The 55775-nt window shown below is 68.2% G+C and carries 54 protein-coding genes, 1 tRNA gene and 1 rRNA gene (1 of these 56 running past the window's edge); 19 read left to right on the top strand and 37 right to left on the bottom strand.

What is annotated here, in order from left to right; translation table 11 throughout:
• The 6 genes in view from RBS12_RS17120 to RBS12_RS17095 are tightly spaced (at most 48 nt apart) and all read right to left on the bottom strand, a layout consistent with a single transcriptional unit that may run on beyond the window.
• A protein-coding gene (locus tag RBS12_RS17120; protein WP_307967349.1) for an FAD-dependent monooxygenase crosses the window boundary here: on the bottom strand, nucleotides 1-886 show its 5' portion. 266 nt of this gene lie to the left of the window's left edge; only the first 886 of its 1152 coding nucleotides appear in the window; its start codon is at nucleotides 884-886; the stop codon falls past the left edge of the window.
• On the bottom strand, nucleotides 886-1830 hold the full coding sequence (locus tag RBS12_RS17115; protein ID WP_307967348.1) for a DMT family transporter: 945 nt from the start codon (nucleotides 1828-1830) through the stop codon (nucleotides 886-888). Before RBS12_RS17115 ends, RBS12_RS17120 begins: the two co-directional genes overlap by 1 nt.
• Nucleotides 1830-2447, bottom strand: a complete 618-nt coding sequence (locus tag RBS12_RS17110; protein WP_307967347.1) for a flavodoxin family protein — start codon at nucleotides 2445-2447, stop codon at nucleotides 1830-1832. The genes RBS12_RS17115 and RBS12_RS17110 overlap by 1 nt, the downstream gene beginning before the upstream one ends.
• Before the next feature lie 48 nt (nucleotides 2448-2495).
• Nucleotides 2496-2759, bottom strand: coding sequence for an acyl carrier protein (locus RBS12_RS17105; protein ID WP_307967346.1), 264 nt, complete (start codon nucleotides 2757-2759; stop codon nucleotides 2496-2498).
• A 40-nt stretch (nucleotides 2760-2799) separates the two neighbouring features.
• Nucleotides 2800-3822, bottom strand: a complete 1023-nt coding sequence (locus RBS12_RS17100) for a beta-ketoacyl-ACP synthase III (protein ID WP_307967345.1) — start codon at nucleotides 3820-3822, stop codon at nucleotides 2800-2802.
• Nucleotides 3806-4798 carry an AvrD family protein gene (locus tag RBS12_RS17095; RefSeq protein WP_307967344.1) on the bottom strand — a complete coding sequence of 331 codons (993 nt, stop codon included), beginning with the start codon at nucleotides 4796-4798 and terminating at the stop codon, nucleotides 3806-3808. The genes RBS12_RS17100 and RBS12_RS17095 overlap by 17 nt, the downstream gene beginning before the upstream one ends.
• A gap of 179 nt (nucleotides 4799-4977) precedes the next feature.
• Between RBS12_RS17095 and RBS12_RS17090 the strand changes: the two genes are divergently transcribed.
• Nucleotides 4978-5775, top strand: a complete 798-nt coding sequence (locus tag RBS12_RS17090; RefSeq protein WP_307967343.1) for a hypothetical protein — start codon at nucleotides 4978-4980, stop codon at nucleotides 5773-5775.
• Between the two features lie 10 nt (nucleotides 5776-5785).
• On the opposite strand, the gene RBS12_RS17085 is transcribed toward RBS12_RS17090, so the two are convergent.
• The gene (locus RBS12_RS17085) at nucleotides 5786-6202 is read right to left on the bottom strand and encodes a nuclear transport factor 2 family protein (protein ID WP_307967342.1); all 417 of its coding nucleotides are present in this window, start codon (nucleotides 6200-6202) and stop codon (nucleotides 5786-5788) included.
• A 99-nt stretch (nucleotides 6203-6301) separates the two neighbouring features.
• On the opposite strand from RBS12_RS17085, the gene RBS12_RS17080 reads away from it, so the two are divergent.
• The gene (locus RBS12_RS17080; protein ID WP_307967341.1) at nucleotides 6302-6940 is read left to right on the top strand and encodes a TetR family transcriptional regulator; all 639 of its coding nucleotides are present in this window, start codon (nucleotides 6302-6304) and stop codon (nucleotides 6938-6940) included.
• A gap of 149 nt (nucleotides 6941-7089) precedes the next feature.
• Here the strand turns inward: RBS12_RS17080 and RBS12_RS17075 are convergent, their stop codons facing one another.
• The 6 genes from RBS12_RS17075 to RBS12_RS17050 are packed head-to-tail and all read right to left on the bottom strand — an operon-like array spanning nucleotide 7090 to nucleotide 13740.
• A complete protein-coding gene (locus RBS12_RS17075; protein WP_307967340.1) occupies nucleotides 7090-7833 on the bottom strand; it encodes a GolD/DthD family dehydrogenase in 744 nt (247 codons plus the stop codon).
• An 11-nt stretch (nucleotides 7834-7844) separates the two neighbouring features.
• On the bottom strand, nucleotides 7845-8309 hold the full coding sequence (locus RBS12_RS17070) for a ribose-5-phosphate isomerase (protein ID WP_307967339.1): 465 nt from the start codon (nucleotides 8307-8309) through the stop codon (nucleotides 7845-7847).
• A gap of 16 nt (nucleotides 8310-8325) precedes the next feature.
• Nucleotides 8326-10065, bottom strand: a complete 1740-nt coding sequence (locus RBS12_RS17065; protein WP_307967338.1) for a dihydroxyacetone kinase family protein — start codon at nucleotides 10063-10065, stop codon at nucleotides 8326-8328.
• A 9-nt stretch (nucleotides 10066-10074) separates the two neighbouring features.
• The gene (locus RBS12_RS17060) at nucleotides 10075-11148 is read right to left on the bottom strand and encodes a substrate-binding domain-containing protein (protein WP_307967337.1); all 1074 of its coding nucleotides are present in this window, start codon (nucleotides 11146-11148) and stop codon (nucleotides 10075-10077) included.
• 43 nt (nucleotides 11149-11191) lie between these two features.
• Entirely contained in the window at nucleotides 11192-12184 is a 993-nt protein-coding gene (locus RBS12_RS17055; RefSeq protein ID WP_307967336.1) for an ABC transporter permease, read from the bottom strand.
• Entirely contained in the window at nucleotides 12181-13740 is a 1560-nt protein-coding gene (locus tag RBS12_RS17050) for a sugar ABC transporter ATP-binding protein (protein ID WP_307967335.1), read from the bottom strand. The genes RBS12_RS17055 and RBS12_RS17050 overlap by 4 nt, the downstream gene beginning before the upstream one ends.
• Before the next feature lie 151 nt (nucleotides 13741-13891).
• Here RBS12_RS17050 and RBS12_RS17045 point away from each other — a divergent pair, with 151 nt between their 5' ends.
• The 3 genes from RBS12_RS17045 to RBS12_RS17035 all read left to right on the top strand — a co-directional run bounded on the left by RBS12_RS17045 (nucleotide 13892) and on the right by RBS12_RS17035 (nucleotide 17199).
• Nucleotides 13892-14833, top strand: coding sequence for a sugar-binding domain-containing protein (locus RBS12_RS17045; RefSeq protein ID WP_307967334.1), 942 nt, complete (start codon nucleotides 13892-13894; stop codon nucleotides 14831-14833).
• Nucleotides 14830-16233, top strand: a complete 1404-nt coding sequence (locus RBS12_RS17040) for an FGGY family carbohydrate kinase (protein ID WP_307967333.1) — start codon at nucleotides 14830-14832, stop codon at nucleotides 16231-16233. Before RBS12_RS17045 ends, RBS12_RS17040 begins: the two co-directional genes overlap by 4 nt.
• A gap of 117 nt (nucleotides 16234-16350) precedes the next feature.
• Entirely contained in the window at nucleotides 16351-17199 is an 849-nt protein-coding gene (locus tag RBS12_RS17035; RefSeq protein WP_307967332.1) for a hypothetical protein, read from the top strand.
• A gap of 90 nt (nucleotides 17200-17289) precedes the next feature.
• On the opposite strand, the gene RBS12_RS17030 is transcribed toward RBS12_RS17035, so the two are convergent.
• The 12 genes from RBS12_RS17030 to RBS12_RS16975 form a co-directional block, all read right to left on the bottom strand.
• A complete protein-coding gene (locus RBS12_RS17030) occupies nucleotides 17290-18489 on the bottom strand; it encodes an amidohydrolase family protein (protein ID WP_307967331.1) in 1200 nt (399 codons plus the stop codon).
• Nucleotides 18476-19927 carry an MFS transporter gene (locus tag RBS12_RS17025; RefSeq protein ID WP_307967330.1) on the bottom strand — a complete coding sequence of 484 codons (1452 nt, stop codon included), beginning with the start codon at nucleotides 19925-19927 and terminating at the stop codon, nucleotides 18476-18478. Before RBS12_RS17025 ends, RBS12_RS17030 begins: the two co-directional genes overlap by 14 nt.
• 61 nt (nucleotides 19928-19988) lie before the next feature.
• Nucleotides 19989-20975, bottom strand: coding sequence for an ornithine cyclodeaminase family protein (locus tag RBS12_RS17020; RefSeq protein WP_307967329.1), 987 nt, complete (start codon nucleotides 20973-20975; stop codon nucleotides 19989-19991).
• A 202-nt stretch (nucleotides 20976-21177) separates the two neighbouring features.
• Nucleotides 21178-22419: a M24 family metallopeptidase gene (locus tag RBS12_RS17015; protein ID WP_307967327.1), complete on the bottom strand. Its 1242-nt coding sequence runs from the start codon at nucleotides 22417-22419 to the stop codon at nucleotides 21178-21180.
• A 24-nt stretch (nucleotides 22420-22443) separates the two neighbouring features.
• Nucleotides 22444-23541, bottom strand: a complete 1098-nt coding sequence (locus tag RBS12_RS17010; protein WP_307967326.1) for a TIM barrel protein — start codon at nucleotides 23539-23541, stop codon at nucleotides 22444-22446.
• Nucleotides 23542-23547: 6 nt separating this feature from the next.
• On the bottom strand, nucleotides 23548-24990 hold the full coding sequence (locus RBS12_RS17005; RefSeq protein ID WP_307967325.1) for an FAD-binding oxidoreductase: 1443 nt from the start codon (nucleotides 24988-24990) through the stop codon (nucleotides 23548-23550).
• A 49-nt stretch (nucleotides 24991-25039) separates the two neighbouring features.
• Nucleotides 25040-26095, bottom strand: coding sequence for a sugar phosphate isomerase/epimerase family protein (locus tag RBS12_RS17000; RefSeq protein WP_307967324.1), 1056 nt, complete (start codon nucleotides 26093-26095; stop codon nucleotides 25040-25042).
• The gene (locus RBS12_RS16995; RefSeq protein ID WP_307967323.1) at nucleotides 26092-26916 is read right to left on the bottom strand and encodes an ATP-binding cassette domain-containing protein; all 825 of its coding nucleotides are present in this window, start codon (nucleotides 26914-26916) and stop codon (nucleotides 26092-26094) included. The genes RBS12_RS17000 and RBS12_RS16995 overlap by 4 nt, the downstream gene beginning before the upstream one ends.
• Nucleotides 26909-27784 (bottom strand): ABC transporter ATP-binding protein, encoded by an 876-nt coding sequence (locus tag RBS12_RS16990; RefSeq protein WP_307967322.1) that lies wholly within the window; start codon nucleotides 27782-27784, stop codon nucleotides 26909-26911. The genes RBS12_RS16995 and RBS12_RS16990 overlap by 8 nt, the downstream gene beginning before the upstream one ends.
• A complete protein-coding gene (locus RBS12_RS16985) occupies nucleotides 27781-28758 on the bottom strand; it encodes an ABC transporter permease (RefSeq protein ID WP_307967321.1) in 978 nt (325 codons plus the stop codon). Before RBS12_RS16985 ends, RBS12_RS16990 begins: the two co-directional genes overlap by 4 nt.
• A complete protein-coding gene (locus RBS12_RS16980) occupies nucleotides 28755-29783 on the bottom strand; it encodes an ABC transporter permease (protein WP_307967320.1) in 1029 nt (342 codons plus the stop codon). The genes RBS12_RS16985 and RBS12_RS16980 overlap by 4 nt, the downstream gene beginning before the upstream one ends.
• A 6-nt stretch (nucleotides 29784-29789) precedes the next feature.
• A complete protein-coding gene (locus tag RBS12_RS16975; RefSeq protein WP_307967319.1) occupies nucleotides 29790-31358 on the bottom strand; it encodes an ABC transporter substrate-binding protein in 1569 nt (522 codons plus the stop codon).
• A 253-nt stretch (nucleotides 31359-31611) separates the two neighbouring features.
• Between RBS12_RS16975 and RBS12_RS16970 the strand changes: the two genes are divergently transcribed.
• From RBS12_RS16970 to RBS12_RS16955, 4 genes are all read left to right on the top strand, one after another.
• Entirely contained in the window at nucleotides 31612-32307 is a 696-nt protein-coding gene (locus RBS12_RS16970; protein WP_307967318.1) for a GntR family transcriptional regulator, read from the top strand.
• Nucleotides 32308-32461: 154 nt separating this feature from the next.
• The gene (locus RBS12_RS16965) at nucleotides 32462-33715 is read left to right on the top strand and encodes an amidohydrolase family protein (RefSeq protein ID WP_307967317.1); all 1254 of its coding nucleotides are present in this window, start codon (nucleotides 32462-32464) and stop codon (nucleotides 33713-33715) included.
• A 69-nt stretch (nucleotides 33716-33784) separates the two neighbouring features.
• On the top strand, nucleotides 33785-34723 hold the full coding sequence (locus RBS12_RS16960; protein ID WP_307967316.1) for an ABC transporter substrate-binding protein: 939 nt from the start codon (nucleotides 33785-33787) through the stop codon (nucleotides 34721-34723).
• A gap of 26 nt (nucleotides 34724-34749) precedes the next feature.
• Nucleotides 34750-36216 carry a chlorohydrolase family protein gene (locus RBS12_RS16955; RefSeq protein ID WP_307967314.1) on the top strand — a complete coding sequence of 489 codons (1467 nt, stop codon included), beginning with the start codon at nucleotides 34750-34752 and terminating at the stop codon, nucleotides 36214-36216.
• Nucleotides 36217-36223: 7 nt separating this feature from the next.
• Here the strand turns inward: RBS12_RS16955 and RBS12_RS16950 are convergent, their stop codons facing one another.
• Nucleotides 36224-36796, bottom strand: coding sequence for an MOSC domain-containing protein (locus RBS12_RS16950; protein WP_307967313.1), 573 nt, complete (start codon nucleotides 36794-36796; stop codon nucleotides 36224-36226).
• Between the two features lie 59 nt (nucleotides 36797-36855).
• Here RBS12_RS16950 and RBS12_RS16945 point away from each other — a divergent pair, with 59 nt between their 5' ends.
• Entirely contained in the window at nucleotides 36856-39030 is a 2175-nt protein-coding gene (locus RBS12_RS16945) for a transglycosylase domain-containing protein (RefSeq protein ID WP_307967312.1), read from the top strand.
• A 15-nt stretch (nucleotides 39031-39045) separates the two neighbouring features.
• On the opposite strand, the gene RBS12_RS16940 is transcribed toward RBS12_RS16945, so the two are convergent.
• The 5 genes from RBS12_RS16940 to RBS12_RS16920 form a co-directional block, all read right to left on the bottom strand.
• Entirely contained in the window at nucleotides 39046-39486 is a 441-nt protein-coding gene (locus RBS12_RS16940) for a hypothetical protein (RefSeq protein WP_307967310.1), read from the bottom strand.
• 149 nt (nucleotides 39487-39635) lie between these two features.
• Nucleotides 39636-40397, bottom strand: coding sequence for an ABC transporter permease (locus RBS12_RS16935; protein ID WP_307967309.1), 762 nt, complete (start codon nucleotides 40395-40397; stop codon nucleotides 39636-39638).
• Nucleotides 40394-41239, bottom strand: coding sequence for an ATP-binding cassette domain-containing protein (locus RBS12_RS16930; RefSeq protein ID WP_307967308.1), 846 nt, complete (start codon nucleotides 41237-41239; stop codon nucleotides 40394-40396). The genes RBS12_RS16935 and RBS12_RS16930 overlap by 4 nt, the downstream gene beginning before the upstream one ends.
• On the bottom strand, nucleotides 41236-41607 hold the full coding sequence (locus RBS12_RS16925; RefSeq protein ID WP_307967307.1) for a DUF1048 domain-containing protein: 372 nt from the start codon (nucleotides 41605-41607) through the stop codon (nucleotides 41236-41238). Before RBS12_RS16925 ends, RBS12_RS16930 begins: the two co-directional genes overlap by 4 nt.
• A gap of 1 nt (nucleotide 41608) precedes the next feature.
• Nucleotides 41609-41941 carry a PadR family transcriptional regulator gene (locus RBS12_RS16920; protein WP_307967306.1) on the bottom strand — a complete coding sequence of 111 codons (333 nt, stop codon included), beginning with the start codon at nucleotides 41939-41941 and terminating at the stop codon, nucleotides 41609-41611.
• 229 nt (nucleotides 41942-42170) lie between these two features.
• On the opposite strand from RBS12_RS16920, the gene RBS12_RS16915 reads away from it, so the two are divergent.
• The gene (locus RBS12_RS16915; RefSeq protein WP_307967305.1) at nucleotides 42171-42371 is read left to right on the top strand and encodes a hypothetical protein; all 201 of its coding nucleotides are present in this window, start codon (nucleotides 42171-42173) and stop codon (nucleotides 42369-42371) included.
• Complete coding sequence (locus tag RBS12_RS16910) at nucleotides 42368-42709, top strand: type II toxin-antitoxin system PemK/MazF family toxin (protein ID WP_307967304.1); 342 nt, start codon at nucleotides 42368-42370, stop codon at nucleotides 42707-42709. Before RBS12_RS16915 ends, RBS12_RS16910 begins: the two co-directional genes overlap by 4 nt.
• 256 nt (nucleotides 42710-42965) lie before the next feature.
• On the opposite strand, the gene RBS12_RS16905 is transcribed toward RBS12_RS16910, so the two are convergent.
• Both RBS12_RS16905 and RBS12_RS16900 read right to left on the bottom strand, forming a co-directional pair.
• Nucleotides 42966-43039: transfer RNA gene (locus tag RBS12_RS16905), tRNA-Thr, on the bottom strand.
• A gap of 368 nt (nucleotides 43040-43407) precedes the next feature.
• Nucleotides 43408-44310: a thioredoxin domain-containing protein gene (locus RBS12_RS16900; protein WP_307967303.1), complete on the bottom strand. Its 903-nt coding sequence runs from the start codon at nucleotides 44308-44310 to the stop codon at nucleotides 43408-43410.
• A gap of 283 nt (nucleotides 44311-44593) precedes the next feature.
• On the opposite strand from RBS12_RS16900, the gene RBS12_RS16895 reads away from it, so the two are divergent.
• The 4 genes from RBS12_RS16895 to RBS12_RS16880 all read left to right on the top strand — a co-directional run bounded on the left by RBS12_RS16895 (nucleotide 44594) and on the right by RBS12_RS16880 (nucleotide 49615).
• Entirely contained in the window at nucleotides 44594-46030 is a 1437-nt protein-coding gene (locus tag RBS12_RS16895; protein ID WP_307967302.1) for a trehalose-6-phosphate synthase, read from the top strand.
• Nucleotides 46023-46820 carry a trehalose-phosphatase gene (otsB, locus tag RBS12_RS16890; RefSeq protein WP_307967301.1) on the top strand — a complete coding sequence of 266 codons (798 nt, stop codon included), beginning with the start codon at nucleotides 46023-46025 and terminating at the stop codon, nucleotides 46818-46820. Before RBS12_RS16895 ends, otsB begins: the two co-directional genes overlap by 8 nt.
• Nucleotides 46821-47023: 203 nt before the next feature.
• Nucleotides 47024-48109, top strand: coding sequence for a sn-glycerol-3-phosphate ABC transporter ATP-binding protein UgpC (locus RBS12_RS16885; RefSeq protein WP_307967299.1), 1086 nt, complete (start codon nucleotides 47024-47026; stop codon nucleotides 48107-48109).
• A 75-nt stretch (nucleotides 48110-48184) separates the two neighbouring features.
• On the top strand, nucleotides 48185-49615 hold the full coding sequence (locus RBS12_RS16880; RefSeq protein ID WP_307967298.1) for a DUF4032 domain-containing protein: 1431 nt from the start codon (nucleotides 48185-48187) through the stop codon (nucleotides 49613-49615).
• Nucleotides 49616-49738: 123 nt separating this feature from the next.
• On the opposite strand, the gene RBS12_RS16875 is transcribed toward RBS12_RS16880, so the two are convergent.
• Nucleotides 49739-50371 carry a DUF2461 domain-containing protein gene (locus tag RBS12_RS16875; RefSeq protein WP_307967296.1) on the bottom strand — a complete coding sequence of 211 codons (633 nt, stop codon included), beginning with the start codon at nucleotides 50369-50371 and terminating at the stop codon, nucleotides 49739-49741.
• A 46-nt stretch (nucleotides 50372-50417) separates the two neighbouring features.
• Nucleotides 50418-51386, bottom strand: a complete 969-nt coding sequence (locus RBS12_RS16870) for an alpha/beta fold hydrolase (RefSeq protein WP_307967295.1) — start codon at nucleotides 51384-51386, stop codon at nucleotides 50418-50420.
• 185 nt (nucleotides 51387-51571) lie between these two features.
• Between RBS12_RS16870 and RBS12_RS16865 the strand changes: the two genes are divergently transcribed.
• The 3 genes from RBS12_RS16865 to RBS12_RS16855 all read left to right on the top strand — a co-directional run bounded on the left by RBS12_RS16865 (nucleotide 51572) and on the right by RBS12_RS16855 (nucleotide 54728).
• Nucleotides 51572-52204: a TetR/AcrR family transcriptional regulator gene (locus tag RBS12_RS16865; RefSeq protein ID WP_307967294.1), complete on the top strand. Its 633-nt coding sequence runs from the start codon at nucleotides 51572-51574 to the stop codon at nucleotides 52202-52204.
• Nucleotides 52201-53601, top strand: a complete 1401-nt coding sequence (gene lpdA, locus RBS12_RS16860; protein ID WP_307967293.1) for a dihydrolipoyl dehydrogenase — start codon at nucleotides 52201-52203, stop codon at nucleotides 53599-53601. The genes RBS12_RS16865 and lpdA overlap by 4 nt, the downstream gene beginning before the upstream one ends.
• Before the next feature lie 101 nt (nucleotides 53602-53702).
• Complete coding sequence (locus RBS12_RS16855; protein WP_307967292.1) at nucleotides 53703-54728, top strand: LacI family DNA-binding transcriptional regulator; 1026 nt, start codon at nucleotides 53703-53705, stop codon at nucleotides 54726-54728.
• 73 nt (nucleotides 54729-54801) lie between these two features.
• On the opposite strand, the gene RBS12_RS16850 is transcribed toward RBS12_RS16855, so the two are convergent.
• Nucleotides 54802-55320, bottom strand: coding sequence for an SRPBCC domain-containing protein (locus RBS12_RS16850; protein ID WP_307967291.1), 519 nt, complete (start codon nucleotides 55318-55320; stop codon nucleotides 54802-54804).
• 194 nt (nucleotides 55321-55514) lie between these two features.
• Nucleotides 55515-55631, bottom strand: a 5S ribosomal RNA gene (gene rrf, locus RBS12_RS16845).
• Nucleotides 55632-55775 lie beyond the last annotated feature (144 nt).

The following is a 55775-nucleotide window of genomic DNA, read 5'->3' as shown; positions in this document are numbered from 1 at the left end:
CCGGCGCGTTGAGGTGGGCCGCGTCCCCGGCAAGGAGCACGCGGCCGTGGTCGAAACGGCTCGCGACCTGCTGCCGGACCGTGTAGTGCGTGACGCGGTCGGCCCTCGCGAGAAGCAGCCGCTGCCCGAATCCGAGGCGATCGATGAGCGCGGCGGCGGAGGCGGCGCTGATCTCGTCACCTCGCTCGATCCGCAATCCCTCATCGGCGGGACCGGCGATCCTTACCTTGCCCGCGGGAAGCGGTGCAAGCGTGACCATGCCCGCGTCGCCGACGTAGAGCCCAGTCTCGCCCTCGGGGGGCGCAAGCACGGGGTCGCCTTCGAGGAGGACGTAAGAACGCGTCGGCCCCTTCCCCTCCATCTCGACGTTCAGGAGCCGGCGCACGGTGCTCGTCGCGCCGTCGGCCGCCACCGCGAAGGCGGCGTCCATGATCTGCCCGCCGCGGGGCGAACCGAGGAATGCCCTGACGGAGTGTTCGGACGGGGCCAGCCCGACCACCTCGGCTCCGAGCCTCACCTCGGCGCCGAGCCTCCGCGCCTCCTCGAGGAGGAGCGCTTGATAAGAGGGCTGGAGCGTATTGAGGTATCCGTCGACGATTCCGCCCTGGCCGGCGAGCCTCCCGACGAACTCGCGCCCGTCCTGGGCGTGGAAGGAGATCCGATCCATCGGTATCGAGACCCGCAGGAGGGCTTCCAGAAGGCCGAGCCCCGCGAAGAGGTCAATGGCCGTGCGGTGGAGCGTGATGGCCCGTGGACGCAGATCGATTCCCGTCCGCCGGTCGACGACGGCGCAGCTGATGCCGCGCCGCCGCAGGAGGCAGGTCAGCATGAGGCCGACGGGGCCAGCCCCCACGATGAGCACCTCGACATCCGCAGTTCGCGCCATCAGCTGCTCCTTGCCGGTGCTTCACTGGTCACAGCCGATTCGGTTCTGGACGCCTCGCGGACGGCGGGCGGCCGTCGGAACCTGAGCGTGCAGAGGAGGACGGCGGCGCCGACGAGGCACGCGCCCAGGATCTGGAGCCCGCCGAGGACCTGCCCCGCGATGAGCCATCCGGAGAGCGCCGCGGCGAGCGGGCTCATGAGCGGCAGCGGCGCGGCGAGGGACATCGGGAGCTTCTGGACCCCGGTGAGCAGGAGCCCGTACCCGATGGCCGATCCGCCGATCGACACGTACGCCATCCCGCCGAGCTGCGGCAGCGTGAAGGCGGGCGGCGGCCCCTCGAGCAGGAACGCCACCGGGACGAGCACGAGCCCGCCGAGGATGAGGGTCCAGCCGGCGAAGCCGAGGCCGTGGAGGTCCGCGGGCTTTCCCCAGCGCCGCGAGAGCGTGAGGCCGATGCCGAGGCTCGCCGCGGAGCCGAGTCCCGCGGCGACGCCGAGGGGATCGATCGCGGCGGTCCCGCGCAGCACGAGCAGGGCGACGCCGACGACGCCGACGAGGCCCCCCGCGAACTGGATGGGCCTGATCCGTTCGCGCAAGATCGGGATGGCGGCGACGAGGGCCACGAGCGTCGCGAGCGCCCCGAGGGTCGCCGCGACGCCCGCGGGGAGCCGCTGCGCCGACACGAACAGCAGCCCGAAGAAGACGCCGATGTTGAGCGTCCCGATGACGAGCGCCTTGCCCCACCACACGCCGCGGAGCGTTCCGCGCCAGAACACGAGGAGCAGGATGCCGGCCGGGATCGAGCGGATGGCGGCGTCCCAGTACGGTGCTAGCGGCAGATACTGCGCCGCAAGGTAGGTGGTGCCGCCGATGGCCGGCCCGAGCGCCGTGCGCGCGAGCGTCCACGCGGTCCCGGTGCGGGCTGCGGCTGTCGTCTCCGCCATCAGGCCGAGGCCCCGACGAGCTCTTCGTCCAGCGCGGCCCGACCCGCGACGAACACCCTGGCGAGCTCGGCGACGCGGCGGCCGAGGTGGGCCGCGGTCGCGACGTCCGCGCGGTGGACGCCCTCGACGCCGGCCCCGGACGGGCTCTGCGCCGCGGCGCCGTTGAAGTAGCCCAGGCGGTTCAGATCGTCTTCGCTTCCGGTGACGCTGCTCCAGCCGGGCAGGAGGCCGAGGTTGATCCAGTTCATGCCGTGCTGGGCCGCGAAGGTCGCGAAATAGTCGAGGGTCGAGCTCTTGTCCCCGGCTTTGCACGCGGCGTTCGTGAAGCCGGCCGCGAGCTTGTCCTTCCACGACTGCTGGAGCCAGCGGCCCGGGGTGAGCTCGGCGAACGCGTGGAACGCGGCGGGGGCGGTGCCCATATAGGTCGGGGCCCCGAAGACGATGGCGTGGGCGCTGTCGAGGAAGTCCCACGACTCCTGGGCGAGCCCGTCGACGCGGAACAGGCGCGTCTCGGCGCCTGCCTCGGCTGCGGCGCGCTCGACGGCCTCGGCGAGGACCGCGGTGTGTCCCGAGCCGGAGTAGTAGACGACGGCGATGCGCACGTCGGGTGAAGCCATGGCAGTTCTCCTTGGAGTGAGTTGGCAGGTGGGAGGCTCGAGTCCGGGCTAGGACGCCGCGATGGTGGGCGTCCGGCGGAGCGCGTCGAGGCGGCTCTGGATGAGCTGTGCGGTGGCGGAGGCGGTGCCCGCCTCGGCGAGTTCGTATTCGTCGACGCGGACGCCGAAGCGGTTGGTCAGGATGACGGCCGCCTCGACGAGCGAGAGGGAGTCGATGTCCGCCTCGACGAAGGACTGCTCGGGTCCGAGGGACGCGTACTCGTCCATGGTCGCGGCGATGGCCTGCGTGACGTCGGCTGCGGTGATGGGCATGGAATTCTCCTGGTGTTGCGCACGAGGTGCGTGCGGAAGGTCAGTGGGGATCGATGACGGCCAGCTCGGGCCATGTGAGGGCCGCGGCACCCCAGGTGGTCCCGCCGCCGAAGGCGGTGAGGACGACGCGATCCCCGGGACGCCGTCGGCCGGCGGCCGCGGCGGCGGCCATGGCGAGGGGTATCGACGCGGCGGACGTGTTGCCGACCCGGTCAAGGTGGATTTCGGCGTCGGCCGCTTCGAGGCCCGCGATGTGGGCGACGGCCGTGAGGATGCGCAGGTTGGCCTGGTGCGCGATGAGCGCATCGACCTCGTCGCGCCGCCAGCCGATCTCGCCGAGGACGGAGTCGACCGAGGCGGACATGGCTTCGACGGCCTTCGTGAAGACCTCGCGGCCGTTCATCTGGAAGTAGGAGCCCTGTGCCCCGTCGTCCGGCTGCGGCACGTGGATCAGCTCCTCGTCCGTCCCGTCCGCGTAGAGCCGGGTCATGAGGACGGCGCCGGGTTCGGCCTCGCTCCCGGACTCGAGGTGGACGGCCCCCGCCCCGTCGCCGAAGATGACCGCCGTCGTCCGGTCCACGGGGTCGAGGAGGCGCGTGAACGTCTCCGCGCCGATGACGAGCGCGGACTGGATGCTCCCCGACTCGATGGCCCACGCCGCGGTGGCCAGGGCGTAGAGGAAGCCCGAGCACACCGCCGAGACGTCGAAGGCGGGCACGCCCGCGAGGCCGAGCACGGCGGCCACCTTGGGGGCCGTGGCGGGGCACACCTTGTCCGGAGTGGTCGTCGCGAGTACCACGAGCTCGGCCCGCTCCGCCCCGGCGCTTTCGAGGGCCCGCCGGGCGGCCAGGATCGCGAGGTCGCTGGTCTGTTCGCCGTCCGCCGCGTGCCGCCGCTCGCGGATGCCCGTGCGGCGCTGGATCCACTCGTCGCTCGTATCGTGCACCCGCGAGAGGTCGTCGTTGGTCACCACCTTGGCAGGGAGGGCCGCTCCGAGGCCCCGGATGACCGCCCGCCGCGCGCCCCGAGACGACGCGCCTGCCTGCTCATGGCTGCTGATCATGCTGAGCTTCCCCCTCTTCCGTCCGTCCGGTGGACGAGGTGGACGGGATCCGGTGGGCCACCGAGCAGCGCAGCTCGGTTCCCCCGAATCGTCCGACGACGTCGGCGCACCGCCAGTGGCCTCCGTCCTTGGAGAGCAGGCGGGAACCTTCGAGCTGCACGGAGAGGGGTGCCGGGCTCGCGGGCGGGGCGCCCGTGCACGTGAAACGGGTGGAGCGCATCCATAGGGTGTCGCTTGACGCGCGGTCCAGGCTGTCGAGGCGGTAGAGGAGCACTTGGCCGAGCTGGAGCGCCGCGACGAACTGGTCCACGAAGCAGAGGCCTTCGCCGTCAGCGGGCACCGGCGAGCCGCCGAGGCCCACGATAGCCGAGGCGCGAACGCGCTCTGCATCGACGACGACATCGCGCACCTCGACTCGGCGCTCGGACCAGCGCGTCCCGTACACGCGCGCGGACGCCGGCCCGACGAGGGCGGCCTCGTCTGGCGCCTCGATGCCCGCGAGCCCGAGGGGAAGCGGCCCGTGGAGCAGCTCTACCCTGAGCCCCATCGAGCCGATCTGGGCTACGAGGGCGGAGCCTCCGGAGGTGGGCGCGAGGCTCGCGGCGCACTCGAAGTCCCCGAGCCCTTCTTCGGTCGGGGCGCTCCCCGCGCGGATCGCGAGGCTGCTCACCGTGGCCTTCGACCACGCCCGCGGGGCGTAGCGGCTCGCGACGAGCGCCTGGGCGAGCCGCATGCCCAGGACGATGACGTCGGTCGTGCCCAGATGCGGCAGCTGGACCACGCCGCCCTTCGCGGACCATGTGCCCGCGATTCCGAGCGAGCCGGAGGCCCGGGCCGAAGAGGCGTCCGCGCGGTGGGTGATCACAAGGGACTTGAGGGCGGGATGCGTCCGGCGATAGCCCGAGCCGAAGAAGCGGCCGTCCGCGTCTCCGAGGAGCTCGTCGATATCCCGATGCAACGTGACCGCGTGGGACACGGGGTTCCTCCTTGCTGGTGGGCTTGGCCTGCCCCTCCAGCCTCGCGGGGAACTCTCGGGCGAGACAGTGCGTGTCCACGGTGTTGTCCGCACCAACAGGCAACGGCTCCCTCCGGCCGTCCAGCCTGCCGGCCTGCCGGGCTGCCAGCCTAGAATGGAGTCGGCGAGAGGAGGTCCTCATGCCACGGTTCCACTACCGCTACCACCACAGGCCCGGACGCTTCCCGGCAAGCTCCTCGGAGCGCGCGCGCCCAGCGGCGCCCGCCCCGCCGTCGTCGTTCGCCCCGCCGTCGTCGCCCGCCCCGCCGTCGTCGTTCGCCGCGCCGCAATCCGCGGCGCCAGGTGTGCCTGCCCGCGCAGCCCAGCCCCAGCCCCAGCGGCCTCGCCCGCCCGCGCGCCGGACGGGCTTGGGCGTCGTGACGCCGCAGACGACCGACATGTGGCGCGAGCTCCTCGCCCCGGATGGGACCCCACCCGCGCTGCCGTTCCAGATCGAGTACGTGCGCTCGGCCGTGTGGCAGCAGACGGGCCTGCGCCCAAGCCTGCGCGGCCTCACGATCGGCCAGGCTCAGCGGATTCTCGCGGCCCTTCGGGTCGACCCACGCCCCCTGTGGCACAGCGGGCGGGACAACTGGGCCATGAATATCCTCGCCATCTGCGGCAGATGGCTCGGGATCGCGGCCCTCTTCATGCTCATTCTGGGCGTGGGCCGCGCGGACGGCGTGCCTTTCGTCCTGCTGATCTTGGCCGTGATGGGCTTCTCCGTGGCGCGGCGACAGCGCCGGCAGATGTTCGAGCAGCGCCATTATCGCCGGGTGCGCGTCGTACGCCAGGAACCCACTCCTGAACCACTCCCCGAGCGCCCCGACACGCCCGACGCGAAGCCCGGGCAGGAATGGAACGGGCCGCCGCCCTCAGGCGGCGACCCATACGACGTCGACACGTACCTCCGGCGCCTCGGCGAAGAGGGGCGTTAGCCCGCTCCCGTCACGCCGTGCGGTCTTTGAGGAACGGAGCGATCTCTCCGGGGGCGATGAGCGGGCCGCTCAGCTGCACGTTCGCGATGACCCACGAATCCCGCTCGTGCACCAGGACGAGGACGACGCGGAATTCTCCGCTCGCATCCCGCCCGCGAGCGATGGTGCGCTGGTGCAGCACGCCTTCGACGATGGCCGTCTCCCCGAACCAGCGCACATTCGGTTCGAGGATCTCGAACTCCTCGTTGACGAGGTCGCCGAGGTGGCGCTGGGACCATCCCGTGCGATCGAGCACGAAGCCGACCGGCCCGACGCCGCGGAAATCCTGGGCGAGGAGCGGCTCGTACGCGGGGACGTCCCCTGCGAGTTCGACTGCGGCCCAGCGGCGAACGACGTCGAGAGCTTCCTCGGTGATCGTGGTTTCCATGTGGTTCTCCCTTCGCTTGTTCCCTTAGATTGATTGGCTCAATCTTTATAGTCACTCTAAAGATAGAGTCGCACTAGGTCAAGAGGGTAGGGTGAGGTCATGAGCGAGCAACTGGGGCTGAGGGAACGCAAGAAGCTCGAGACGCGGCAGCGCATCATCGACGTAGCGCTCGCGCTCTTCGACAAGCGCGGATTCGAGCGGGTCCCGGTCGCGGAGATCGCCCGCGCGTCCGACGTCTCGGAGGCCACGGTCTTCAACTACTTCCCGAGCAAGGAAGACCTCGTCTACGGCGGGATGCAGGCCTACGAGGATGAGCTCGTCGCGGCCGTCGCCGCGCGCCCCGATGGCACGAGCGCAGTCACGGCCTTCCGGGACTTCGTCCTCGAGCCGCGCGGCGCGCTTGCGGCCGACGACGACGGCACCGCGACCGCCGCCGTCGCCCGCGCCGCGCGCATCATCGCCGGCAGCCAGACGCTTCAGGCGCGCGAGCAGCGGATCGTCGACCACGCGACCGACGCCCTCGCGGAGCTCATCGCGCGCGACGGCGAGGCGCCACCCGGCCTCGGCCCGTGGGTCGCCGCGAACGCCCTCATGGGCGTCCACCGCGCCATGACGCGCCTCGCTCAGCGCCTCGCGTCCGAGGGGCACAAGGGCGCCGAGGTGGGCCGGACCGTGCGCGCCCAGGGCGCCGCGGCGTTCGCGCTCCTAGAGAAGGGACTCGACGCCCTCCCCGTTTAAAAGTCACCTCCCGCGGGTACCCCACCATCTGAAGGTCAGCTCCCGCGGGTCGTGACCCACGGGAGCTGACTCTTGAACGGTAGGGGACCCACGGAACGTGACTCTTGAACGGGAGGAAACCCACGGAACGTGACCCCTGAACGGATCGCTCACACGGTCGTGAATCCGCCGTCGATCAGCACGTTCTCCCCCGTGATCATCGCGGCCGCATCGCTCGCGAGGAACGCGATGAGCGCGGCGACCTCCTCGGGCTGCGCAAAGCGACCCACGGGAATCTCGGCCTTCGCCTTCTCCCCCTTTTCCCCGGCCCACGCGGCTTTGCCGAGCGGGGTCTCGACGACGGTCGGCGAGACGGCGTTCACCGTCACCCCACGCCGCGCCCATTCGAGCGAGAGCACATGGGTCAGGCCGACGATCGCCGCTTTGCTCGCGCAATACGCTGCGTGCTGGTCGAGGCCGATCACGGCCGCCTGCGACGCGAGGTTGACGATGCGGCCGTATCCCGCCTCGATCATGAGTCGCCCCGCGGCCTGGGCCATGTAGAAGCTCGCGCTGAGGTTGACGTCGATCGTCGCCTTCCAGCGTTCGGCCGGGACGTCCGTTGCGGGGTCGAGCAGCGCGATACCGGCCGAATTGACCAGGATGTGCGGCGTCCCGACCCGCTCCACGATCTCCGCGAACACGTCACCCGCAGCGGCCGGGTCCGTCAAATCTCTCACGATGCCGTGATGACCTAAGCCGGGCAGGCCTGCCATGAGCTCAACGACGCGCTCCCCGAGGTCTACTCCGACGATGCGGGCTCCCCGCTCCGCGAGGTGGTGCGCGACCGTGTACCCGATGCCGCTCGCGGCTCCCGTCACCACCGCGGTCTTGCCGGCGAAAGACTGTTCCATGTTCGTCCCCCTCAATCCTGCTCGTAGCCGCAGATGGCGCTGACCTTGGCCGCCGACGGGCTGCTTGGGTCGAAGTGGTAGCCGAGCCACTCCGTCACGAGCCGTTTGGCGAGCTCGATTCCGATGACCCGCTGGCCGATGCACAGGACCTGGGCATCGTTCGAGAGCACGCTGCGCTCGACCGAGAACGAGTCGTGTGCCGTCACGGCGCGAATCCCGTGGACCTTGTTGGCGGCGATCGCTACCCCGAGACCCGTACCGCACACGAGGAGGGCCCGGTCGGCTTCGCCGTCGGCGACCTTGCGCGCAGCCTCAACGGCAACATGCGGATAGGCCGTGTGGGATTCCGCATCGACGCCGACGTCCTCGACCGAGGCGACCCGGTCATCGGACGCGAGCAGGTTCTTGAGGACCTCCTTGTAGTCGAAACCCGCGTCGTCGCTTCCGACGACGAGGCGCAACGGCCGATCAGCCATGGCAGTGTCCTTTCACTCAGGTTGTTTGCGGCGCCGCGAGACCCGCAAGCGCATCGACGATGAGTCCGAACGAGGTGGCGCCGGCGTCGGGCGTTCCGATGCTCTTCTCGGCAAGCGGCCGCGCGCGACCGCGCTTTGGCGAGAGCACCGCCGTCGCCTCGGCGGCCTTCGTCGCGGCGAAGGCCGCCGTGCGCCATGCGTCGTGGAGGGGCTCGCCACGGTCCACGCCGCGGGCAAGCGCCTCGGCGAACGGCACGAGCGCGTCGACGATGGTCTTGTCGCCGATTTCGGCTCGGCCGAGGTCGAGCAGGGCGGAGGCGAAGGCGTCGACAGCGGCCACCGCATCGGCCGCCGTGTACTGCTCGCGCTCGTCTGTCAGCGACGCTCCCGCGGCCTCGAGACCGGCGCCCCACAGGACACCGGAAGTCCCACCGGCCTGCGCGGCCCACGCCCGCCCGGCTCGTGTGAGGAGCCACGCCGGCCCGCAGAGGCTGCCGGCAGCCGTCGCGGCGGCGAGTGCAGCCTCGGCGCCGCGCCGCATCCCGCGACCATGGTCGCCATCGCCCGCCACGGCGTCGATGCGCCCGAGCTCGATCTCGTTCGCCGCGATCACCTCGGAGATCGTCCGCAAGCCCGCCATGACGAGCGGCGCGAGGGCGGCACCGGCCGCTGACGGCGAGGGCGCGTCGTCGGCGGCGGCGTCCAGACCGGCGACGTCCGCGGGCCGCAGTCCAGCGATGACGCCCCCGTCCTTCCGATATGCCGGAGTGTAGGCCGGTGCCGACCATAGGGACTCGAGCTCGTCGTCAAGCCACATGAGCGTGAGCGACGTCCCGCCCATGTCGAGGCTCGTCACGAGCTCCCCAACCTCGACGTCGACCGGCTCGATGGCGGCCTCGCGCAAGAGCGGCGCAATACTCCCCCATAGGAGGAACAGCTCCTCGTACTTCGTGGTGCCGAGGCCATTGACGACGACGGCGGCGCGCGCCGGCGCGCCGTGCTCGCCTGCCGTCTGGAGCCGGGTCGACGGCCTCGCAGCCAGCACTCCGTCGACGAGGAGCTTCGCGAGCTCGCGCGCCGTGCCGAGCGGCGCGTCGTGGATCCCAGGCTCGCCGTGGATCCCGAGACCTACGCCCATGTTCCCGGCGGGCACCGTGAAGAGCGGCGCGGCGGCCCCGGGCATCGTGCACCCCGAGAACGCGACGCCGAACGAGCGCGTCGCGGCGTTAGCGGCGCGGCCGACGCGCTCGACGTCGTCGAGGTCATGCCCCGCCGCGGCGGCCGCGCCCATCGCCTTGAAGACCGTGAAGTCTCCTGCGATGCCCCGGCGCTGCTCCTCGGAAGGCGAGGACGCGACGTCGTCCGTCACGAGGACGACGCGCGTGTCGATCCCCTCGCGGCGCAGCCGTTCGGCGGCGATCCCGAAGTTCATGACGTCGCCCGCGTAGTTGCCGAAGGTGAGGACCACGCCGCGCCCCTGGTCCGCCGCTTTCGCCACGGAGTAGACCTGCGCCGCCGAAGGCGAGGTGAAGATGTTCCCGACGACGGCGCCGGAGGCAAAGCCCGGGCCGACGAGCCCCGCGAACGCGGGATAGTGGCCTGAGCCTCCCCCAACGACGACGGCGACAAGGGGCTGCTCGCCCCGGTGGGCGACGACGCCCCCGGGAACCGCGACAAGCCGATCGGAGTAGAGGTCGGCGAATCCCGCGAGCTGATCGTCGGCGAACTCCGACGGGTCGTTGAAGAGGGTCGTCACGCGCGTGCCTTACTTCTTCTGGCCGGGCAGGCCCTCGTAGGCGATGTTCCCGGAACTGACGTTCGAATCGATGAGGGCCGGGAGGCCGTCGATGAAGGCCTGGCGGTTGGTCACGACGTTCTTGATCGCATCGTCGACGTTGGCGGCAGTGATGGCGGGCATCGTGTAAACGGGCTTGGTGTTGACGCTCTCTTTGCGGGCGATCTTGGCGGCGACGGCGAGCCCCGCCGCGAGCTCGACGGTTCCATGCTGGAGCGACGTGCCGATCATGTCGCCGGACTTGACGGCCTTGAGCCCGTCCTCGATGCCGTCGATTCCGACAACCTTCACGCCCGAGCGCCCGGCCTCGCGGAGGCCCTGGATGGCGCCGAGGGCCATGTCGTCGTTCTGGGAGATGACGGCGTCGATCTGGGTTCCGAAGGCCGAAATCCAGTTCTTCATCTTGTTGACGGCCTGGTCGCGCTTCCAGTTCGCGGTGTCCTGGGCGAGGACCTTGATCCCGGGATTCTTGGCGAGGACGTTCTTGATGCCCTGGCCGCGATTGATCTGCGGCGAACTCCCGAGCGGACCTTCGAGCACGACGACGTTGCCCTTGCCGCCGAGTGCCTGGACCATCTGGCTGGCTTCCTGCTCGCCGGCCGCGACGTCGTCGGGCTGGACGCTGCCGTCGAGCTTCGCCCCGGAGAGCGAGGTGTTGACGTCGATGACTGGGATGTTGGCGGCCTTCGCCGCGGCGACCTGGGGCTGGAGGGAGTCCGCCTGAACGGGGACGACGATGATGGCGTCGACCTTCGCCGAGACGAACTGGTCGAGCTGGTTCGCCTGGGTCGAAACGTCGCCATTCGCGGAGTTCCACTGGAGCGTGATCCCGTTCGCCTTCGCGTAGGCCTCCATGCCCTCCTTGCCCTGCGTGATGAACGAGGACATGTCGTACACGCTCACGCCGACCGTGAGGGTCTTCTTCCCGCTCCCATTCGCCTGGGCGGATGGGTCGCCTGCGCCGCAGGCGGTGAGGCTGAGACCGGTGGCGACCGCGAGCGAGACGAGGCCTGCGGCGGTTTTCACAAGAGAGTTCTTCTTCATTGATTGATTCCTTGCTAGTGGAGGTTGCAGTTAACTGGAAGGGTCAGCGGCCTCGTCTGGCGGCCCACACATCGACGCCGACGGCGGCGACGATGATCACGCCCTTGATGACGCTCTGCCAGTACGAGGGGACGAGGAGGATGTCGAGGCCGTTGTTGATGGTCTGGATGAGGAGCAGCCCGATCGCTGTGCCCCACACGGTTCCGCGGCCGCCCATGAGGCTCGCCCCACCGATGACGACGGCGGCGATCGCGTCGAGCTCGTAGCCCTGTCCGAGATTGGGGGCCCCCGTGATGACGCGCGACGAGAGCATGAGGCCGGAGATCCCCGCGAGGAGGCCACTGAGCGCATAGACGCTGAACAGCACATTGCGCGAGCGGACGCCTGCGATCTCCGCGGCGAGCCGATTGCCGCCGATCGCGTAGATGCGTAGGCCGTAGCTCGTGCTCCGCATGACGAACGCGAACACGAGGATCGCGACGATCATGAGCAGCACGGGGATCTTGAGTCCGAGGAACTGAGTGTTGGCGAACGTGCCGTATGAGGCGGGGAGGCCGTTGATGGGCGCGCCGTTGCCGATCACATAGGCAAGGCCCGAGGCGAGGGTCAGCATGCCGAGTGTCGTGATAAAGGGCGGCACATTGAGCCGACTCACCACGAGCCCATTGACGACGCCGGCAGCCAGACCTGCGCCCAGCGCGGCGACGGGCGGAACTGCCGGATTCTCGGAGACGTTCTTTGCCGACCATGCCGCGGCCATCGCGCTCACAGCGATGACGCTTCCGACCGAGAGGTCGATGCCTCCCGTGAGGATCACGAGGGTCTGGCCCAGGGCAATGAGCGCGAACGGGGCCGCCGCGACGAGGATCGTGACGAGGTTGTCAGGGGTTCCGAACCGCGCGCTCCGATACATGAAGAACGCGACGATCAAGAGCATGACCACGACCATGATGTGGCGGAGGAGAAAGCCTGCGATGGTCTGGGCGAGCGGCCTGGCCGGTGCCGGGGCTGTTGTGCCTGTGGTCGCGGGGTTCATGGCTGGGCCTCCTGGGCTTGGGCGGATGCGTCCTGGCCAGACGCGAGACGGAAGATGACGTCCTGGACGCCCGGGTCGGCCAGCTGCTCGCGGCTGAGCTCGCCCGCTACGGAGAAGCCGCGCAGGACGAACGCGCGATGGGAGAGACTCAAGATCTCCGGCATGTCGCTCGACGCCATGACGACAGCCATACCGGCTGCGGACAGCTCAGTGACGATCCGGTAGATCTCGTTGCGGGCCCCGACGTCGACACCTCGCGTCGGCTCGTCGAGCAGGAGAGCGTCAACACGACCGGTGAGCCAACGGCCAAGAACTACCTTCTGCTGATTGCCGCCCGAGAGATGCTCGAGAGTCTGGCCGAGTCCGTTGCTCTTCAGACGCATCGAGCGCATGACCTCTTGGACCTTGCCCTGCTTCCCTCGCCGAGCCAGCACGCCCCAGCGTGAGAAGGCACCGATCCGCGGAAGGATCGCATTGTCGAGAACGCTGAGCGAGAGGACGGCTCCAGCCCCCTTCCGGTCTTCGGGAACTATGGCCAGATGGCTCGCGATAGAAGCCAGCGGATCGCCAGGCTTGATCACACGTCCGTTGACCTTGACGCGCCCGGAGACGGGCTTGCGGACGCCGTAGATGCACTCGAGAAGCTCGGTGCGGCCAGCTCCGACGAGGCCGGCGAGGCCGAGAATCTCGCCCCGTCGGACGCTGAAATCGATCGGATCGGCGCCGCGCATCGCCACAAGTCCCTCGACTTCGAGGACCACCTGGTCGCCCGCCGGTGGGAGGTCGGGGAAGAGGTTGTCGAGCTCGCGGCCGATCATCGCGGTCACGATGCCGTCGTCGGTGATGTCTGCCAGCGCGGTATCGGAGACGAGGCTTCCGTCCCTGAGCACGATGACGCGGTCCGCCATCGCGCGGATCTCTTCCATCTTGTGAGTCGTGAACATGACGGCGACGCCTTGGTCGCGCAGGCTGCGCACGACGTCGATGAGCCGGGCCACTTCGCGCTCCGCGATGGCGCTCGTGGGCTCGTCGAGCAGCAGGACGCGTGCTCCGCGGCTCGTGGCCTTGACGATCTCGATGATCTGACGGATTCCGACGGGCAGCGACCCCATCCGCACCGTCGGGTCGGTGTCGAGCCCGAACCCCGCCAGACGGGACTTCGCTTCGCGGACCATTCCGCGGCGGTCGAGCGTGCCGAACGGCGTGCGTTTCTCGACGCCGACGAAGAGGTTCTCGTAGACGGTCAGCTCGGGGATCGACGCGAGCTCCTGCGGCACGATGGCGACGCCGAGAGAAGCAGCCGCGCGCGTGTCACCTGCTGGAAGGTGCGCGCCGCGCACCTCGACGCTCCCGCTGTCCGGCCTGTACTGGCCGGACGCGATCTTCATGAGGGTGGACTTGCCGGCCCCGTTCTCCCCGGCAAGGGCGGTGACGGTACCCGGTTCAAGGCTGAGGTCGATTCCCTTGAGGACCGGGACCCCGCCGAACGACATGTGAATGCCCGAGCACATGAGCATCGCGGTCTCCGCCGCGTTCTCGATGAGCGCTGTTGGCACTTCCCAGCTCCTTTGCTCCTGTCGGCCGGCTCCGATCGGGGCCAGCCCGTCGAGCATAGGAACGCTGTTCTCAAAGCTGCAACTATCATGCTCACATGAGCAAGGATTGCGGATGTGCGACCGGGATGCTCAAATGTCGAAGGAGGAATCGATGACCGAACCGCCCGGACCCATGCGCCAAGTGCAGATCGCGCATATCGCGACCGAATACTACGTGCACGGAAAGACGCGCATCGAGATTGCCGAGCAGACCGGGCTCAGCCGCTTCAAGGTCGGGCGCCTGCTCGACGAAGCCGTCGAATCGGGGATCGTGCGCTTCGAGATCTCAAGTCCGTCGAACGTGAGCCTCGACCTTTCGGTCCGACTCCGGGAACGCTTCGGCCTCGACCATGCCGTCGTCGTCGCCATTCCGACGGATTCCGAGGTGACCGTCCAAGAGGCCCTGGGGGCGACAACGGCCGATCTGCTCGGGGAGGTCCTCGCGGACGACGACATCCTCGGCCTGACCTCGGGGCGGACGCTCAACGCGATGGCCCGGTCGCTCACCTCGCTGCGCTGCCACAACGTCGTGCAGCTCGCAGGCGTCGCGGGGCCCATCCAGCAGAGCGGCCTCGAGGTGATGCGGCGCGTGAGCATGCTCGACGGCGTGCGGCCGTGGCCCATTTACGCCTCGCTCCTCATGAGCGACGCCCAGGCCGCCGAAGGCGTGCGCCGACAGCCGGACATCCGCCAGACGTTCGACCAGTTCTCGCGCGTCACGGTCGCCGTCGGGGCCATCGGCTCATGGGTGCCGCGGAATTCACTCATGTATGAGAATCGGGCGCTCAACGACGCCGACCGGCGGCGCATCCTCGACCGCGGCGTCGTCGCCGAAATCGCGGCGACCCTCGTGACCGACTCGGGCGAGGTCGTACACGACCTCGACTCCCGGAGCATCGCCGTGAGCGAGAAGCAGCTCCGCGCTATCCCGACCCGGATCGGTGCCGCGGGAGGCCCCACGAAGGTCCGCGCGATCCGCGCGGTCCTCACCGCGAAACTCCTCACGGGCCTTGTGACAGACAGCGAAACTGCACAGCAGCTCTTGGCAGGGTGACGGTGAAGCCTCCGCTGCTCGTCGCGGGCGTCGACTCCTCGACCCAGAACTGCAAGCTCGTCGTCGTCGAGGCGGCAAGCGGCGTCGTCGTCCGCTCGACCTCCGTGCCGCACCCTGATGGCACCGAGGTCGATCCCCAGCTGTGGTGGGATGCATTCCACGCGACCGGCGCCCACGACCTCCGTGGCGTCGCGGCGCTCTCGATCACGGCGCAGCAGCACACGACCCTCTTCCTCGGCGGGGATGGGGAGCCGGTTCGGGACGCCATCCTGTGGAACGACGGGCGTGCGGCGAAGGCCGGGAACGACCTGTGCCGGGAGGGCGGCGGGGCTGAGCGCTGGGCCCACCGCATCGGCCTTGTGCCCGCAGCGGCACATCCCATATCGAAGCTGCGATGGCTTCGCGACTCCGAGCCCGAGGCCGCAGACCGCGTGCGCAGGGTCATGCTTCCGCACGATTGGCTCACGTGGGGCCTCCTCGGACGGGCATCGGAGCCGACCACCGACTACTCGGACGCGTCGGTGACCGGGTATTGGTCGCTTCCAGATGCCGCGTACCGACCAGAGCTCATCGAACTGGCCCTCGGCCGTCAGGCTTCCGCGCCTCGTGCCCTCGGCCCATCCGATCGGGCGGGCGTGACCGATCGCGGAATGGTGGTCGGAGCAGGCTGCGGCGACAACGCGGCTGCGGCGCTAGGGCTCGGTGCGGCCACAGGAGAGGCGGTCGTCTCGATCGGGACGAGCATGACGGTCTCGATAAGGCGTGAAGGTGGAGTCGCGGACGCGACCGGCTTCGTCGACGACATGCACGACGCACAAGGACTCCACCTCCCCATGGTGGCGACCCTCAACGGAGCGAGGACCTTCATCGCCGCGGCACGGCTGCTGCGCACCGGCCTCGACGATCTCGCCGGCCTTGCGGCGGCGGCGCCCGCGGACGCCGGGGGACTCACCTTCCTGCCTTATCTCGACGGCGAGCGCAATCCCCTCATGCCTCATTCAACGGGCGCGCTTCTGGGTCTTACGCGGAACAATATGACACCCGAGAACGTCGCTCGGGCCGCTGTTCTGGGCGTCGCGTGCGCCGTCGCGCGCGCCACGGACGGTCTCGAGCGGGCCGGGGTCCGCATCGGCTCGCTCGTGGCCGTCGGCGGCGCGGCCCGCTTGGACTCCCTGTGCCAGGCGATGGCCGATCTCACAGGCAAGCGGGTCGAGCGCCCGGAGCAACGCGAGTACGCGGCGCTCGGCGCAGCCAGGCAGGCCGCCTGGGCGTTGACCGGAGAACTGCCGGAGTGGGTCCCTCCGGCGCGGAACGTCTTCGAACCCAACTGTGGCGCGGCGTGGCCGGCCGCCGTTCGTTCGCGGCACGACGAGGCGACAGGGACTCTCTTCGGGGCGTAGGTCCACCCCGCGCCCCACGCTCCCACCAGTGAGGGGTGACGAAGCCCACCACTCCGTTGATCGACTGCTCCGCAACTGTCGTTTTGGGCCTCCAGAACGACAATTGCGGAGCAGTCGATGAGTCGTCCACGCTACTCCCGCGGGCCGTCCACGGTGCCCAGCCGGCCGAAGGACCGCACGGTTGCGATCGCGATCGAGCCGCCGATCGCGATGGCCCCGAGCAGCGGCGCAGTCTCGGCGCTCGCGACCCGCGTGATGTCCGCGGCGGCACCCTCGACGGGCACCGGGGTCTCAATCGCGCTCCGCGTGGGGTCCCGATCACGCGCGCCCGCGGCGCTCGGCGTCGCGGCGCTTCTGCTCGTGCTCGAGGATGGCGCGGCGCTCGGGTCGGCGGGCGACGGCGCCGGGCCCACGGCGTGCTGGACCGTCGTCGACGGCGTCGGCGAGGGAGTCGGCGACGAGGTGGCGGGCGCTGGCCGAGCCTCCCCGAGCGGAGATGCGGAGCCCGCTTCCCTCTGCGCCTCGGAGGCGGGAGCCGATGCGTGGGACGCGGGAGGAACCACAGGCTGGGGAACGACAGGCTCAGAAGGCACGACCGGTGCCGAGGGACCGGCGGGCACTTCTCCGGGCGAGCTCGCGGGCGGGTCAACAGTGGGCGCGGCAGGGCTCGGATCGGGCGTGCCCGGGGCCTGCGTCGAAGCACCAGGCGACGCCCCGCCGTCGCCCGCGCCGACGGGACTCGAAGTCATTCCGCCGCTCTCGCACACCTGCGCGCCACTCGCGGCAAGGCTGCAGGCCGCCGCGACGGCGGGCGAGGCGAGGGCCGCAAAGGCGGCCCCCAACGCGAGAGCAAGGGACGCCGCTGCAATCCGCAAAATACTGAACTTCACTTCATTCCCCCAAATGATGTGGCCGCCTCCGCCGGGATCAAGCCCGAGCAATATGGGAGAAGCAGCCGGTGCGTGAAGTCAGTCTAGCGTTAATGGGAAGTGTGCCGCGTATAAATTGACGATCGGGGCGTCACGGATGGCACCATTGTCACCGTCCGGGTGGCCGCTACGTCGCCAGGAGCACGTCGCCGTCGGCCATGATGAACCTCAGCGAGCGACCGCCGGCGAGCACACCGATATCGGCGAGCGGATCGCCGTCCACCGCGATCACATCGGCCCGCGCCCCCTCGCGGACAACGCCCGCGCGCCCCTCCTCGCCCACGATCTCCGCACCGACGAGCGTCGCGGAACGGATCACGTCGAGCGGTTCCTGGACCCGCGCCCGCAGTGCGAACTCCTCGAGCTGGATCGCGAGGCCTTCGCCATGGAGATCGGTCCCGTAGCCGATCTTCACCTCGGCCGCGGTGGCCCGCGAAACAGACTCGAGCCCGCGTTCGAAGATGTCCTCGACCGCGGCCCGCTTGGATGCATCGAGCCCGTGGCCGGTCCGGCCGGACAGGATCGCCCAGTATGTCGCGAGCGTGGGCACGTAGTAGGCCCCCGTCTCGAGGAAGAGCTCGAGGCATTCGTCGTCGAGCAGGTTTCCATGCTCGATCGTCCGCACGCCGAGCCGGAGGGCCCGGGAAACAGCCTCGGCGGTGTAGACGTGGGCCGCGATGTAGCGGTGGGCGAGGTGCGCCTCGTCCACCGCCGCGAGCACTTCGGCGTCCGAGAACGCGAGGGCCTCGATGCGCATCTTCGAGACCACGCCGCCCGAGAGCGTGAGCTTCGCGTGGTCGGCGCCGTCGCGGAACTCGGCGCGGAGTGCTCGGCGGAGCTCGGTCTCCCCGTCGCAGACCTTCGTGAGCACGTGGCCGCCCGTGGGCGCGAAAATCGGCCCACCGGCCTTGAGACGCGGTCCCGTGACGAGCCGCTCCTCGACCGCCCGCGCGAGCCCAGCGTCCGCCCCGCCCATGTCCCGCACCATCGTGAAGCCGCGCAAGAGCATCTCGTGCATCACGAGACCCGTCCGGGCGGCGTGGTAGCTCGGCGTCCACGAGAGAATCTCCCCGAAGTCGCCCGAGGCCTGGGTGACGTGGACGTGGGCGTCGATGAGGCCGGGCAGGACGGTGAGCCCCGCGAGCGAGATCTCGACGGAATCGGGGACGGTTCGGGTCGAGGCCGAGATCTCGTCGACGAGCCCGCCGCGGGTGACAATCGTGCGCGGCGGCCCGACGTCGCCCGTCTCGGGGCCGAGGATCCGCGCGTCCCGGAGCACGACGGCGGCGGGGCGGGCCGGGGCGCCCGGCTCCCTACGGACGCCCACGGCGAGCGCTCGCTTCCGGCTCGGCGGTCCCCTCGCGGACGACGACGGCGACGACCGGCTCGGCGGCCGCGGCGCCCACCTCGATCTCCTCAAGCGAGCGCCCGCGCGTCGAGATCCCGAGGGCAAGGACGACGACGGCGGCCCCGCCGAGTACGACCATGATCATCGCGAACACGCCCGCGAAACCGAGGGACGAGAAGGCCGCGCCGATGAGGATCGGAGCAACGATCCCGCCGATCCGGCCCACCGCAGAGGCGGTGCCCATGCCGGTTGCGCGGAGCTCAGTTCCGTACACCTCCGGCGTGTACGCGTAGAGGCCCGCGTAGCAGCCGTTCATGAAGAAGGAGAGGCACGAGCCCCACACGAGCACCATCCCCTCCGACGGCGCCTGCGAGAGGAGGAGGGCCGAGACCGCGCCGCCCGCGAGGTAGGACGCGATCGTGATGCGGCGGCTGAAGCGCTCGTTGAGGTAGGACGCGCTGTAGTAGCCGGGAATCTGGGCGATCGTCATGATGAGCGAGAGGGTGAAGCTGCTCGCGATCGTCATGCCGCGGCCCACGAGGAGCGACGGGATCCACGTGAAGAATCCGAAGAAGGAGAACGTGACCGCCATCCAGAGGAGCCACAGGACCGCGGTCCGGCGAGCGTTGCCGTGCCTCCACAGGTCGGCGTGCCGGAAGAGCGCGAGGCGCTTGAGGGCGGACGACGGCGATGCGCCCGGGACCGCTTCCACCGGGCCGCGATCGACACGCACGAGCTTCCCGGCCTCGAGGCCGTCGACGATGAGGGATGCCTCGGCGACCCGGCCGCGCGTGAGGAGCCAGCGCGGCGACTCGGGGAGGGACCGCCGCCACCACAGAAGCATGAGGATCGGAGCGGCCGTGACGAGCTGGCTGATGCGCCAGCCGTCGTGGAGGCCCGCGACGAGGGTCGTTCCGATGAAGGCCGCGCAGATGTACCCGAAGGCGAAGAAGCCCGCGACGCCGCCGACGAAGAGTCCGCGGCGGCGCTTGGGGATGAATTCGGCGATGAACGTCGGGATGATCGCCGATTCCGCGCCGATCCCGATGCCCGCGATGACGCGCATCGTGAAGAAGAACTCCCAGCCCTGGGACGCAGCCGCGACGGCGGAGGCAATCGCGTACAGCGCGAGGGCGTACATCATGACGCGGCGGCGACCGATCCGGTCTCCGAGCACGCCCGCGGCAATCGAGCCGATGAAGATGCCGATGAGCAGCGAGCTGCCGATGAGCCCCGTCTGGGCGCCGTCGAGGTGCCACAGCGGCCTGATGATCGGCATGATGTAGGAGACGAGCGAGCCGTCCATGCCGTCGAACATGAGGCCGAGGCCGCCGATGAGGGCGAGCTTCAGGTGGGGCCGCCCGACCGGCAGGTCGTCCATGCGGGTCAGGAGGGATCGCGAGCGGTCCGGTGTCATGGTGGGTGCCTTCCTATCGTCGTTGATGCGGGGGCGCGGGGATGGTCTGGGGCGGCTGGGGTCAGCGGCCGAGGTCGAGGTTCAGGCCGACACCTCGTTGAAGGGCGGCGTCGTAGAGGATGCGGCCGATCGCGAGGTCCTGGAGGCCGATTCCGACCGAGTTGAAGAGCGTGATCTGGTCGTCGCTTTCGCGCCCGGCGACCGATCCGACGAGGACTTGGCCGAGTTCGCCGGCCACGTCGTCCGCCGCGATCGCCCCTTCCTCGACGGCGAGGAGCAGATCGCCGGATTTGGCGAGGGCGGTTTCGAGGCTGTCGACGACGACGCGCGATCGCCGCATGGCCTCGGCGTCGACTTCGCGGTGGGTCGGGCGAGGCCGGGCCCCGACCGCGTTGACGTGCAGGCCGGGGCCAAACCAGGTCCCGTGCACTATCGGGACCTCCGACGGCGTGAGGGTGCAGAGGATGTCGCTGGACTGCACGGCCTCCTGCGGGCTCGCGGCAGCAACGACGTCGACCTCGGCCCACTCGACCTGCCTGCGGAAGCCGTCGATGGTCGCCGCGCTCCTCGACCACACCACGACGGTCTCGATGGGCGCGACCTTGGCGATGGCCTCGAGGTGCGCGACGGCGAGCGCGCCCGCGCCGACGAGGCCGAGCACGGTGCTGCCCGACCGGGCGAGCCGGCGCGTGGCCACGGCGCTCGCGGCCGCCGTCCGGATCCGGGTCGGCACCCGCCCGTCGAGCAGCGCGAGGGTCTCCCCCGTCTCGGCGTCGGCCAGGACGATGGACGAACGCTGGGTCGGAAGGCCGCGGGTCCCGTTCGCAGGGATGTCGCTCAGGAGCTTCGAGGCGACGAGCCCCTGGGGGGCGGAGGCCCCGGCCATGACGAGATATCTCGCATCGGAAGACGGAAGGTGCATCGAGGTCGGACCCGGCTGGCAGGCCAGGCCGGAACCGAGGTCTGCGAAGCTCCGCTCCACGGCCTCGATCGTGGCCTCCATGTCCGCGAGTGCGGCGAGGTCCGAGGCCGTCAGGATGAGTGTCATACGTCTCCTTTGCTCGACGTTGTCTCCACGATAGGCCAATTTGGCATACCAAAGAAGAGGGATTTGAAGCTTTTTTGGGAAATTCCCGGCGTGTCAAGTGAGATTGGCATGCCAAATAGGAACTTTCCGGAGGGGCTGACAGCACGACGGGCGCCAGGACCGTAGGCCGTGGCGCCCGTCGTGTTCGCTTCGAACCTGCCCGTCAGACGACGTTGAGGCGGTTCGGGATGGTGTTGAGCTCTTCCGGCCCGTTGGGGCCGAGCAGGACGGTTCCGCCGATGCACACGCGCTGCCCGTCCCGCAGGGCGTTGGGCTCGAAGGCGAACGCGTGGCCCTCCTCGATGACGAAGTCGCCGTCGAGGGCCACGCCGGAGGGCAGGCGCTCGAGGTGCGCGAGAGCCGGGTCAACTTCGGGATGCAGCCGGGTGGCACTGTTGTAGATGGGCGAGACCGTCTGCACCATGGGCCCGGTGTTCCACGTGCGGGAGCGGTGCAGTGGCTCCTCCATGATGCTCGCAAGCTCCGAGAAGCGCATGCCCGGCTTGAGCGCGGCGAGCCCGGCCTGGTACGAGTCCACGCACACGGCCTCGAGCTCTCGGAGCAGGGCGCTCGGCTCGCCGACGCAGACGTCGATCTGCTGCTGGGATTCCATGCCCCCGTAGAACGCGAAGATCTCGGCCGCGATCGTGTCGCCCGGCCGCAGGATCCGGGGCGCTCCCCCGCTCTCGAACCACTCGGGCACGGACCACGCGAACATGCTCTCGCCCGCGCGTTCGAGCATGAACGGCCACCGGACCCACCCGCCGCCGGAGATGATCGCGTGGAACGAGGCTGCGGCGATCTGGTGCTCGTTGCCGCCGGCCCTCGCCGTTTCCACGAACGCGCGGCAGGCCTCCTCGCCAAGCGCCGCCGCTTTTCGCAGCAACACCTGCTCTTCGGGGCTCTTGATGATCGCGATCGACTCGTACGCGTCGGCGATGTCGACCCATTCGACGTCGGGCAGCTCGGCGAGGACGCGGGTCCACGTCGTGTGCGAGATGGTCCCGGCCCACTCGCCCACCATGCGGCTCGTGAGTCCGACGACGCCGAGGCGCGCCTTTCCGAGGTCGCGTTCCCTGAGGCGGGTGGCGAGCGCCCCGATCGGCTCGCCGTGGACCCATTCGTCGATCCAGCGTTCCCACCGCGACGCCTGCGCGTCGAAGCGGTTGAGGGGGACATCCCCCAGAAAGAGGACGGGATCCTCTTCGGGGGTGAGGAGCGCGATCGCGCCCTTGGCCTCGTTGCTCAGGTAGGCATCGGCGTTGTCCCGCCCGTTCCCGAACACGACGACGCCGTCGAGCCCTTCGCGGGCGAGCAGCCCCCTGATCGCGGCCCAGCGGCGATCGCGCTCCTTGAGGCTGAGCGTCGGGTAGTCGCGCAGGATGTCAGGCTGAGTGTCGGTCATAGTCGAGTTCCCTTTCCGTGTTCGTTAGATGACGCCGTCGGCGCTGTTCCGCAACGACGCCGTTGGCACTTGAGTCAGGCGCGCGATGATCTCGCGGAGGCTTCGGGCGCTCCGCTCGATGAATTCCAGTGATTCGTCCTCGCCGAGAGGTTCGTGGAGCTGGTCCCACCCCAGGACCTCGCCCGAGGCGGCGCGGGCTTCGTAGTCGGACGTGAGGCGGACGACCTCGAGGGCCTCCGAAAGGCTCAGGTCGGGATGCGCCGCCTGCCAGCGTTCGTCGAAGAGCTGAAGGGACATCTCGCCCCGCGTGCTCTCGACGATCCCCTCGATGGAGAGCATGAGGTCGTGCTCAAGGAGGGGCTCGAGAAAGAGCTCCCAGTCGATGACGCCTTCCCCGACGGGCCTCAGGAGGCGCGCGATCCCCTCGGGCCTCAAGAAGAGCGCGGCATCCCGGATATGGCTCGATCGGATGTAGGGGGCCGCCCTGCGGACCGCCGCGACCGGGTCTTCGCAGCGCACGAGGACGTTGGCCGAATCGAACGTGATGCCGAGGACGTCGGGGCCCACCTCCTCGACGAGGCGGACGACCTCGAACGTCGTGATCTCCTCGTGGGTCTCGAGATTGAGGTGGGCCCCGGCGTCCCGAAGGATCGGGGCGAGCTTGCGGAGGAACTTCTCCGTGGCCGCGAGCTGCTCGTCCCATGCGACGTCGGTGCGGAATCGGTCGCACGCATACAGTCCGGACAGCCGGAACTGGTAATTCGCGGTCGCGGTCCACAGTTCATGGATGCCCTCCGACGCCGCGGCCTCGATCATCCTCCGCATCGCGAGGAGGTAGTCGCCGTCGCCCAATGCGCGGACGGCGGGCGCCTCGGGGGTGGCGAAGGGATTCACCTTCCCCACCCCCGCCTCGATTCGCTGGCCGAGGTCGCGCGCCGCCTGCATCGCATCGCGGATCTCGCCTCGGTCCAGCGTCGGACTGAGCTCGAGGATGGAGCGGAAGAACACCCCGTCGAGGCCAAGCTGAGCGGAGCGTTCGACGAACCTCCGCGCGGGCTCTCCCTGCCCGTCTGCACTCTTCGCATCGGCGAGTTTGGTGCTGTCCACTCCCACTCGGAGCATGCGCGGCTACTCCCCGGCCCAATCGCCGCCGGCGGCCGCGAGCTGCAGGTCGACGAGTCCGTGGTCGAAGACGTTGTTCGGATCGTAGGCGGCCTTGATCCCCGCGAGGCGCTCATACTTCGCCCCGTAGATCTCTTGCGCGCTCTGGGCGTCGCCGTGCTCCGACGTGAAGTTGATGTACGTTCCGTGCTCCCACTCGCGGACGGCGCCGCTGAACCGCTTGACCCACGCGACGAGCTCTTCGCGTTCGTCGGCGTACTCCCAATCGGCGCCGATGTTCCCGGCCCACCGCGAGTGGATGTCCGTCGTCGAGTCGTTGCTGTGGTCCCGCGGAACGAGCTTTCCCGCGATGAGTTCGAAGGGGCACATCACCTGGTGGCTGATGAAGGAACTCGAGTTGAGCGATCGGCCAGGATAGGCGTCGACGTGCTCGATCGCGATGTCCAAGAGCTCGTCGGGCAGCTCCCGGAAGGCCACATGCCGCCAATAGTGCGAGATGCCGTAACGGAATTCGTCGTCCGTCGCGTGCTGGAGCGTGACATGGGGAATGGTGCGCACGCTCTCGTAGATGGGGGTGCCCCGCTCGAACATGGGCGCGCTCAGCTCGGGCTCGAGCGCGGGGTCTCCGTACGTGACCGTGGCCACCGAGATGAGGGGCTTGCCGCGATGCTCCCGCGGCACCTGCGACCAATACGCCGGGCAGCGGTAGAGGCGCACGTAGCTGCCGACGTTGTCCGGCATCGCGGGGCCGAGATCGCGGAACAGCTGGAGGATCTCCTTGCGGTTCTCCGCCGGATAGAGGGCGAGACGGACTGTGGCGAGGCCGGGGAGATCCACGTAGTCGAACACGAACTCCGTCGCGATGCCGAAATTGTGGCCCGCGCCCTTGAGTGCCCAGAACAGCTCGGGTGCTGTCTCCGCGTTGACGCGACGGATGGCGCCATCGGCCGTGACGATCTCGACCTCGCGGAGGAAGTCCACGGTCGAGCCGAACATGCGCGAGAGGTACCCCATCCCGCCGCCGAGCGTCAGTCCGGCCACACCCGTGTGGGAGACGACCCCTGCGGGAAGGGCGATGTCGTATGGCTCGGCCGCGCGGTCCACATCGCCCCACCGGCATCCGGCGCCGACCGTGAGGGTGCGGGCCTCGGTATCGATCTCGACCTTCCGCATGAGGCCCGTGTCGATCATGACGCTCCCGTCGGAAACACTTGTCCCGGCCAGATTGTGGCCGCCGCCACGTACCGTGAGCGGGAACCCCGCGTCGACGCACCACTTGAGCGCATTCGCCGCGTCCTCCACGGTCGTGCACCGCACGATCGCCGCGGGACGCTGGTCGATGTCGGCATTCCAGACGTGCCGCAGCGACTCGTACGAGGGGGCCCCGGGGAAGACGACGTCGCAGTCGACCGCAGCGGCGAGTCCCGCGAGTTCGGGTTGCTGATGCATCAGTTTCTTTCTCCTTGTCTCAGGGATCGTGTCCAGGAAGGCCTGGCGGTCAGGAAAGAGACCGGCGCTCGAGGGACGCGCGAAGCGCCTTGAGCGACCGGGTGAGGAAGTCTCGGTAGTCGGCGAGAACCGGCGGAGACGCGCGAAGGTCGTCGATGCCGGACGCGAGGCCCCTCCCCGCGCGCACAGCGAAGGCGGACCCCAAGCGCATGAGCCGCTCGCCGTCGTCGTCCGTCATGTCGGGATGCGCCGCGCGCCACTGTGCGTCGTCCGGGCGGAGCTCCATCTCCGCCCTCGAACCGCCGATGCCCTCGATGACGAGGTCGAGGCCAGGGTGGGCGCCCAGGACCGCGTCAAGCAGGCCGTCCCAGTCGATGATCCCTTCGCCGATCGGCATGAGGAACCGCGAAAGTCCGCCCCCGGTGGGCACGAGAATCGCGTCCCGCAGATGCGTGAGGCGCACGTGGGGCGCGGTGCGCCGCACGGCGTCGTCGACCGCTTCGCCGCGGACCATGACGTTCGCCGGATCGAGGCAGACGCCCAGCACGTCATCGCCGACGTCCTCGATGAGCCGGAGGACCTCGAACGTCGTGATCTCCTCGTGGGTCTCGAGATTGAGGCGCACGCCGTGTTCCCTCAACGTCGGGGCGAGCTTGTGCAGGAACCTCGCGATCGCGGCCACTTGATCCGGCCAGTCCACATCCGTGCGGAACCGGTCGAAGCAGAACGGGGACGGAAGATCGTGGTGGTACGCGCCCGCGGCCGTCCACGCCTCGGTCCACCCGTATTCCGCGCAGAGGGCGATCATGCGCTCCATTCCCGCGAGATAGCTCCCGTCGCCGAGATCGCGGACGCGCGGGAGTTCCGCCGTCATATACGGATTGACCTTGCCCAGCCCCAGGTGGACGAACATCTCCCGCGACCTCGCCTCGGCGGCGAATTCGCGAATGGCAGCGGAATCGAGGGTGGGAAATGCCTCGTCGACCGTGCGGACCAGGATTCCCTCGAATCCGAGGTCATATGCGACCGAAAGCGTCTCGACCGGGTCATCCCCGAGCAGCGATCCGCCGTCCTCGAATTTGACGTCAAGGCCAATGCGGGTCATGGCGCCACCGCCAGGGCCAGCCGGCGCGCGCGGCGTTCGCGTTCCGCGGCAGGATCCGGAACGGGAACCGCCTCGAGCAGCGCCTTTGTGTAGGAATCCCGCGGATTCTCGTAGATCTCGGGCACGTCCCCCTTTTCGACCAGGCGCCCGCGGTTGAGCACGACGAGCCGCGTGCAGAGGTATTTCACGACCGCCAGATCGTGGGAGACAAAAAGCACCGTGAGGTCGAGCTGGCGCTGCATGTCCTTGAGAAGGTTGAGCACCTGTGCCTGGACTGAGACATCGAGCGCGGAAACAGGCTCGTCGCACAGGAGCACCTTGGGCCCGACGACGAGCGCGCGGACGATCGCTATCCGCTGGCGCTGGCCGCCCGAGAAGTCCCTCGGGTAGCGGTCGAGATGCTCGCGCCGGAGGCCCACGAGCTGGATGAGCTCGTGAATGCGGTCGCGCCGCTCCCGCTCGGAGTAGCCGCCCATGACGAGCATCGGCTCTTCGATGATCCGCCGCACGGTCATGCGGGGATCGAGGCTCGAATACGGATCCTGGAAGACCATCTGCAGATCGCGGCGATAGCGATGCAGCTCGCCCTTCGAAGCCGTCGCGGGGTTGATGCCCTGATACAGGATGCTCCCGGACGATTCCTTCTCGAGGCCCACGAGGCAGCGGATGATCGTCGACTTCCCCGACCCCGATTCGCCGACGAGGCCGAGGATCTCGCCCTGCCGCAGGTCGAACGAGACGTCATCGAGCGCCTGGTGCGCGCGCCGGCCCGAGCCGAAGCGCTTCGACAGTCCCTCCACACGGAGCAGGACGTCACGCATGCTGTGCACCTCCTTCGAGGACGAGGTAGTCCTCCACGGTCGTGAGTCGGGTGTCGGGGTCGAGGTCGAGGCGGGGTATCGAGCCGATGAGCCCGCGGGTGTAGGGGTGCTCGGGACGCTCGAACAAGTCGTCGACGAGCTTCTCCTCGACAAGCCGGCCTCGGAACATGACCGCCACGCGATGGGCGAGGCCCGCGACGATCGCGAGGTCGTGGGTGATGAACAGCACCGCGAGGTTGAGTTCCCTCGACTGCTCCTCGAGCAGGTCGAGGACCTGCTCCTGGACCCGGACGTCAAGCGCCGTCGTCGGCTCGTCTGCGATGAGCAGCTGAGGCTGGGCGACGAGGGCCGCGGCCATGACGACGCGCTGCCGCATGCCGCCCGAGAATTGGCCTGGATACGCCCGCATGCGTTCCCGTGCCTTGGGCACGCCGAGGCGGTCGAGCATCTCGACGGCGCGCGCGTACGCCTTGCGCCGCGGCACACCGCGCACGAGCAGGGGCTCGGCGACCTGCTCGCCGATCGTCAGCACGGGGTTGAGGGCCGTCATGGGGTCCTGGAAGATCATCGAGATCTCGCCGCCGCGCACCCTCTGCAGGACGCGTCGCGGAGCCCCGAGGAGCTCGGATCCCTTCCACGTGATCGATCCCTCGAGCCTCAGCCCGGGGTCGAGCTGCAGGATCGAGCGGGCCGTGAGCGACTTGCCGGAGCCCGACTCGCCCACGAGCGCGAGGCGTTCCCCGGGGCGGATCGCCAGGGATAGGGAGTCGACGAGTGTCAGATCGCCGCCCCGGCCCGCGATCCGCTCCCGTTCGGGAAGCGACACGGTGAGGTTCTCGATGCTCAGGAGGGCACCGGCGTCGTTCATGAGGACCTCCTTGCGGTCGGATCGACGAAGCTCCGCACGGCGTCCCCGACGAGGCCGAAGGCGATCGCGCCGACGCTGATCGCGAGGCCCGGGAAGAGCGAGATCCACCATGCGGTCGTGATGTACTGCTGGCCCTCGGCGATCATCGAACCCCAGTCGGGGCTCGGCGGCGGCGCGCCGACCCCGAGGAACGCGAGCCCTGAGATCATGACGATCGTCCCGGAGATCTCCATGCTCGCCTGGACGTAGATGGCGTCGAGCGAGTTCGGGAGCACGTGGCGGAGCATGAGCCGCACCCGGGACATGCCCAGGATCCCGGCGGACTCGACGTACGACGACGACATCGTCTCGCGGAGGATCCCCCGGGTGAGCCGCGCCGTGCTTGGCCACGATGCCGCGACCATCGCCACGATGATCGAAAGCATCGAGGGGCCGAGCGCGGCGGCCAGGCCGAGCGCGAGGACGAGCGAGGGGATCGACATGAAGATGTCGCAGGCCCTCATGATGATCTCGTCGACGCGGCGGGGCAGGAGGGCTGCGACGCTCGCGACGACGATTCCGACGGCGGCGGCGAGCACGACGATCGCCGCCGCCGAGAGCAGGGTGAGCCCGGCACCGGCCAGGAGCCTCGAGAGCACGTCTCGCCCGACGTCGTCCGTGCCCAGGAGATGCGCCGAGCTCGGCGGGAGCAGGGCCGACGACGTCTGGACGGCGAACGGATCGTACGGCCTCGCGAAAGAGCCGACGACGGCGACCACGACGAGAAGGAGGACGAGCCCGAACGCGATCCGGTCCACGACCGCCGTCCGCCGGCCGAACAGCCGACGGCCGAGCCGACCCGCCGCTCCGCCGATTGCTCCGGCTGACAGGGCCGCGGCTATCTCTGACGGGGCATCGGCCAACCGCAGCGGATCATCGACGGCCGGAACGTCTGCGAGCGGAGCGGCGTGGGCGTCCGCTGTTTCGGATTTCATGCTGCTCCTAGCTGGGCGCGCCGCACCCGCGGATCGATCGCCATCTGGAGAAGGTCCACGATGAAAGACGTCGCGATGAAGACGAAGCCGATCACCAGAACCGATGCGAGGACGGAGAACGTGTCCTGGTTGATGATGGCCCGGTACAGATAGCTGCCGATCCCCGGGAGGCCGAATACGGCCTCGACGAGGACCGCGGCGCTGATCATCCAGCCGAATTGCATGCCGAATACCGTGAGCACCGAACCGAGCGCCGACCGGAATGCGTGCCTCAAGATCACGCGCCGCCGCGGAACGCCCTTGGAGATTGCGAACGTGATGTAGTCCGCCTTGAGAGCGGTCATCATGTTCGATCGGATGAGCCGTGCGAGCGTGGATACGAACGGTGCGCTCAGCGCGAGGGCCGGCAGAATCAGGTGGAACACCGAATCTGCCAAATTCCCGACTGTGCCGAAAAGCAGCGAATCCAGCACCGTGAAGCCCGTGACCGTGGGCGGGCCGCCGTCGACGCTGTTCGTTCCCGAAATGGGAAACCACCCGAGAATCGAGCCGAGAACCCAGCGCATCATGATGGCGAGCCAGAACACCGGGACGCCGCCGCTCGTGACCAGGAAGATCCGCGCCACGATATCGGCCGCCTTTCCCTCGCTCACGGCCGCCGCAATGCCGACGGGGGCCGCGATGAGCACCGTGATGAGCATTCCGAGAAGCACGAGCTGAATGGTCGTCGGCAGCACTGCGGCGAGGTCGCCCACGACGCTCTGCCGGGTGATCGTCGACGTGCCGAGATTTCCCTGGACGAGCCGGGAAATGTAGCCCGCATACTGCACGTAGAGCGGATCGTTCAAGCCGAGCAATTCGCGCATATGCGCAACCTGATCGGCCGTCGCGAGGCGCCCCGCCGCGACGCGCGCGACGTCGCCCGGAATGAGCTTCGAAATGACGAATACGATCGTCGCGACGCCCCAGAGCGAAAGTGCGGCGAGGCCGACGCGGCGAAGTACGAATTTGTACAAGGCCGTCATCACCTCCTATTTGGCCATGCGGAGCGTGCCGACGTTGAAGTCCTGCTGCGTGGGAGAGAAGGGAATGGGACCGACCTTCTTGTCGGAGACCATCGTCACCGCCGGGTAGGCGATGTACAGGAGCGCATGATCCGCGAGCACCTGCTTCTGGACCTCCTGGAAGTCGGTGCACGCCTGCTTCTGGTCGGCCGCGGTGAGGCCGTCCTTGAGCAGTGCATCCACCTTGGGATTCGTGTAGCGCGTGAAGTTGGTCTGGCCGACGAACGCGGAATTCCATTCGCGATTGAGCATCGGTCCCGCGGCGGGGAAGGCTGCGAAGTCCCACGCGAGCGCGACGTCCGGCATCGTCTCGGGCTTGGAGACGAGCGCCGAGTACTGCGGGAAGGTGACCGCCTTGAGCTGGGCGTTGAGGCCGATCTTCTTGAGCGAGTCCTGCAGGATGGTCCCGGAGGCGTTGAACTCGCGCACCGTGGGCTGGTAGGCGACCGTGACCGTCGCCCCCTCGACCCCCGCGTCCTTGATGAGCTGCTTGGCCTTCTCGAGGTTCTGCTGGGGCTTGCCGGCATCCACGCGGCAGGCGATGCCCTCGGGCAGGATCGAGTTGGCGATGGTGCCCTGGTTTCCGAGCGCGCTCGTGAGGTGGCCGTTGTAGTCGTAGGCGAGCTGGATCGCCTCCCGGACTCGGGCATCCCCCGTGATCTTGCCCTGCATGTTGAGCCACGCGTACGTCTGGCGAGGAGCCGGGATGTTGACGACCTCGTATTTGCTGTCCTTCGAGATGTTCTCGACGTCCACCGCGGCAAGGCCCATCGTGATGTCCACGTTGCCCGCGAGGAATTCGTCGCGATTCGCGCTCGAGTCATTGATCATGCGCAGGACGATCGAGGTGGGGCGCTTGTCGTCGAAATCCCAATAGTCCTTGTACCGCGAGAGATCGAGCTCCTGATTCGGCTTGTAGCTTCCCATCGTGAACGGTCCCGATCCGGCCTCGTGCGTGCCAAGCCAGCCCTGGGCATTGTCGGAGCCCTCATTCGGCTTCACGAGCTTCGAGTCGAGGATGTAGATCTGGCTCAGGGCACCAATGAAGTCGAGGTCGGTCTTCGACAGGGTGATCACCACGTGAAGGTCGTCCGCGGCTTTCGAGGACGCGTAATCCGAGAGGAAAGACGCGGCGCCCGAACCGATCTTCTTCGCGCGGTCGAGGCTGTAGACGACGTCCGCGGCCGTGAAGTCGTTGCCGGAATGGAACTTCACGCCCTTCCGCAGCGTGATCGTGAGCTGGGTGGCGTCGCCGTTGAAGGTCCATTCCTGTGCGAGCTTCGCGATCTTCTCGCCCTTGGCGTCGAAATCCACGAGGCGGTCGTACATCGGCGCGAGGTTGAAGTCGTTGTGCGCGTCGGATGACTGAAGCGGGTCAAGCGTCTCTGCGGTATTGGAGCTTCCGATGACGATCGTGCTCTGTTTGGCAGCACCGCCGCCAGAAACCGTGCCCGTGGGCAGCTGGCAGGACGACAGCGCCATTGCCGTCGCGGCTGCAAACGTGCTCAGTACCAACCGCCGCTTGTGGAGATCCATTTGACGTTCCTCTCAGGAGCTGAATCGTTCCGATGACGTACTTGGGGGAAAGCTGCTCGGTGCGTCGCGTCCTTCACGGACTCGGTGTCCGTGGACTCGAAAAATCACCGTTGGCATGCAGAATCACACATCAACTGGCAAAAGTCACCCCCTCAGGGCTAAATTTTGGCAATGTGGCATGCCAAACTGCTCTTTGGGCCCTCGAGAGGCTCGCGACGGTACGATTTCCCCAAGTCCACAGAGGGAGGACGCCATGACCGCGGAAGCCCCGGCGGAAGAAGGACCGGCAACCGGTTCGCGCGCCAACAATGTCTACGAGTGGCTCCGAGAGCGCATCATCGACGGGAGCCTGCCTCCCGGTGCCCGCATCCGCGAGCGCGAGATCGCCGAGGAGCTCCAGGTGTCCCGGGTCCCCGTGCGCGAGGCGCTCCCCCAGCTCGAGAGCGAAGGCTACATCGAGACGCTCCCACGCCGGGGCGCCGTCGTCGTGCCCCTGACCGTGAACGCGGCTGTCGAGCTGTTCGACGTCCGCGCGAGCCTCGAAGTCCTCGCTGCGCGTCTCGCCGCGCAGGCATGCGCCGCGGGCGCCTCGCCGGCCGGGCTCGAGGCGCTGCTCGAGCGGGCGCACGAGGCGACTGAGGCGGCCGACGAGGATCAGATCGCCGACCTCAACTCGCGCCTGCACGAGGAGATCCTCGTGCTGAGCGGCAACCGCCTCCTCCAGAAGCTCATGACCCCCGTGAACGGCCACGTCCGCCGGCTGTTCCACGTCGCGAAGGACCGCGACCAGGAAGAGCTCTACCGCGAGCACGTCGCGATCGTCCAGGCGATCAGCCGCGGCCACGCGGAGCTGGCCGCCGCCCTCTCCTTCGCCCACGTCGAGGAGAGCCGGAACGAATCGCTCCCGATCGTCGAGCGCCAGCTCGAGGATCGCCCCCATCGCACGTAGCCCGGGGGATTTACAGCAGGAGCATCGTGGCCTAGGCTCGTTGGTATACCATTCTGACTCCAAGCCGCGGTGACCCCTTGAGAATCCGGGGATTCTCCTCGCCCGCGTGGTGGCGTCCCCTGATTTGGCATGCAATTTCGAAGGACTGAGACGAGTGACTGAGCCGAGCGCCTCCAAGACCCTGATCCGCAACGTCCGCCCGTGGGGCAGAGAGGCGAGCGACGTCGTCGTCGACCGCGCCGGAACGCCCGACGCCGTGATCGCCTCGATCGCGCCCCACAACCCTGCGGCAGCCCCGGGAGAGACGACCGTCGTCGAGGGACGCGGGCGGCTCCTGTTCCCGGCCTTCTCAGACGTGCACGTCCACCTCGACTCGACCCGCATCGGCCTCCCGTTCCGGCCCCACTCGGGCGCCCCAGGGGTATGGGCGATGATGCTCAATGACCGGGCGAACTGGCGCAGCGCCGAGGCCCCGATCGGCGAGCGGGCCGCCATGACGCTCGAACGGATGATCGCGCGCGGCACCACCCGCGTGCGCTCCTACGCACAGGTCGACGTCGACTGCCGGCTCGAGCGCTTCGAGGCGGTCCTCGCGGCGAAGGAGCGCTACGCCCACGCGGCCGACGTCGAGATCATCGCATTCCCCCAGGCCGGGATCCTGCTCGAGGACGGGACCGAGAAGCTGCTCGAGGCCGCGATGCAGGCCGGCGCGAACGTCGTGGGCGGGCTCGACCCGTCCGCGCTCGACCGCGACCCGGCACGCCACCTCGACATCGTGTTCGGGCTCGCCGAGAAGTACTCGGCCCCCATCGACATCCACCTCCACGAGACGGGAACGCTCGGGGCCTTCACGACCGAGCTCATCCTCGAACGGACCCGCGCCCTCGGGATGCAGGGCAAGGTCACGATCAGCCACGCGTTCCAGCTCTCCTCGATCGACGACGACTCGCTCGGCCGCCTCCTCGACGAGATGGCCGAACTCGACGTCTCGGTCGCGACCGTCGCGCCGCCTCCCCCGCGGCACCTCCCGCTCGCCCGCCTCGCGGAGGCCGGCATTCGCGTGGGGCTCGGCGAGGACGGCCAGCGCGACTACTGGAGCCCCTACGGCAACGCCGACATGCTCGACCGGACGTGGCAGCTCTCGTTCACCCAGGGCTTCCGTCGGGACGAGCTCGTCGAGCACTGCCTCGCCGTGGCCACGATGGGCGGCGCGAGCATCCTCGACCCGGCCGCGCGACGCGTCCAGGGCATCGGCGATCGCCCGGGAGCCGACGTCGGCGACCCGGCCGACGTCGTCCTCGTCGACGGCGAGACGCCCGCCTCCGCCGTCATGGACCGCGGCAAGGACCGCACCGTGCTCCACCGGGGGCTCGTCGTCGCTGACGGCCTCGCGGTCATCGGCGCGTAGTCCAGCTGGCCCACCCAAACCGCCGCCCACGCCCACACCCCCCGCAATCACCCATCACGGAAGACAGCTATGCCCCTCTCGAAGAAGCTCGCTCTCCAGGGCACCGTCGCCCTCGCGCTGAGCGCACTCGCCCTCACCGGCTGCACGAACGCGTCCGAAACCGGCGCCGCCCAGCCCGCCAGCTCAGGCACCGTCACAACCTTCGACCCGAGCACCGTCAAGAAGGACGATTCGCTTGCGTCACAGGTGCCGGCCGCGATCAAGTCGCGCGGAACGCTCATGGTCGGTTCTGACACGACGTACGCCCCCGCCGAATTCCTCGGTGGGCCGGACAACCACACCCCGATGGGCTACGACGTCGACCTCGCGAAGGCGATCGGCGCGAAGCTCGGCCTCAAGGTGGACGTGCAGACGGCGGAGTTCGCCGGAATCCTGCCCGCCCTCGGCCCGAAGTACGATCTCGGCGTCAGCTCGTTCCTCATCACGAAGAAGCGCCTGGCTGCCGTCAACTTCGTGGGCTACTTCGACTCGGGCACTCTCTGGGCCGTCCAGAAGGGCAACCCGAAGAAGTTCTCGCTCGACGACGTGTGCGGCAAGACGATCGGCGTCGAGACGGGGACCGTCCAGGAGGAGCCCGACCTCAAGGACCGCAACGACAAGTGCGTCAAGGCCGGCAAGAGCCCCATCAACGTCGTCTCGCTCAAGAGCCAGACGGACATCACCACGCGCCTCGTCAACGGCACGCTCGACGCCATGGTCTCCGACTCCCCCACGATCGGCTATGCCGCCCAGCAGACGAACGGCGCCGTTGAAAAGCTCGGCGACACCTACAACAGTGGGCCCGGCGGCATCGCGATCGCGAAGGATGACCCGGCCCTCGCGAACCTCGTCGCCCAGGCTCTGAACAAGCTCATCGACGACGGGACGTACAAGAAGATCCTCAGCACATGGAACGTCGCCGACGGCGCCGTCCCGAAGGCCGAGGTCAACCCGTCCCTGCCGTCCTGACTGGCTCGACCATCCTAGGAGGACCCGTGAAGAGCTCTGTTTCGGCCCGCTATCTCCTCGCCCATCGCGATGGCCGCCACATCGTCGTGGACCACGGAACTGTGGTCCACGAGGACGGCGTGGTGGTCTACGCGGGCCCCACCGCGGGCGCCCCAGCGGCGGAGAGCCACCGCGATCTCGGCGACGCGCTGATCATGCCCGGCCTGATCGACCTCGATGCCCTCTCGGACATCGACCACCTCATCCTCGACAGCTGGGCGGGCGGCGAGCTGTCCCGCGGGCATCTCTGGTCCGAGGACTACTTCCGCACGCGACGCGCGGACGTCTTCACGCCCGAGGAGCGCCAGGACATCCGGCACTACGCCCTCATCCAGCTCGCGCTCCACGGCGTCACGAGCTTCATGCCGATCGCCTCGGAGATCCATTCGTCGTGGGCGGAGAGCTTCGACGAGCTCACGGGCATGGCGGAGACGTCCCGACAGATTGGCCTGCGGGCCTTCCTCGGTCCGGCGTACCGCTCGGGCGTCAACGTCGCGCTCGACGACGGCACCGTGGGCGTCCTGTTCGACGAGGACCTCGGCCGCGAGGGCCTCAAGGACGCAGTCCGCTTCCTTGACTTCGCCGAGCAGCTCGGCGACCCCCTCGTCTCGGGCGTCCTGCTGCCGTGCCGGATCGAGACGCTCACGCGCGAGCTCCTCGACGAGACGGCTCGAATCTCGAGGGAACGGGACGTGCTCGTCCGCCTCCACAGCCTTCAGGGCCTGAGCGAACGGGCGCTCGTCATCGAGCGGCACGGCATGACCCCGCTTGAGCTGCTTGACGACGCGGGCCTCCTCGGCGAGCGCCTCCTCATCCCCCATGCCCTGTTCCTCGACCGGAACTCGCGGGTCCACGGGGAGGACCGGGGCGACCTCGCGCGCCTCGCCGCGTCGGGCGCGAGCATGGTCCATTGCCCACTCACGTCGATGCGGTACGGCGAGGCGCTCGAATCGTTTCCCGCCTACGTCGAGGCGGGCGTGTCCATCGCGCTCGGCACGGATTCGTTCCCGCCGGACCTCATCCGCGGCATCGACGTCGGCTGGCACCTCGCCAAGATCGTCGAGCGGCAGCGGGACGCCGTGCGCCTGTCCGACTATGTCGACGCCGCGACGCTCGGCGGGGCGCGGGCGCTCCGGCGGCCCGATCTGGGGCGCCTGAGCCCCGGCGCGCAGGCCGATTTCGTCGCCTTCGGCCTGGGGGACCTCCGGGACGGCGTGCACGAGGATCCCGTGCGGACCCTCGTCCTGAACGGCACAGCGCGGCAGTGCGTGCTGAGCGTCGTGGCGGGCAGGACGGTCGTCGAGGACGGCGGGCTTCCCGGCGAGGACCTTTCGTGGTGGCGCCGCCGCGGCCAAGAGCTGTTCGACAAGATGCGCTCGGCCTACTCCGAGCGCGACGAGCGACGGCGGGGCGTCGACGAGCTCTTCCCGCCCGTCTACGGGCGGGACGCCTAAGGGGCGCTCAGGGGAGGCGGCTCGCCCGCAGGACGGTCGCCTCCCCCGCGCGCGCGGGCTCGAGCGGCACGGGGCTCGTGAGAACGGCGCGGCCGCGGTGCAGGATCCCGTCCGAGAGCGGCCGGCAGCGGATGCCCCCGCGTCCTCGCATCGCGGCGTGGGCGCCGGGGGCGAGCATCTGGTCCATCCACGCGCACGGGTGGGCGGGCCTGCCGCCCCACAGACGGACGACGGCGCCGCGAGACTCGAGCGTGAACTCCACGCCGAGCAGCGGCGTGAGCTGGGCGCCTCGGACGACGACGTTGCGCCGGGTCAGGAGCGGATCGAACGGATCGACGCCGAGCTCGGCGGCGATCGCCTCGAGGGCTTCGACGGCGATGAGCGTGATCGCGGCATCCATGTGAGCCGCCTTGCCGAAGAATCGGTCGCCCACGATTCCCTTGCCGCCGACGATCTCGACGCGCTCGGCATCCGTCGTCGGGACGTCCGCCGCGCCGTCGCGCGCCCTCCCGAAGTAGGCATGCTCAGGGGAGACGAGGAGGTGCAGGACTTCCACGTCGTAGCGATACGCCGTCGGCATGCCCCCATCCTCTCGCAAACTCTTCAGGTTCTCCCAGACGGTCTTCCTATAATTCCTACATGGCCATTCTCTCGAGCACGGCCAAGGCGTTGGGGAAGTTTCTCGCTTTCCTCGCCGTGAGCGCCATCTGCGGCGTGCTGGTGGCGGGGTTCATGATGCCCGCCGCGGTCGTCACGTGGGGGGCAGCATACGGCTCCGCGTCGTTTTTCGACAGCCTTCCGAGCGAATTGACCATCAATCCTCTGAGCACGGTCACGAAGGTCCTCGCCGGCGACGGGTCGATGATCGGGACCCTCTACAGCGAGAATCGCACGCCGGTGCCGTTCGACCGGATGTCCCCCAACATCAAGAATGCGATCATTGCGATCGAGGACTATCGCTTTTACGAGCATGGCGGCGTCGACACGACGGGAATCCTGCGCGCCCTCGCGGCGAACATCCGGGGAGATCGGCAGGGAGCCTCGACCATCACGCAGCAGTACGTGGCCAACGTTCTCAAGGAGAACCTCGTCGCTCAGGGAGCGGATGCCTCGGCCGAGATCAACGGCCAGAAGACCATCGGGGACAAACTCCGCGAAATGAAGCTCGCGATCTCACTCGAGAAGCAGGTTTCGAAAGATCAGATTCTCGCGGGCTACCTCAATATCGTCTTCTTCAGCACGAATGCCTACGGGATCGAGGCAGCGAGCCAATATTTCTTCTCGGTGAGCGCCAAGGATCTCACGCTCCCGCAGGCAGCCCTACTCGCGGGCATTGTCAACGGGCCCTCGGTCTTCGATCCGGTCGCCCATCCGGATAATTCGCTCGCCCGCCGGAATCTTGTCCTGGACACGATGATGCAGCGCGGCTATATCGACCAGAAACAGCACGACGACGCGGTCAAGGTGCCGCTTCAGCTGAAACTCAATCCCCCGAGGCAGGGCTGCGCCTATGCGGTGCAGGCCCAGTATTTCTGCGACTACGTCCTGCACCAGATCCTCAACGATCCCGCCTATGGCTCGACGACGAATGACCGGCTGCAGCGGGTCCTCCAGAGGGGCCTCACCATCAAGACGACGATCGACCCGAGGCTCCAGGGTCCCGCCCAGGCCCAAGTCGATGGGACCGCCGGCGCGAACCCCGACAAATGGGGCACGGCCCTTGTGACGATCCAGCCCGGCACCGGCAAGATCCTCGCGATGGCGCAGAACACTCGCATGCTCCCCGGCCAGGGCCTCAACTTCGTCACGAGCTACAACTTCAATATCGATCGGACCGACGCGAACGGGAACGACCTCGGCGGGTCTGGCGGCATGCAGCCGGGTTCGGCCATGAAGCCGACGACGCTCACGGCATGGCTCAGCGAGGGCAAGCCGACCAATCAGATCGTCAATGCGGCGCAGCGCGTCTATCCGCTCAACTATCCGTGGCGATCCACCTGTGGGCGGCCCGTCGGGGCGTTCGACGACGCCGAAGTAGTCAGCCTGGGCACGTCGCCGTCGCTCCAGAACGACGAGCCCCAGTGGTATCGCCCGATGTCGGTTCGCGAGGGCGTCTACCAGTCGATCAACACCGCGACCTTCGCCTCCGCGGCCGGTCTCAACGACTTCTGCGACATCCAGCGAGCCGCAGACGCGCTCGGCATGCACAACGGCGAGGGCCACGGGCAGAGGGCCGACATGATGACGCTCGGAGACCTCCTCGGAGGCCTCAACATCTCGCCCCTGACGATGGCGAACGAATACGCGACGTTCGCTGCCAACGGCACGTACTGCGCCCCGATCTCGATCACTGAGGTCGACGATGCACAGGGCAAGAAGATCGGCGGGCAGTCGCCGTCGTGCACTCCCAACGCGGTCAAGCCGGATGTCGCGAAGGCCGTGACCAACGTGCTCCAGGACGTCCTCACGAAGGGGTCCGGCTACAACATCAAGGACGACGCGGGCCACACCATCTACCTGGGCGTCCCGGACGCCGCCAAGACCGGCACCAACCAGTTCAACAGCGAGACGTGGCTCATCGGCTACACGCGGGGCCTCTCGACGGCGTCGTATTTCGGCGAGGCGCTCGGCAATCCGGAGGAGCACCTCGGGCGGAACGTCTTCGTCAACGGCCGGTACTGGCCCGTCATCGACGGGGCCTACATCGCCGGGCCGCAATGGGCCTATTACATGCAGAAGGTCCTCGGCCTGTACGACCACGGCAGCTTCGATCCCCCGCCGCCGAGCCTCATCGACGCCCCGAAGGGCAAGTAGTGCACGGTCCGTCGGCTACCCGAACGCCGCGATGGCCCAGAGCACGAGGATGACTGCGTTCGCGGTGACGAGCCCAGTTCGGACCCAATGGGTCCTCAGGATCTTCCGGAGGTAGGGGCTGTCCGCACCCCGCGCGTCGTTCGCGAGCTTTGCCTGCCACCGGCCCCAGAAGGCGGCGGTCAGCACAAGGGACAAGATCTGGGAGCCGAGCGATCCCCAGATCCCCCACGCCGGGGACCCTTCGGGGTGGAACCACACCATGACGACGGCGGTGATCAGGCCCAAGGCGACCGGCGCGAAGACCCAGTACGGCAGCTTCCGCCAGTGGGCGCGCTGGACCTCGTGGAACCGCTCGCCGACCCGCGTCCACGTGCGGAAGATGTCCAGCTCATGGGCCCAGACCGTGCCGAAGTTGTACCCGCCGATCAGCAGATTCGCGAGCAGCAGGGCCTTCATGGAACAACCCTAAGTCCCGGCGTCGGCTCCGCTACAAAACCGACACCGGGACCCTGACGCAGATCTGGGGATGCATGCGCCGCAATCGAAACTAGCACTCTCATCTCTGTGGGTGACACCCCAGGCCGAAATATTCGACGGCGGCGAGCTTAGGAGATCTTGCGGCGGTAGGTGGCCATCGCGAAGGCGTACGCGACGACGAGGATGCCGACGCACCAGGCGAGGGCGACCCAGATATCGCCGCTGACCGGCTGCTGCGTGAGCAGGTCCCGGATCGCGTTGACGATGGACGTCACCGGCTGGTTCTCGGCGAAGGCACGCACCGGGCCGGGCATCGTGGCCGTCGGGACGAAGGCGGAGCTGATGAACGGCAGGAAGATGAGCGGGTAGGAGAACGCGCTCGCGCCGTCCACGGTCTTCGCGGTAAGGCCCGGAATGACGGCGAGCCACGTCAGCGCGAGGGTGAACAGGATCAGGATGCCGGCGACCGCGAGCCATGCGAGCACCCCGGCTCCGGAGCGGAAGCCCATGAGGAGGGCGACAAGCACGACGACGACGAGCGAGGTCAGATTGGCGACGAGCGAGGTCAGCACGTGCGCCCATAGCACGGACGAACGCGCGATCGGCATGGACTGAAACCGCTCGAAGATTCCGTTCTTCATGTCCAGGAAGAGCCGGTACGCGGTGTAGGAGATTCCCGAGGCGATCGTGATGAGCAGAATGCCGGGCAGCAAATAGCTCACGTACGAATCCGACCCCGAATTGATCGCGCCGCCGAAGACGTAGACGAATAGCAGCATGAATCCGATCGGCATGATCGCGGTCGTGATGATGGTGTCCAGGCTGCGCGCGATGTGGCGCAGGGACCGCCCCAGCAATACGGCGGTGTCGTCGAAGAAGTGCGTGGTCATCGCTGTTCCTTAGTCTTCTGCGCCGAGATCGTGATCTTTTCCGACATCGTGGTTTTTGCAGACATCGGGGTCTTGGCCGGCGTGGAGTCTGTTCCGTTGTGGCCGACGATGGCGAGGAAGACGTCCTCGAGCGTCGGCTGCTTTTCGACGTATTCGACCTCGGCCGGCGGAAGCAGGCGCTTGAGCTCGGCGAGGGTGCCGTTCACGATGATCCGGCCGTCGTGGAGGATCGCGATCCGGTCGGCGAGCTGCTCGGCCTCGTCCAGGTACTGGGTCGTGAGCAGGACCGTCGTGCCGTTCTCCGCGAGTTCCTTGATGGCCTGCCACACCTCGATGCGGGCCTGGGGGTCAAGCCCCGTCGTCGGCTCGTCGAGGAAGATGAGCGGCGGATTCCCGATGAGGCTCATCGCGATGTCGAGTCGGCGGCGCATGCCGCCCGAATACTCCGCGACCTTCCGCGAGGCCGCGTCCGTGAGCGAGAAGCGCTCGAGCAGGCCATCCGCGATGGCCCGCGGGTTCTTGAGGTGGCGAAGCTGGGCGACGAGCACGAGATTCTCCCGCCCGCTGAGGATTTCGTCGACGGCCGCGAACTGCCCCGTCAGACTGATCGAATTGCGCACGTCCGCGGCCTCCGCGGAGACGTCGAAACCGTTGACGGTCGCCGTGCCCGCGTCGGCCTTGAGCAGCGTCGAGAGGATTCTCACGACCGTGGTCTTGCCGGCACCGTTCGAGCCGAGCAGCGCGAAGATGCTCCCCCGCTCAACGTCGAAGTCGACGCCGCGCAGGACCTCGAGCTTCTTGTACGACTTCTCCAGGCCCTTCACATGGATCGCGGCGCTCATTTCTGTTCTCCTCTCTCCGCATCGTCGATCGCCTTGGTCAGGCGGGCGCGTTCCTTGTCGATCCACCGCGTGCCGCCGTAGGCCTGCGCGAATGTCTCGGCGAACTCGACGGGATCCTCGCCGACGATCGCGCGCACCGGAGTGCCGTCGGCCACGGCGCGTTCCCACAGGTCGGCGAAGTCGCCGAACATCTTGAGTGCGGTCTCGCCGTCCGTGGCCATGCCCCCGTAGTACATGAGGTACCGTTCGAGGGCCTTCGCGGCGGCGCCGTGGGGCTCGGGAAGGGCCTCAATGCGCTTCTTGTACTGCTTGTACTGCTTCTTCTGCTCGAGCGATCCAGTGACCAGCTCGATCCATTTGGCTGCCATGTCATTTGCCTCCTTCGTCGCGGAGCTGGCCGAGTCGTTCGGCGAGAAAGCCCCAGGTTGTCCAGAACTCGTCGAGATATTCCTGCCCTTGAGCGTTGAGCGAATACACCTTGCGCGGCGGCCCCTTCTCCGACGGGATCTTCTCCACGTCGACGAAGCCCTTCTGCTCGATCCTCACGAGGAGCGCATAGATCGTGCCCTCCGCAATGTCGGAGAAGCCCTCTTCCCTCAACCGTGCCGTGATCTCGTAGCCGTACGCGGGGCGTACGGACAGGATCGCGAGGACGATGCCCTCCAACGTGCCCTTGAGCATCTCCGTCATCTGCTTGCCCACGAACACCTCCTCAATCAGCTACTCAACATCACTAGCTACTAGTACATAGTAACGCTGAATAGCGACGGCGCAAACCCCCTTTCTCACCGAGCCGAGTAAGCGCGAGCTCAACCGTGCCGACAACTCCTCCGCGATCCCCGACCGCCATGCGGTCGCCACGAGGCTGCGGTCTCGTGTGACGAGATCGGGTCTGTTTCACATTTGTAAAACAGCTCCTAGAATGGGTGTCATGACCGCATCGATCGGCTTCCGCCCCACACCGGACGACGAGCGCATCCTGCACGAGGCGGCGCGGCCGGGCGAGACCACATCGGACACCCTTCGCCGGGCATTGCGGCTGTTGGACCATGAGCGCTGGCTCGAGCAGTTCCGGTCCGACGCGGAGGGACTGAAAGGCGAGAACGTCAACGCGGAGCCGGAAGCCTGGTGATCCGCGGCGCCGTGTACCGTATCGATCTCGGGCGGCCGCGAGGGCACGAGCAAGGAGGCAAGCGGCTCGGCCTGGTTGTATCTCCGTCTGATTCGCCGCTGTCCGTCGTCACGGTGGTGCCCACGTCGACGTCGGCCGGTCAAGCCATCCACCGCCCGGAGATCGAGGTCGCGGGTCGGGCGACGCGGATGCTGGTCGACCGGATTCGCACGATCGACGTCGACTATCTCGTCGGGGACCCGGTCGACTACCTAACCAGGGACCAGTTCGCGGAAGTGGAACTCGCCCTTGCCCATTACCTTGGCGTCCAGGGTGCGATCTCGCCAAGGAAGCGCTGAAGCCTGGATGAGCGGGCGCCATCGAGCGGGGGCCTAGGTTTGCGCCGCTCTCCGACGATCGGCGGCGTTGGTGGGATGGCCACCGCTGGCTTCCCACGCTCTCCCTCGATGGGAGATGGCGGTTCGACGGTCAGACGTGGCGCCGAACGAGCACCCGGCGGAGGCCGTCGCTCTGGGTGTTTGGCGCCGGATAGGTCCCCGCCCGAATCCGGTGACCTAGGCCCACGGATGAAACCCCGACGTGTTTAGAGTTACGAGCCCCCTGCCGGATTCGAACCGGCGACCCTCTGTTTACAAGACAGATGCTCTGGCCAACTGAGCTAAGGAGGCGCGACGCCGAGGCACGCCGGCGCACCACACCAGCGTAGCGGCAATGTCCCGCCGTTCAGAAACCGGCGGAACTCCGGCAGAGGAGCCGATTGGCGGTAATGAAGGGGGTTACACCCGGCGGAACTACAGCCAACCGGCGGGCTTGCGGCCAACCGGCGGAACTGCGGCCAACCGGCGGAACTGCAGCCATCCGGCGGACCTGCTGCCGACCGGCGGAACTACAGCCAACCGGCCGGGCTTGCGGCCATCCGGCGGAACTGCAGCCATCCGGCGGACCTGCTGCCGACCGGCGCCCAAAACAAAGGCGGCCCGATCCCCCAAAGGGGCCGGGCCGCCGTCGTCCGCGAAAAGCCGCGCCGCCGGAAAGGCTACGCCTTCGCGCGAGCGTCCAGGTCGGCCTGGAGGAACGCGTCGAAGCCCTGGTTCTGGGAATCGGCGAGGCCCCACTGCTTGCCGTCCACGATGGCGGTCGGCGTGCCGGTGACTCCGCTCGAGAGGGCGAGCTGGGTCGTGTATTTCACCCACGGCCGGTACGTCTTGTCGTCGACGCACTTCGAGATGTCCGCGCCGACGCCCGAGGCGATGTCCTTGAGCTTCTGGTCGGAGAGCCCGTCCGAGCCTTCGGCAGGCTGCTGCTTGTAGAGCTCGGCGAAGAAGTCAGCGTACTTGTCCGGGTTCGAGTTCGCGACGCACGCAGCAGCGGCCGCCGCGCGCGAGGAGTAGTTCGTCCTCGAGTTCCGGTCGAGGAAGGCGATCGGCCGGTACTCGAGGGTGATCTGACCCGCGTTGCGAAGATCCGTGAGCTTCTGCCCGTACGTCTGCTCGAACTGGTTGCAGATCGGGCAGATGAAGTCGACGTACACGACCACCTTGGCAGGCTGGCCCTTCGGCGCCGCCTCGATGCCGGGGGCGTTCGCTGCCTGGCCCTGCGTGGGCTGCGCGCTCGCCGTCGGCACGCTCGCCACATTGACGTTGGCCGCGGGCGCCGCCACGACGCCGCTCCCCTTCGTGAGCGTGATGCCGCCGTTCGAGTTCATGTTCGCCGGGCTCGGCCCGCTGTCCGCGATCGGGGCGTTCTGGCGCATCGTCGTCGTGATGACAATCGCGACGATCGCGATGACCGCGACAAGCGCCACGACGACGCCCCAGCGGACCAGAAGCTTGTTCCGCTTCTCCTTCTTGAGCTGCTCCTCGCGGATCAGGCGGGCCTTTTCGCGGGCGGCGGCAGTGCGCTCCGCCTTCGTGGGGCGTGATTGATTAGCGGGGCTCATCCGTTCCTCGTGTCAGTTCGCGGCGCGCCGAGTGCGCGCCGATCGCGGCGACGGGGACAGTGTATGCCAGCGCACACACCCAGCCCTGTCAGGGTTCTCCATTGGCCGCAACGAGCGGGCTCGGGCGGCAGTTCCGAGACCAGCAAAAGCTAGGTGAAGCTCACACCCCGAGAGCAGCACAAAGGGCCCCTCACTAGTGCGAATTTTGCAACTCCGGGACCCCCTCGCGGACCCTCCCCGGTAGGGTGGGGACTGACCCCAGTGAATTCGAGGTGGCACGAAAGTGGCCCAGCACACCCAGCGGACAGCACCAGAATCTAAGGTCCACGGCGGCAGGTCCGGCGGATCGTACGACTTCCTCGTCGTCGCGAATCGCCTGCCCGTGGACAGAGCGAACGGGGGATGGAAGCGCTCTCCCGGCGGGCTCGTCACCGCACTCGCGCCGATCATGGAGAAGTCCGACGGCGCATGGGTCGGCTGGGTGGGATCCCCCGACGAGGAGATCGAGCCGTTCGAGCATGCGGGCATGGCACTCATCCCCGTGGACCTTTCGACGTCCGAGGTGGAGCTGTATTACGAGGGCTTCTCCAACGCGACGCTCTGGCCGCTCTACCACGACGTCATCGCGCCTCCCGAGTTCCATCGCACATGGTGGGACGCGTACCGCCGTGTCAACGAGCGCTTCGCGGTCGCGGTGCTCGCGCGCGCGGCCGAGGGCGCGACGGTGTGGGTGCAGGACTACCAGCTCCAGCTCGTCCCGGCGATCCTCCGCGAGCGCCGCCCCGATCTGAGGATCGGCTTCTTCAACCACATCCCGTTCCCGCCACCGGAGATCTTCTCCCAGCTCCCGTGGCGCCGCCAGGTTCTCGAGGGCCTGCTCGGTGCGGACCTCGTGGGCTTTCAGCGGCCCAACGATGCGCTCAACTTCGCGCGGAGCGCCCGCCGTTACGGGGGCGCGAGCGGCAAGGGCACCCACATCATCGCGGGTGGCCGCCAGGTGCGGGCGGAGCCATTCCCTATCTCGATCGACACCGAGCGCATCTCCAACCTCGCGCAGGAGCCCGAGATCCAGGCCCGCGCCAAGCAGATCCGTCAGGACCTCGGCAGTCCCAAGACGATCATGCTCGGCGTCGACCGCCTCGATTACACGAAGGGGATCCGGCACCGGCTCAAGGCCTTCGAGGAACTGCTTTCCGAAGGCCGCATCGAGGTCGGCGAGGCCACGCTCATCCAGGTCGCGAGCCCGAGCCGCGAACGCGTCGAGCAGTACCGCCTCCTGCGCGAAGAAATCGAGGGCACTGTTGGCCGCATCAACGGCGCGTTCGACACCCTCCAGCACACCGCCGTCCGGTATCTCCACCACAACTATCCGGTCGAAGAGATGGTCGCCCTCTATCTCGCGGCGGACGTCATGCTCGTCACGGCCCTCCGCGACGGCATGAACCTCGTCGCGAAGGAGTACGTCGCGTCCCGCTTCGCCGGCACGGGAGCGCTCGTGCTGAGCGAGTTCGCGGGGGCCGCGGACCAGCTCAAGCAGGCGCTCCTCGTCAACCCGCATGACATCGCCGGGCTCAAGGACGCGATGGTCGCGGCCGCGAAGATGCCACCCGGCTCGGCGAGCCGACGCATGAAGGCGATGCGCAGGCAGATCATTGTGCATAACGTCGAGGAGTGGTCCGCCTCATTCCTCAACCGACTCGCGGAGGTCACCCATGGCTAGTTCCGGCGTCCCCGATGACCTGCGGATCGCGCTTGAACGGCTCGCCGCCGTCGAACGCCTCCTCGTGGCGCTCGACTTCGACGGCGTCGTCGCCCCCATCGTCGACCGCGCCGAGCAGGCGCGCCCGCTCGCCGAGACCGCGACGGCGGTCGCGGAGCTTGCGGCCCTCGCGGGGACGTGGACGGCGTACGTGTCGGGGAGGTCGCTCGCGAGCCTTGTCGAGGTGGCATCGCCCGACGCGCGGACCCTCCTCATCGGGAGCCACGGCGCCGAGGTGCGGCTGGGCGCCGAGGAGCATCCGGTGGTCCTCGACCGCGACCAGCAGGAGGCGCTCGACGCGCTGCATCTCGCCTTCGCCGAGGTCTCGTCACGGGCGCAGGGGACGTGGGTCGAGGAGAAGCCCGCGGGCCGTGTTCTCCACACGCGCCAGGCCGACCCCGAGGTCGCGGAGGCCGCGGTCGGCGCGGCGCGCGAGCGGCTCGCCTCCCGCCGTGACGTCTTCCTCAAGACGGGGAAGCAGGTCCTCGAGGGCTCGGTCGTGCACGCGACGAAGGGCGAGGGCATCGCCTTCCTGCGCCAGGTCACCGAGGCGGACGCGGTGCTCTTCGCGGGCGACGACGTCACGGACGAGGACGGCTTCGTCGCCTTGGATGACGGCGACGTCGGCATCAAGGTGGGCGACGGCGATACTGCGGCGGGATTCCGGGTGGCGGGCCCCCAGAACATCGCCAAGGCCATGGCCCTCCTCGTGACCCTCCGGGCGGAGCTCGGCGCACAGCGGACGCCCTAGGCATGGTGGACGTCACACTTTGGAACGGCGTGTGACGCATGCCATACTCGTGGAGTGAGCCCGGGTACAGACCCCGTGGCTTGCCTTGTGCCAGAATCGGCGATGCCAGTCTCGGCAGCCGCTTCTGGCACACAACTGAACAACACGAACCATTCACAACGGATCGTCCGGCACGTACCTGCCGGTGAAGGGACAAGATTACTGTGGCAACAGTGACGTTCGACAATGCGACGCGCCTGTACCCGGGCACTGACAAGCCCGCCGTCGACAAGCTCAACATCGAGATCGCAGACGGCGAATTCCTCGTTCTGGTCGGCCCCTCCGGCTGCGGAAAGTCCACCTCCCTGCGCATGCTGGCCGGCCTCGAGGACGTCAACTCGGGCCGCATCCTCATCGGCGACCGCGACGTCACTGACGTTCCGCCGAAGGACCGTGACATCGCCATGGTCTTCCAGAACTACGCGCTGTACCCGCACATGTCCGTTGCGGACAACATGGGCTTCGCGCTCAAGATCGCCGGCGTCTCGAAGGAAGAGCGCGCGCAGCGTGTTCGCGAGGCGGCCAAGCTCCTCGACCTCGAGCAGTACCTCGACCGCAAGCCGAAGGCGCTCTCCGGTGGTCAGCGCCAGCGCGTCGCCATGGGCCGTGCGATCGTCCGCAACCCGCAGGTCTTCCTCATGGACGAGCCGCTCTCGAACCTCGACGCCAAGCTCCGCGTCCAGACCCGCACGCAGATCGCGTCCCTCACGCGCCGCCTCGGCGTCACGACCGTCTACGTCACGCACGACCAGGTTGAGGCCATGACGATGGGCGACCGCGTCGCGGTCCTCAAGGACGGCCTCCTTCAGCAGGTCGACACCCCGCGCAACCTCTACGACAGGCCCGCGAACGTGTTCGTGGCCGGCTTCATCGGCTCCCCCGCCATGAACCTGCTCGAGCTTCCCGAGGTGGACGCCGGCGTGAAGTTCGGCGGCGCGGTCTACCCTGTGGCTCGCGACGTCCTCGCCGAGGCCACGGGCACCACGGTCACGCTCGGCGTGCGCCCCGAGGACCTTGAGTCGGCGCCGCAGGGCGAGGGCCTCGAGGTCGAGGTCGACGTCGTCGAGGAGCTCGGCGCCGACGCGTACGTCTACGGCCACACGAACCTGGGCGGCCAGAACCACGACATCGTTGCGCGCGTCGACGGCCGCCGTCCTCCGCTCAAGGGCGACAAGCTCTGGGTTCGCCCGCAGGCGGGCCACGTGCACCTCTTCGACACGAAGACGGGCCTCCGCCTCGCTGCCAAGTAAATCTGGATGTGTCAGCTGTGCCCGCCGGATTCCCGGCGGGCACAGCCGTTTTCCCTGGAAGCGCTTACCCCTGAAATGAGCACGATGAACGGCGCCAATTGGCAGGACGAGCCGACCGACTACGAGATGCTCGGGAAGCTCCCCCGCAGCGAACCGCTCCCCGAGCCGCCACCCGCGAACGTCATGGGCTCGCTCAGCATCACCGCGGCTGCGGCCGATCCGGAGCTCCTCGACCTCCCCTGGCACATCGCGCTCGAGGAGTGGCCCGAGGAGTATCTCGCGGCGCTCCCCCGCGGCATCTCACGCCACATCGTGCGTTTCGCGAAGCTCGGCACCTCGGTCATCGCCGTCAAGGAGACCGGCGAGCACATCGCGCGCCACGAGTACCACATGCTGCGCCGGCTCCAGCGGCTCGACGTCCCGTGCGTCGAGCCCGTCGCCGTCATCCGCGACCGCCAGACGCCGGACGGCCGCCCGCTCGACCCGGTGCTGGTGACGCGGCACCTCAAGTTCTCGCTGCCCTACCGCGCGCTCTTCTCCCAGACGCTGCGCAAGGACACGCTCACGCGCCTCATCGACGCACAGGCGCTCCTCCTCGTGCGCCTGCATCTCATCGGCTTCTACTGGGGCGACGTCTCGCTGTCCAACACCCTCTTTAGGCGCGACGCAGGCTCTTTCGCCGCGTACCTCGTCGACGCGGAGACTGGGGAGCTTTACCCCGACCTCTCGACGGGCCAGCGCGAGTACGATCTCGAAATCGCGCGCGTCAACATCGCGGGCGAGCTCATGGACCTCCTCGAAGGCGGGCTCATCGACTCCGAGGTCGATCCGGTCGCGACGAGCGAGCGCATCATGGACTCCTACCGCAACCTGTGGGCCGAGCTCACGGAGAAGGAGTCGTTCGAGCTAGGCGAGCGCTGGCGCGTGGGCGCGCGCATCCGCCGCCTCAACGAGCTCGGCTTCGACGTCGAGGAATACGCGATCAAGACGACGCCGGACGGCTCGACGATCCAGCTCCAGCCCAAGGTGGTCGACGCCGGCCATCACCAGCGGCGCCTCCTGCGCCTCACGGGCCTCGACGCCCAGGAGAACCAGGCCCGCCGCCTCCTCAACGACATGGACTCGTTCCGGGCGGACAACTTCCCGGGCCAAGACGAGGAGATCGCGGCCCATGCGTGGGTGAGCCAGGTGTTCGAGCCGATCGTGCGGGCCATCCCGCGCGAGCTCTCGGGCAAGCTCGAACCCGCCGAAGTCGTGCACCAGGTGCTCGAGCACCGCTGGTACATGTCCGAGAAGCTCGACCGGCACGTGCCCCTCGCCGAGACGCTCCAGTCCTACATCGACACGGTGCTGCGGCACCGCCGCGACGAGGCCGCGATCATGCTCAACCCGGACACCGCAACGCTCAAGCTCCTCGAGACGGAGTCCTCGGACGACGAGCTGGACGACGAGATTCTGGACGACGACGAGGCAGCGGTCGACGGCGAGCCCGTCGAGGCCGAATAACGACGACGGCGACGCCCGCCTTCCGATGCGCCGTTCAAGGGTCACGTCCCGCGGGTCCGCCGCCGTTCAAGGGTCACGTCCCGCGGGTCCCCACCCGTTGAGGCAGTGCGCTGGCTGATGACGCTAGTACACGTGCACCGAGAGCCACTCGACGAGCGGGCGGAGCTCGCTCCAGTACCCGCGGATCCGGTCGAGGGCCTCGGGCGTGCCGAGCCATTCGGGCGAGCCGAGCACCTTCCCCGCGGTGAGGGACTTGTGCTTGAGGAGTTCGGCACGCGGGTGGTCTGCCCCGAACTCCCGCGGCACAGTCTTGAGCCGCTCGCCCTCGATCGCGAACCCAGCGTCGCTCAACGCGCCGACGATCCCCACGAGCTCCTCGCCCGACGCCGGGGCGGCGACGGCGGCGCGGAACTTGGCGACCTGCCCAGGCATGGACGTGTGGCAGCCGCCGCCGACCATGAGGCCCGTCGCGTCGAGGTGCAGGTAGTACCCCGTGCCCTCGTCAGTCGCTGCGAAGCCGCCCTGCGACGTCTTGTATGGCGACTTGTCCTTGCTGAAACGCACGTCCCGGTTGGGCCGGAAGGCTTTGCCCTCGCCGAATTCGCCTGAGAGCGCGTCAAGGAGAGCAAGCATGGGCTCGCGGATCGCCGTATCGTAGACGTCCTTGTGTTCAAGCCACCATTCGCGCGTGTTGTTCTCCTCGAGCTCGGCGTAGAACGCCGGGCCCTCGGCGGGAAATCCCTTGAAGTCGCTCATGGACAGGATCATCGCCGATCTGGAAAGCCCCCGCAATCCCACGATTTCAGCGGTCAGCGGTGACCTCGCGAATGAACGCGTCGATGGCGTCCTGCATCTGGGCCAGTCCTGGCTCTTCGAGCGGGTAGTGGCCAGCGCCGTCGAGCATGACGGTCTGGACGGGCACTTTGGTGATCTTGCTGAGCACGGGGACGCTTAGCTCGTAGGGTGACCAGCGGTCCTCGGCAGGCTGGGTCAGCAGGACGGGACAGGCGTCGAAGTCTGCCGGTTCGACGTCGGGCACATAGCTCATGTATTCCGCGAGGAATTTCACCCACATGGCGTTTCCGGCGGAGGACCTATCGCGAAGGAACACTTTCATCGCGCCGTCGTTGTTCGCGAGGGCGCTCATCTTCGAGGCGACGGTCATGGGGTAACGGAGGCTGCGCAGCGGCGTCTTGGAAAGGACTCCCATCAGTGCCGGGCCGAGCGCGGCGGTGAGCGGATCGTGCGCCGTGTCGTGGGCGACTTTCGGGACGCGTTGATCAAGGAACGTCATGCCGACGATCCCCGCCAAGGTGCCCTTGGGCGCGTGAGCGGCGACATGGTAGGTGAGCATGCCGCCGGCGCTGAGACCGTAGAGCACGATGGGCCGGTCGTCGCGGGCCTTCTCCTGCGCGAGGTAGTCGGTGACCATCTGCACCCAATCGCTGTAGCCGGGTGTGGTGCCTTGGGCGACCTGGGTCATGCCGTAGCCCAGGTTGTCGAGCGAGGTGACCTCCCAGCCGCGGTCGGCAAGCACCTTGCCGAGAATGAGGGTCATCTGACGCCCGTTGGTTCCGACGCCGTGGTGCAGGATCGCCTTTGCGGGGGCGTCTGGATTCAGATAGCGGTCAAGATGGATGCGGTGGCAGTTCCAGTCCCAGAATTCCTCGGCGGGGAGGTGGGCTGGCGCAGTGAGGCGGAGGCGCTCGGGAAGGAACTGCTGCAGTTCCTTCCACTCTTCCTGGTCGGCGTACAGAGGTGAGGTGTTCATGGCTGGTTTCCTTCCGGCAAGGCCCGCCACGGCGGCCCTCCGACTTTATGACCACTGGTCACATGACCAGTGGTCATAATATTATGATCGGATGGTCCGGCGGTCAACCGGCCACATGGAACAGGGAGGATACCTTGCCAACAGGAACATGGGAGCGGCTTCCAACTGCACGCCGTGAGGCCGTGGTGGAGGCGGCCGAGGCGGAGTTCGCCGCCCGAGGTTTCAGCGGCGGAAGCCTCAACACGATCGGCCGCGAAGCCGGCGTGTCCAAAGGCAGCCTCTTCCAGTACTTCACCGACAAGGCCGATCTGTACGCCTACTTGGCCGAACTCGCGAGTATGCGCATCCGCGCGGCGATGGAGGCCGAGATCGCCAGACTCGAGTGGGAGGACGACTTCTTCGGCTCACTCGACGCATTGCTTGCCGCATGGGTACGGTATTTCTTCGACCACCCCCGGGACCGCGCCTTGACCGCGGCCGCCAACCTCGAAGCCGACCCCAATGCGACCGCCGCAGTCCGGGCCACCGTCAACCGCCATTACCTAGCCGTGATCCGCCCGCTCTTGGAGAAGGCCGCAGCATCTGGGAAACTCATCCCCGGCAGCGACGTCGAGGTACTGCTGGCCTTGCTCCTCGTCCTCCTCCCCCATCTGGCCATCGCCCCGCACACGCCCGGGATGGACCCGGTTTTGGGCATGACGGGGACCAGCGTGGAAAGGGCTGCCGACGCCGCCCACCGCATCACCGTGACCCTGCTCAACGCCTACCGGCCCTCGACCGACCGGCAACCGCACAACGAAGAACGGAGCACCTCATGAGCAGTCATTACGACGTCGTCGTCCTCGGCGCCGGACCGGGTGGCTACGTGGCAGCGATTCGCGCCGCGCAGCTCGGGAAGAGCGTCGCCGTCATCGAAGAAAAGTACTGGGGAGGGGTGTGCCTGAACGTCGGGTGCATCCCCTCCAAGGCCCTCCTGCGCAACGCCGAACTCGCCCATACCTTCCAGCACCAGGCGGCGCAGTTCGGCATGAGCGGCGAGGTCACCTTCGACTACGGCGTCGCCTACGACCGAAGCCGCACCGTGGCCGAAGGCCGCGTGAAGGGCGTGCACTTCCTCATGAAGAAGAACGCCATCACCGAGATCGACGGGCGCGGGACCTTCCGGGACGCCCACACCATAGACGTCGCGCTCAGCGCTGGACGCGGCATCACGGTCACCTTCGACCAGGCCATCATCGCCACAGGGTCCACCGTCCGCACCCTTCCGGGGGTGGAGTTCAGCGAGAACGTCGTCAGCTATGAGGAGCAGATCCTCAGCCGGGGCCTCCCTGGGTCGATGGTGATCGTCGGCGCGGGAGCCATCGGCATGGAATTCGCGTACGTCCTGCGCAACTACGGGGTACAGGTCACGATCCTCGAGTTCCTCGACCGCGCCCTGCCGAACGAAGACGTCGAAATCTCCCGTGAGATCACCCGCGAATACAGGAAGCTCGGGATCGACATCCTCACCTCCGCGAGGGTGGAAACGATCGACGACGACGGCGCATCAGTCACCGTCAGCTTCACGGCGGCCACCGGCGAGCAGAAGACCCTCCGTGCCGACAAGGCGCTCCTCTCCGTGGGTTTCGCACCGCGCGTCGCCGGCTTCGGACTCGAGAATACTGGAGTGAGCCTGACGGATCGGGGCGCAATCGCCATCGACGACTTCATGCGCACGAACGTCCCCCATCTGTACGCGATCGGCGACGTCACCGCGAAACTGCAGCTCGCCCATGTCGCCGAAGCACAGGGTGTCGTGGCCGCGGAGACCATCGCGGGAGCGGAGACCATGTCTCTTGGCGACTACCGTATGATGCCGCGCACCACCTTCACCAAACCTCAGGTCGCCTCCTTCGGCCTCACCGAACAGCAGGCCATCGACGAAGGCCGCAGCATCAGCGTTGCGAAGTTCCCCTTCACCGCCAACGGCAAGGCTCAAGGCATCGGGGCGCCGGCCGGCTTCGTCAAGATCATCGCCGACGCCCGATACGGGGAACTCCTCGGCGGCCACCTGATCGGCGACGACGTCGCCGAACTCCTGCCCGAGCTCACCCTGGCCCAGAAATGGGACCTGACCGCTGCTGAGCTCGCCCGCAACGTCCACGCTCACCCGACGCTCGGCGAGGCACTCCAGGAGGGATTCCACGGCCTCGTCGGTCACATGATCAACCTCTGAACGGAACTATTCTGGTGATGCTGAACCTCGGGGACATGCCCGTGGACGCGTCACGGGGTGACGTGCAGCCTGGCGGTCGGGACGAGGGAAAGGAGGGTCGCGTGGGAGTCAGCATCCGCGACGTGGCCGAAACGGCCGGCGTCTCGATGGCCACCGTCTCGCGCGCGCTGAGCGGACGCGGCAACGTCTCGCAGCGCAGCCGCGAGCGGGTGCTCGACGCCGCGGAGAAACTCGGCTTCGTCCCGTCCTACAACGCCTCAAGCCTCGCCTCCGGTCGGACGCGCAACATCGGGGTCATGCTCCCGAGCGTGAGCAGGTGGTTCTTCTCAAGCGTTCTCGAGGGCGCATCGAAGGCGTTGCTCGAGGCTGGCTACGATCTCACGCTCTACAACACGGGCGAGCAGCCGGGCAGCCGCGAGAGCGTGCTCAACGACTTCCTGCTCCGGCAGAGGCTCGACGGACTCCTCGCGGTCTCGCTCGAGCTCTCGTCCGACGAGGTGGACCAGCTCATGCGGGTCAAGCGGCCTGTCGTCGGGGTGGGTGGGCTGATCGCGGGCGTCGCGACGCTTCAGATTGACGACTTCGAGGTCGCGCGCGCGGCGACCCAGCATCTCATCGGCCTCGGACACCGAGACATCGCGCACGTGAGCGGCACGGCGGAATTCGAACGCGACTTCGCGCTCCCCACGAGCCGGCGCGAGGGCTTCCTCGCCGCGATGAAGGACGCGGGCCTAGAAGTACGGTCGTCGTGGCTCGCCGCGACCGACTTCACGGTGAGCGGCGCCTACTCGGCCTCGAAGCGGCTCCTCGCCTCACCCGGCGGTCGGCCCACGGCCATCTTCGCGGCGTCGGACGAAATGGCGTTCGGCGCGATCCTCGCCGCGCGGGACCTGGGCCTCCGAGTTCCCGACGACGTCTCGATCATCGGCATCGACGGCCACGACCTCGGGCCGCTGTTCGGCCTCACGACGTTCGACCAGGCCCCCCGGAAGCAGGGGGAGACTGCGGTGCGGATGCTCCTCGGTCAGGTAGAGGGCGACGGCGCCGAGGCCCACAGCGGCACCATCGAGCCGGAGTTCGTGGTCCGGTCGAGCACGGCGGCCCCGAAAGCCGCCCGGCGGGCCTGAGGCTGCGGGGACACGCGCCTCGGAGTTAGGGACTCAGACCAGGCCAGACGTCCCGTCGGGCCGGACGTCCGGGTCAGGCCACAGTCTCGACCGAACCCTCGGGGACGCCGAAATACGCCGCGAAGCGCCCGAGGATGACGGGCCACTCACTGTACTTCTCATACTGCTCGAAGCCTTCGTGGCCCTGTGCCCAGCCGTCTTGGGTGAATGTCATCAGGGTGCTCGGCACGCCGCCGGCAGACCCGGCGTCCCCGAATTCTGCTCGGACTCGTGTCGGCGCGTCGGGACGCCACGCGAGCGTCCACGCAAACTCGATCGCTTCTCCGGGCGTCTCCTCGACAACTTCGCCCCATGCCTGCATCTCGCCAAGCGCCGATTCCTCCCCGATGATTCCGCCTTCCACGAAGGCGTGGGTCCCCTCGCCAAAGCCGGTGTAGTTCGTCGGCCACCAGAGATGGATGTCGCCGACGAAGGCAGAGAACGCGATATCGCGCGGCGCCGGCAGGGTCAGGCGGTAGAGGCGCGACGGCGGCGCAGCAGCAGCAGCGTCCGACTCGCCCGAGTCCGGACGATGGGAGAAGAGCGGTTCCACGGGTTCGATCCTACGGGGCTCAAGGCGACCGGCCGAGCGCGCGAAGGCCCTGCTGGGTCTCATGGGTAAGTTGCGGTCCCGCCTCGGGTGCTGCGGGGTTGGGCCTCGGGTGCTGTGGGGTTGGTTCTCGTTCTTGAAGTGGGTGGTTAAGTGGGTGAGGGCCCCACGTCGTTGTGGGGCCCTCGGGTGGTGTTGTCCGGCGGTGTCCTACTCTCCCACACCCTGGCGGGTGCAGTACCATCGGCGCTGTGGGGCTTAGCTTCCGGGTTCGGGATGGGTCCGGGCGTTTCCCCCACGCTATGGCCGCCGTAACCTGTTCTCCGCTGCCCCCGGCCCGTTTTGGTGTGGGGTGGGGGTGGGATGTCTGGGTTGCGGTGCGTCCGGGCCCCCTGGGGGGTCGGGTGCGCGTGTGCTGTGTTCTGTTGTGGTGTTGTGGTGTGGTTTCCCGGGGTTTG

The sequence above is a fragment of the Sinomonas sp. ASV322 genome (genome assembly GCF_030908245.1).
In the GTDB taxonomy this organism is placed as follows: domain Bacteria; phylum Actinomycetota; class Actinomycetes; order Actinomycetales; family Micrococcaceae; genus Sinomonas.
Note: the sequence above shows the minus strand (reverse complement) of the source record. Positions and strands in the feature narration are given on the sequence as shown.

What these genes read in the sequence shown, in the direction of transcription:
- RBS12_RS16995 (WP_307967323.1), bottom strand. Translation starts at nt 26,916, where the DNA reads ATGCGTGACGTCCTGCTCCGTGTGGAGGGACTGTCGAAGCGCTTCGGC.
- RBS12_RS17010 (WP_307967326.1), bottom strand. Translation starts at nt 23,541, where the DNA reads ATGCTCCGAGTGGGAGTGGACAGCACCAAACTCGCCGATGCGAAGAGT.
- RBS12_RS17090 (WP_307967343.1), top strand. Translation starts at nt 4,978, where the DNA reads ATGCCACGGTTCCACTACCGCTACCACCACAGGCCCGGACGCTTCCCG.
- RBS12_RS17015 (WP_307967327.1), bottom strand. Translation starts at nt 22,419, where the DNA reads ATGACCGACACTCAGCCTGACATCCTGCGCGACTACCCGACGCTCAGC.
- RBS12_RS16990 (WP_307967322.1), bottom strand. Translation starts at nt 27,784, where the DNA reads ATGAACGACGCCGGTGCCCTCCTGAGCATCGAGAACCTCACCGTGTCG.
- RBS12_RS17085 (WP_307967342.1), bottom strand. Translation starts at nt 6,202, where the DNA reads ATGGAAACCACGATCACCGAGGAAGCTCTCGACGTCGTTCGCCGCTGG.
- RBS12_RS17005 (WP_307967325.1), bottom strand. Translation starts at nt 24,990, where the DNA reads ATGCATCAGCAACCCGAACTCGCGGGACTCGCCGCTGCGGTCGACTGC.
- RBS12_RS16980 (WP_307967320.1), bottom strand. Translation starts at nt 29,783, where the DNA reads ATGACGGCCTTGTACAAATTCGTACTTCGCCGCGTCGGCCTCGCCGCA.
- RBS12_RS17025 (WP_307967330.1), bottom strand. Translation starts at nt 19,927, where the DNA reads ATGACACCGGACCGCTCGCGATCCCTCCTGACCCGCATGGACGACCTG.
- RBS12_RS17110 (WP_307967347.1), bottom strand. Translation starts at nt 2,447, where the DNA reads ATGGCTTCACCCGACGTGCGCATCGCCGTCGTCTACTACTCCGGCTCG.
- RBS12_RS16950 (WP_307967313.1), bottom strand. Translation starts at nt 36,796, where the DNA reads ATGCCGACGGCGTATCGCTACGACGTGGAAGTCCTGCACCTCCTCGTC.
- RBS12_RS16975 (WP_307967319.1), bottom strand. Translation starts at nt 31,358, where the DNA reads ATGGATCTCCACAAGCGGCGGTTGGTACTGAGCACGTTTGCAGCCGCG.
- otsB (WP_307967301.1), top strand. Translation starts at nt 46,023, where the DNA reads ATGGCTAGTTCCGGCGTCCCCGATGACCTGCGGATCGCGCTTGAACGG.
- RBS12_RS16915 (WP_307967305.1), top strand. Translation starts at nt 42,171, where the DNA reads ATGACCGCATCGATCGGCTTCCGCCCCACACCGGACGACGAGCGCATC.
- RBS12_RS16940 (WP_307967310.1), bottom strand. Translation starts at nt 39,486, where the DNA reads ATGAAGGCCCTGCTGCTCGCGAATCTGCTGATCGGCGGGTACAACTTC.
- RBS12_RS16935 (WP_307967309.1), bottom strand. Translation starts at nt 40,397, where the DNA reads ATGACCACGCACTTCTTCGACGACACCGCCGTATTGCTGGGGCGGTCC.
- RBS12_RS17000 (WP_307967324.1), bottom strand. Translation starts at nt 26,095, where the DNA reads ATGACCCGCATTGGCCTTGACGTCAAATTCGAGGACGGCGGATCGCTG.
- RBS12_RS17060 (WP_307967337.1), bottom strand. Translation starts at nt 11,148, where the DNA reads ATGAAGAAGAACTCTCTTGTGAAAACCGCCGCAGGCCTCGTCTCGCTC.
- RBS12_RS16900 (WP_307967303.1), bottom strand. Translation starts at nt 44,310, where the DNA reads ATGAGCCCCGCTAATCAATCACGCCCCACGAAGGCGGAGCGCACTGCC.
- RBS12_RS16970 (WP_307967318.1), top strand. Translation starts at nt 31,612, where the DNA reads ATGACCGCGGAAGCCCCGGCGGAAGAAGGACCGGCAACCGGTTCGCGC.
- RBS12_RS17080 (WP_307967341.1), top strand. Translation starts at nt 6,302, where the DNA reads ATGAGCGAGCAACTGGGGCTGAGGGAACGCAAGAAGCTCGAGACGCGG.
- RBS12_RS17105 (WP_307967346.1), bottom strand. Translation starts at nt 2,759, where the DNA reads ATGCCCATCACCGCAGCCGACGTCACGCAGGCCATCGCCGCGACCATG.
- RBS12_RS16880 (WP_307967298.1), top strand. Translation starts at nt 48,185, where the DNA reads ATGAGCACGATGAACGGCGCCAATTGGCAGGACGAGCCGACCGACTAC.
- RBS12_RS16945 (WP_307967312.1), top strand. Translation starts at nt 36,856, where the DNA reads ATGGCCATTCTCTCGAGCACGGCCAAGGCGTTGGGGAAGTTTCTCGCT.
- RBS12_RS16960 (WP_307967316.1), top strand. Translation starts at nt 33,785, where the DNA reads ATGCCCCTCTCGAAGAAGCTCGCTCTCCAGGGCACCGTCGCCCTCGCG.
- RBS12_RS17075 (WP_307967340.1), bottom strand. Translation starts at nt 7,833, where the DNA reads ATGGAACAGTCTTTCGCCGGCAAGACCGCGGTGGTGACGGGAGCCGCG.
- RBS12_RS17070 (WP_307967339.1), bottom strand. Translation starts at nt 8,309, where the DNA reads ATGGCTGATCGGCCGTTGCGCCTCGTCGTCGGAAGCGACGACGCGGGT.
- RBS12_RS16870 (WP_307967295.1), bottom strand. Translation starts at nt 51,386, where the DNA reads ATGAACACCTCACCTCTGTACGCCGACCAGGAAGAGTGGAAGGAACTG.
- RBS12_RS17045 (WP_307967334.1), top strand. Translation starts at nt 13,892, where the DNA reads ATGACCGAACCGCCCGGACCCATGCGCCAAGTGCAGATCGCGCATATC.
- lpdA (WP_307967293.1), top strand. Translation starts at nt 52,201, where the DNA reads ATGAGCAGTCATTACGACGTCGTCGTCCTCGGCGCCGGACCGGGTGGC.
- RBS12_RS16985 (WP_307967321.1), bottom strand. Translation starts at nt 28,758, where the DNA reads ATGAAATCCGAAACAGCGGACGCCCACGCCGCTCCGCTCGCAGACGTT.
- RBS12_RS16930 (WP_307967308.1), bottom strand. Translation starts at nt 41,239, where the DNA reads ATGAGCGCCGCGATCCATGTGAAGGGCCTGGAGAAGTCGTACAAGAAG.
- RBS12_RS17020 (WP_307967329.1), bottom strand. Translation starts at nt 20,975, where the DNA reads ATGACACTCATCCTGACGGCCTCGGACCTCGCCGCACTCGCGGACATG.
- RBS12_RS16875 (WP_307967296.1), bottom strand. Translation starts at nt 50,371, where the DNA reads ATGAGCGACTTCAAGGGATTTCCCGCCGAGGGCCCGGCGTTCTACGCC.
- RBS12_RS16925 (WP_307967307.1), bottom strand. Translation starts at nt 41,607, where the DNA reads ATGGCAGCCAAATGGATCGAGCTGGTCACTGGATCGCTCGAGCAGAAG.
- RBS12_RS17115 (WP_307967348.1), bottom strand. Translation starts at nt 1,830, where the DNA reads ATGGCGGAGACGACAGCCGCAGCCCGCACCGGGACCGCGTGGACGCTC.
- RBS12_RS17035 (WP_307967332.1), top strand. Translation starts at nt 16,351, where the DNA reads ATGAGTCGTCCACGCTACTCCCGCGGGCCGTCCACGGTGCCCAGCCGG.
- RBS12_RS17100 (WP_307967345.1), bottom strand. Translation starts at nt 3,822, where the DNA reads ATGATCAGCAGCCATGAGCAGGCAGGCGCGTCGTCTCGGGGCGCGCGG.
- RBS12_RS17055 (WP_307967336.1), bottom strand. Translation starts at nt 12,184, where the DNA reads ATGAACCCCGCGACCACAGGCACAACAGCCCCGGCACCGGCCAGGCCG.